General features: G+C 57.1%; 50 protein-coding genes and 1 tRNA gene (2 of these 51 running past the window's edge). 27 read left to right on the top strand and 24 right to left on the bottom strand.

Features of this window, described 5'->3' with window-relative positions; genetic code table 11:
- Positions 1 to 874, bottom strand: partial view of an alpha-amylase family protein gene (locus tag G5287_RS03920; protein ID WP_421230884.1) — the 5' portion only. It extends 524 nt beyond the left edge of the window; only the first 874 of its 1,398 coding nucleotides appear in the window; the start codon lies at positions 872 to 874; the stop codon falls past the left edge of the window.
- A 262-nt stretch (positions 875 to 1,136) separates the two neighbouring features.
- Between G5287_RS03920 and G5287_RS03915 the strand changes: the two genes are divergently transcribed.
- The gene (locus tag G5287_RS03915) at positions 1,137 to 1,292 is read left to right on the top strand and encodes a hypothetical protein (protein WP_005345370.1); all 156 of its coding nucleotides are present in this window, start codon (positions 1,137 to 1,139) and stop codon (positions 1,290 to 1,292) included.
- Between the two features lie 170 nt (positions 1,293 to 1,462).
- Here G5287_RS03915 and G5287_RS03910 read toward each other — a convergent pair whose 3' ends face one another.
- Positions 1,463 to 2,518: a PA0069 family radical SAM protein gene (locus tag G5287_RS03910; RefSeq protein ID WP_227342858.1), complete on the bottom strand. Its 1,056-nt coding sequence runs from the start codon at positions 2,516 to 2,518 to the stop codon at positions 1,463 to 1,465.
- A gap of 173 nt (positions 2,519 to 2,691) precedes the next feature.
- Here G5287_RS03910 and G5287_RS03905 point away from each other — a divergent pair, with 173 nt between their 5' ends.
- From G5287_RS03905 to G5287_RS03880, 6 genes are all read left to right on the top strand, one after another.
- Positions 2,692 to 3,279 carry a tetratricopeptide repeat protein gene (locus G5287_RS03905; RefSeq protein WP_227342860.1) on the top strand — a complete coding sequence of 196 codons (588 nt, stop codon included), beginning with the start codon at positions 2,692 to 2,694 and terminating at the stop codon, positions 3,277 to 3,279.
- Between the two features lie 233 nt (positions 3,280 to 3,512).
- Complete coding sequence (gene thrS / locus G5287_RS03900; RefSeq protein WP_005336690.1) at positions 3,513 to 5,441, top strand: threonine--tRNA ligase; 1,929 nt, start codon at positions 3,513 to 3,515, stop codon at positions 5,439 to 5,441.
- Between the two features lie 21 nt (positions 5,442 to 5,462).
- Positions 5,463 to 5,993 carry a translation initiation factor IF-3 gene (infC, locus tag G5287_RS03895; RefSeq protein ID WP_234923365.1) on the top strand — a complete coding sequence of 177 codons (531 nt, stop codon included), beginning with the start codon at positions 5,463 to 5,465 and terminating at the stop codon, positions 5,991 to 5,993.
- An 86-nt stretch (positions 5,994 to 6,079) separates the two neighbouring features.
- On the top strand, positions 6,080 to 6,277 hold the full coding sequence (gene rpmI, locus G5287_RS03890) for a 50S ribosomal protein L35 (protein WP_005300673.1): 198 nt from the start codon (positions 6,080 to 6,082) through the stop codon (positions 6,275 to 6,277).
- A gap of 15 nt (positions 6,278 to 6,292) precedes the next feature.
- The gene (gene rplT / locus G5287_RS03885) at positions 6,293 to 6,649 is read left to right on the top strand and encodes a 50S ribosomal protein L20 (RefSeq protein ID WP_005300683.1); all 357 of its coding nucleotides are present in this window, start codon (positions 6,293 to 6,295) and stop codon (positions 6,647 to 6,649) included.
- A 108-nt stretch (positions 6,650 to 6,757) separates the two neighbouring features.
- Positions 6,758 to 7,977 (top strand): IS3 family transposase gene (locus tag G5287_RS03880; RefSeq protein ID WP_421230883.1). Its coding sequence is split into 2 segments (ribosomal slippage): positions 6,758 to 7,106 and positions 7,106 to 7,977, totalling 1,221 coding nucleotides; the frame shifts between segments, so codons are not numbered across the junction.
- A gap of 73 nt (positions 7,978 to 8,050) precedes the next feature.
- On the opposite strand, the gene pmbA is transcribed toward G5287_RS03880, so the two are convergent.
- A complete protein-coding gene (gene pmbA, locus G5287_RS03875) occupies positions 8,051 to 9,394 on the bottom strand; it encodes a metalloprotease PmbA (protein WP_216979642.1) in 1,344 nt (447 codons plus the stop codon).
- Between the two features lie 114 nt (positions 9,395 to 9,508).
- On the opposite strand from pmbA, the gene yjgA reads away from it, so the two are divergent.
- The gene (yjgA, locus tag G5287_RS03870) at positions 9,509 to 10,033 is read left to right on the top strand and encodes a ribosome biogenesis factor YjgA (RefSeq protein ID WP_005336359.1); all 525 of its coding nucleotides are present in this window, start codon (positions 9,509 to 9,511) and stop codon (positions 10,031 to 10,033) included.
- A 401-nt stretch (positions 10,034 to 10,434) separates the two neighbouring features.
- The gene (locus G5287_RS03865; protein WP_421208906.1) at positions 10,435 to 11,217 is read left to right on the top strand and encodes a gamma-glutamyl-gamma-aminobutyrate hydrolase family protein; all 783 of its coding nucleotides are present in this window, start codon (positions 10,435 to 10,437) and stop codon (positions 11,215 to 11,217) included.
- A gap of 12 nt (positions 11,218 to 11,229) precedes the next feature.
- Here G5287_RS03865 and G5287_RS03860 read toward each other — a convergent pair whose 3' ends face one another.
- Positions 11,230 to 11,613, bottom strand: coding sequence for a hypothetical protein (locus G5287_RS03860; RefSeq protein ID WP_040069030.1), 384 nt, complete (start codon positions 11,611 to 11,613; stop codon positions 11,230 to 11,232).
- Between the two features lie 145 nt (positions 11,614 to 11,758).
- Between G5287_RS03860 and G5287_RS03855 the strand changes: the two genes are divergently transcribed.
- Both G5287_RS03855 and G5287_RS03850 read left to right on the top strand, forming a co-directional pair.
- Positions 11,759 to 13,285: a cyclic nucleotide-binding domain-containing protein gene (locus G5287_RS03855; protein ID WP_421208907.1), complete on the top strand. Its 1,527-nt coding sequence runs from the start codon at positions 11,759 to 11,761 to the stop codon at positions 13,283 to 13,285.
- 45 nt (positions 13,286 to 13,330) lie between these two features.
- The gene (locus tag G5287_RS03850) at positions 13,331 to 13,729 is read left to right on the top strand and encodes an STY0301 family protein (RefSeq protein ID WP_421208908.1); all 399 of its coding nucleotides are present in this window, start codon (positions 13,331 to 13,333) and stop codon (positions 13,727 to 13,729) included.
- A gap of 76 nt (positions 13,730 to 13,805) precedes the next feature.
- Here G5287_RS03850 and G5287_RS03845 read toward each other — a convergent pair whose 3' ends face one another.
- The 6 genes from G5287_RS03845 to lptM all read right to left on the bottom strand — a co-directional run bounded on the left by G5287_RS03845 (position 13,806) and on the right by lptM (position 18,831).
- A complete protein-coding gene (locus G5287_RS03845) occupies positions 13,806 to 14,516 on the bottom strand; it encodes an HAD-IA family hydrolase (protein ID WP_421230882.1) in 711 nt (236 codons plus the stop codon).
- 32 nt (positions 14,517 to 14,548) lie between these two features.
- Entirely contained in the window at positions 14,549 to 15,526 is a 978-nt protein-coding gene (gene xerC, locus G5287_RS03840) for a tyrosine recombinase XerC (RefSeq protein ID WP_227341541.1), read from the bottom strand.
- Positions 15,519 to 16,199, bottom strand: a complete 681-nt coding sequence (locus G5287_RS03835) for a DUF484 family protein (protein WP_043821859.1) — start codon at positions 16,197 to 16,199, stop codon at positions 15,519 to 15,521. Before G5287_RS03835 ends, xerC begins: the two co-directional genes overlap by 8 nt.
- A 91-nt stretch (positions 16,200 to 16,290) precedes the next feature.
- The gene (gene dapF, locus G5287_RS03830; RefSeq protein ID WP_005336371.1) at positions 16,291 to 17,121 is read right to left on the bottom strand and encodes a diaminopimelate epimerase; all 831 of its coding nucleotides are present in this window, start codon (positions 17,119 to 17,121) and stop codon (positions 16,291 to 16,293) included.
- A gap of 250 nt (positions 17,122 to 17,371) precedes the next feature.
- Complete coding sequence (gene lysA, locus G5287_RS03825; protein WP_064335261.1) at positions 17,372 to 18,622, bottom strand: diaminopimelate decarboxylase; 1,251 nt, start codon at positions 18,620 to 18,622, stop codon at positions 17,372 to 17,374.
- Positions 18,623 to 18,654: 32 nt separating this feature from the next.
- On the bottom strand, positions 18,655 to 18,831 hold the full coding sequence (lptM, locus tag G5287_RS03820) for an LPS translocon maturation chaperone LptM (RefSeq protein WP_019444858.1): 177 nt from the start codon (positions 18,829 to 18,831) through the stop codon (positions 18,655 to 18,657).
- Between the two features lie 73 nt (positions 18,832 to 18,904).
- Between lptM and cyaY the strand changes: the two genes are divergently transcribed.
- Positions 18,905 to 19,219 carry an iron donor protein CyaY gene (cyaY, locus tag G5287_RS03815; RefSeq protein WP_227341543.1) on the top strand — a complete coding sequence of 105 codons (315 nt, stop codon included), beginning with the start codon at positions 18,905 to 18,907 and terminating at the stop codon, positions 19,217 to 19,219.
- A complete protein-coding gene (locus tag G5287_RS03810; protein WP_227341544.1) occupies positions 19,216 to 19,869 on the top strand; it encodes an alpha/beta hydrolase in 654 nt (217 codons plus the stop codon). The genes cyaY and G5287_RS03810 overlap by 4 nt, the downstream gene beginning before the upstream one ends.
- Positions 19,870 to 19,935: 66 nt before the next feature.
- Here G5287_RS03810 and G5287_RS03805 read toward each other — a convergent pair whose 3' ends face one another.
- Positions 19,936 to 22,455 (bottom strand): class I adenylate cyclase, encoded by a 2,520-nt coding sequence (locus G5287_RS03805; RefSeq protein ID WP_421230881.1) that lies wholly within the window; start codon positions 22,453 to 22,455, stop codon positions 19,936 to 19,938.
- A 323-nt stretch (positions 22,456 to 22,778) separates the two neighbouring features.
- On the opposite strand from G5287_RS03805, the gene hemC reads away from it, so the two are divergent.
- The 4 genes from hemC to G5287_RS03785 are packed head-to-tail and all read left to right on the top strand — an operon-like array spanning position 22,779 to position 26,659.
- Positions 22,779 to 23,708 (top strand): hydroxymethylbilane synthase, encoded by a 930-nt coding sequence (hemC, locus tag G5287_RS03800; protein WP_139740585.1) that lies wholly within the window; start codon positions 22,779 to 22,781, stop codon positions 23,706 to 23,708.
- The gene (locus G5287_RS03795; RefSeq protein WP_421230880.1) at positions 23,705 to 24,439 is read left to right on the top strand and encodes a uroporphyrinogen-III synthase; all 735 of its coding nucleotides are present in this window, start codon (positions 23,705 to 23,707) and stop codon (positions 24,437 to 24,439) included. The genes hemC and G5287_RS03795 overlap by 4 nt, the downstream gene beginning before the upstream one ends.
- Complete coding sequence (locus tag G5287_RS03790) at positions 24,436 to 25,485, top strand: uroporphyrinogen-III C-methyltransferase (protein WP_421230879.1); 1,050 nt, start codon at positions 24,436 to 24,438, stop codon at positions 25,483 to 25,485. Before G5287_RS03795 ends, G5287_RS03790 begins: the two co-directional genes overlap by 4 nt.
- Positions 25,486 to 25,495: 10 nt before the next feature.
- Entirely contained in the window at positions 25,496 to 26,659 is a 1,164-nt protein-coding gene (locus G5287_RS03785) for a heme biosynthesis HemY N-terminal domain-containing protein (protein ID WP_421230878.1), read from the top strand.
- Positions 26,660 to 26,728: 69 nt separating this feature from the next.
- Here G5287_RS03785 and G5287_RS03780 read toward each other — a convergent pair whose 3' ends face one another.
- Both G5287_RS03780 and glpX read right to left on the bottom strand, forming a co-directional pair.
- Positions 26,729 to 26,980 (bottom strand): YkgJ family cysteine cluster protein, encoded by a 252-nt coding sequence (locus G5287_RS03780; RefSeq protein WP_182926403.1) that lies wholly within the window; start codon positions 26,978 to 26,980, stop codon positions 26,729 to 26,731.
- 153 nt (positions 26,981 to 27,133) lie between these two features.
- The gene (gene glpX, locus G5287_RS03775; protein WP_421230877.1) at positions 27,134 to 28,144 is read right to left on the bottom strand and encodes a class II fructose-bisphosphatase; all 1,011 of its coding nucleotides are present in this window, start codon (positions 28,142 to 28,144) and stop codon (positions 27,134 to 27,136) included.
- Between the two features lie 218 nt (positions 28,145 to 28,362).
- On the opposite strand from glpX, the gene G5287_RS03770 reads away from it, so the two are divergent.
- The 8 genes from G5287_RS03770 (at position 28,363) to G5287_RS03735 (ending at position 38,734) form a co-directional block, all read left to right on the top strand.
- Entirely contained in the window at positions 28,363 to 29,424 is a 1,062-nt protein-coding gene (locus G5287_RS03770) for a porin (protein WP_216952723.1), read from the top strand.
- A gap of 119 nt (positions 29,425 to 29,543) precedes the next feature.
- Complete coding sequence (locus G5287_RS03765; protein WP_227341549.1) at positions 29,544 to 30,464, top strand: ABC transporter substrate-binding protein; 921 nt, start codon at positions 29,544 to 29,546, stop codon at positions 30,462 to 30,464.
- A 33-nt stretch (positions 30,465 to 30,497) separates the two neighbouring features.
- Complete coding sequence (locus G5287_RS03760) at positions 30,498 to 31,376, top strand: EamA family transporter (protein ID WP_321537283.1); 879 nt, start codon at positions 30,498 to 30,500, stop codon at positions 31,374 to 31,376.
- Between the two features lie 435 nt (positions 31,377 to 31,811).
- A complete protein-coding gene (yjeM, locus tag G5287_RS03755; protein WP_279490100.1) occupies positions 31,812 to 33,278 on the top strand; it encodes a glutamate/gamma-aminobutyrate family transporter YjeM in 1,467 nt (488 codons plus the stop codon).
- Between the two features lie 260 nt (positions 33,279 to 33,538).
- Positions 33,539 to 34,450, top strand: coding sequence for a D-alanyl-D-alanine endopeptidase (gene pbpG / locus G5287_RS03750; RefSeq protein ID WP_110303977.1), 912 nt, complete (start codon positions 33,539 to 33,541; stop codon positions 34,448 to 34,450).
- Positions 34,451 to 34,672: 222 nt separating this feature from the next.
- On the top strand, positions 34,673 to 35,710 hold the full coding sequence (locus G5287_RS03745) for an acyltransferase (RefSeq protein ID WP_421172970.1): 1,038 nt from the start codon (positions 34,673 to 34,675) through the stop codon (positions 35,708 to 35,710).
- A 293-nt stretch (positions 35,711 to 36,003) separates the two neighbouring features.
- Positions 36,004 to 38,046 carry a TonB-dependent receptor gene (locus G5287_RS03740; RefSeq protein ID WP_421230876.1) on the top strand — a complete coding sequence of 681 codons (2,043 nt, stop codon included), beginning with the start codon at positions 36,004 to 36,006 and terminating at the stop codon, positions 38,044 to 38,046.
- Positions 38,047 to 38,110: 64 nt separating this feature from the next.
- Entirely contained in the window at positions 38,111 to 38,734 is a 624-nt protein-coding gene (locus G5287_RS03735; RefSeq protein ID WP_216952718.1) for a PepSY-associated TM helix domain-containing protein, read from the top strand.
- Between the two features lie 1,159 nt (positions 38,735 to 39,893).
- Here the strand turns inward: G5287_RS03735 and G5287_RS03730 are convergent.
- Positions 39,894 to 42,479: a DEAD/DEAH box helicase gene (locus tag G5287_RS03730; RefSeq protein ID WP_421230875.1), complete on the bottom strand. Its 2,586-nt coding sequence runs from the start codon at positions 42,477 to 42,479 to the stop codon at positions 39,894 to 39,896.
- 1,233 nt (positions 42,480 to 43,712) lie between these two features.
- Here G5287_RS03730 and G5287_RS03725 point away from each other — a divergent pair.
- Entirely contained in the window at positions 43,713 to 43,907 is a 195-nt protein-coding gene (locus G5287_RS03725) for a hypothetical protein (protein ID WP_236766355.1), read from the top strand.
- Positions 43,908 to 44,058: 151 nt separating this feature from the next.
- Here G5287_RS03725 and G5287_RS03720 read toward each other — a convergent pair whose 3' ends face one another.
- The 8 genes from G5287_RS03720 to G5287_RS03685 form a co-directional block, all read right to left on the bottom strand.
- Positions 44,059 to 44,664 (bottom strand): recombinase family protein, encoded by a 606-nt coding sequence (locus tag G5287_RS03720; RefSeq protein ID WP_236766354.1) that lies wholly within the window; start codon positions 44,662 to 44,664, stop codon positions 44,059 to 44,061.
- Between the two features lie 220 nt (positions 44,665 to 44,884).
- Positions 44,885 to 48,703, bottom strand: coding sequence for an anti-phage defense-associated sirtuin Dsr1 (gene dsr1, locus G5287_RS03715; RefSeq protein WP_421230874.1), 3,819 nt, complete (start codon positions 48,701 to 48,703; stop codon positions 44,885 to 44,887).
- Between the two features lie 409 nt (positions 48,704 to 49,112).
- Entirely contained in the window at positions 49,113 to 49,619 is a 507-nt protein-coding gene (locus G5287_RS03710; RefSeq protein WP_234879108.1) for a terminase, read from the bottom strand.
- Between the two features lie 782 nt (positions 49,620 to 50,401).
- Complete coding sequence (locus G5287_RS03705; protein WP_421230873.1) at positions 50,402 to 51,922, bottom strand: helicase RepA family protein; 1,521 nt, start codon at positions 51,920 to 51,922, stop codon at positions 50,402 to 50,404.
- A 7-nt stretch (positions 51,923 to 51,929) separates the two neighbouring features.
- Positions 51,930 to 52,163 carry a hypothetical protein gene (locus G5287_RS03700; protein WP_136501644.1) on the bottom strand — a complete coding sequence of 78 codons (234 nt, stop codon included), beginning with the start codon at positions 52,161 to 52,163 and terminating at the stop codon, positions 51,930 to 51,932.
- 597 nt (positions 52,164 to 52,760) lie between these two features.
- Complete coding sequence (locus G5287_RS03695) at positions 52,761 to 53,546, bottom strand: hypothetical protein (RefSeq protein WP_421230872.1); 786 nt, start codon at positions 53,544 to 53,546, stop codon at positions 52,761 to 52,763.
- Positions 53,543 to 54,568, bottom strand: a complete 1,026-nt coding sequence (locus tag G5287_RS03690; RefSeq protein ID WP_136501646.1) for a tyrosine-type recombinase/integrase — start codon at positions 54,566 to 54,568, stop codon at positions 53,543 to 53,545. The genes G5287_RS03695 and G5287_RS03690 overlap by 4 nt, the downstream gene beginning before the upstream one ends.
- 113 nt (positions 54,569 to 54,681) lie before the next feature.
- A tRNA-Leu gene (locus G5287_RS03685) sits at positions 54,682 to 54,767 on the bottom strand.
- A gap of 143 nt (positions 54,768 to 54,910) precedes the next feature.
- On the opposite strand from G5287_RS03685, the gene G5287_RS03680 reads away from it, so the two are divergent.
- Positions 54,911 to 55,444: an RDD family protein gene (locus G5287_RS03680; protein WP_421172973.1), complete on the top strand. Its 534-nt coding sequence runs from the start codon at positions 54,911 to 54,913 to the stop codon at positions 55,442 to 55,444.
- Positions 55,445 to 55,510: 66 nt separating this feature from the next.
- Here G5287_RS03680 and lptG read toward each other — a convergent pair whose 3' ends face one another.
- Positions 55,511 to 56,581, bottom strand: coding sequence for an LPS export ABC transporter permease LptG (lptG, locus tag G5287_RS03675; RefSeq protein WP_216952705.1), 1,071 nt, complete (start codon positions 56,579 to 56,581; stop codon positions 55,511 to 55,513).
- A gap of 25 nt (positions 56,582 to 56,606) precedes the next feature.
- On the bottom strand, positions 56,607 to 57,671 hold the 3' portion of the coding sequence (gene lptF / locus G5287_RS03670; RefSeq protein ID WP_421172974.1) for an LPS export ABC transporter permease LptF. Its footprint extends 48 nt past the window's final position; the window shows 1,065 of its 1,113 coding nt (coding positions 49-1,113); the start codon falls outside the window, past its right edge — the gene reads right to left on this strand; the stop codon is at positions 56,607 to 56,609.

The raw sequence follows: 57,671 nt of genomic DNA, 5'->3' as shown, positions 1-57,671 counted from the left end.
CCAGCAGGTTCATGCTGCCGCCATACCCTAGCGCCCCGCGCAGGGAGGAAAACAGCGGAAAGTCATAGGCACCCTGGCCGCTGCTGTCGAGGTAGGGTTTGAGGAAGCGCTCGTAATCGGCGCTGCCTGCGCCCCCTGTGGTGATCACCTCGCCAAACACATGCATCCCCTGTTTGATCTCGGGGGTGAACACGGCATTGATCTGGTAATCGCTCATGTGTTTGACCGCATCGACCCGAAAGCCCTTGATCCCCATCCCCTTGAGCGCCTTGAGATAGGCCTGTTGCTGGCTGACTACCCAGTTGTTGGGATCCAGATCCGGCAGCCCCTTGTCACCGGCACCGCCACAGAGACGCCAATACTGGACATGACCCGGATCGCTCCAGTCACTGATGCACCCTTCGGGATGAAAATCCTGACCGGAGAGGAAGTTTTGCCCCAGATCGCCAAACAGTTTCTGGCGCTCGAAATAGGCCGGGTTGCTGGCGTAGCTTTGCAGCAGCTCGTTGCCGGGATAGTTGAGGTCCTGGCGTTTCCAGCTTTCGTTGGCCATGTGGTTGAGCACCACATCGGCATAGACGGCGATGCCCCGCGCCTTCATGGCGGCGATCAGCTGCTCGAGATCCTGTTTATTGCCAAGGGGTGAGTCGACAAGGCGCAGATCCTGCGGCTGGTAACGGGCCCACCATTCGTTGCCTGATGACTTGAGAGGCGGCGAGATGAGTACCTGTTTGTAGCCGGCCGACTTGATAAGGTCGGCTTTGGCGGTCACTTCACTGTACTTCCAGTTGAAGGCGTGCAGTATGACGTCGGCGTGCGCCAAGGGGGCGATCAGCATGCCTGCGATCGCCCATATTCCCGCTGTGTGTTTCATTATTGTGTCCCTGTTTTTATAGATGCCTGAATGGGCAACCCAGCTTTGGTGGGAACAGAGTGAGCTGCAATCCACAACCTGCAGATTTGTGACCGCTTTCAGAGTGATTTCGCCGAATATGTGAACTGTTTCGGCTTTTCCTCGCCACCGCCAGTTGCCTTTTTACAACTGATTTTTTTGTCATTTCCCTGTCATTCCCAGCCGCTATCCTGCCGGGCGAGTGGTGCGTTGTTGCTATCACCTTCACCGTCAGGAGCTGCATATGACCAGTTGGATCACGTGGGAAATTTGGTGGAGCCGGGTATGGGGCGAGTCAGAGGTGCCGCTGTATGAAGAGGATGAGCACGAAGTGGCCCATGAACCCTCGCGACTACCGGTTGAAATGGTGCAGCAGGGTCGGGATCAGCGCGCAGGCTAAGGCGTTAGCCCTCTCTTTACCGGGTAGCGCTTTCTTGTCGCGACATGGCTACTTCGTTGGAAAATTCTGAAAAGCGGGGTTTCCACAGGATGTGTTGCGGCAGGCCTTCCTCTCAACCTCTTGGCAGGCAAGGGTTGTGCATCTGATGTATGCAGGGCGTAAAAGGGGGATTAGAAGAGCGACAGCTGCTCCCCGGGGCGGATAAACCCATCCAGCCTGAGCTGAATATGGCGTTTGCCCAGATCAAGGCGCTTGCTGATAAGGCGAAAGCGCTGGGCCAGCAGATCGGCAAAGTGCCCCTCGCCGCGCATGCGGGTGCCGAAGGCGGTACTGTTGAGCCCGCCACCGCGGCTGGCACGCAGCTGGTTCAAAATTGCCTCCTTCTGGCCGGGATAGTGCTCATCCAGCCAGTCACTGAACAGCGGCGCCAGCTCGTGAGGCAAGCGCAGCAAGATATAGTCGGCGCAACAGGCGCCAGCGTTGGCAGCCGATTTGATGATCTGCTCCAGCTCCGGTTCATTGAGCCGCGGGATCATGGGGGCGGCCAGTACCCCCACCTGCACGCCAGCGTTGGCCAGCTTCTCGATCACTTTCAAGCGGCCGGCACCCGTGCTGGCGCGGGGCTCCAACTGTCGCCGCAGGGTTTCGTTCAAGGTCGTCACCGACACCATCACCTGACACAGTCCCTCTCTGGCCAGCTCGGTCAACAGATCGAGGTCGCGCAAGATCATGGCGCTCTTGGTAATGAGTCCGACCGGGTGGCGGTGTGCCAGCATCACTTCCAACAACTGGCGGGTGAGGCGATAGCGCTGCTCGATGGGTTGATAGGGGTCGGTATTGGCGCCAATGAAGATGGTCTGTGGCTGATAGGCAGGTTTGGCAAACTCCCGGTGCAGCAGGTCGGCTGCATTGCGTTTAGCAAACAGCTTGCTCTCGAAATCAAGACCAGGGGAGAGTTCCAGATAGGCGTGACTGGGTCTGGCATAGCAGTAGATGCAGCCGTGTTCGCACCCCTGATAGGGGTTGATGGAGCGACCAAAGGGGACATCCGGCGAGCTGTTGTAGCTGATGATACTGCGTGCATCGATCTCCCGCACCTCGGTGCCAGGCACAGAAGAAGTGAAGGCGGCATCCCAATCGGACGATTGCCAGCCGTCATCGACCGCTTCGACAAGGGGGCCGCTAAAACGGTGATCGATATTGTTGGGGCTGCCTCGTCCTGCCATGGTGTGCACCGACACTGTTTATACATACAGTTATTTTGCAGGTACCCCGGATAAATGACAACAACTGCTGATCGACCGGGTGCAAAAAGGGTTGTCGTAGGGATCTCTTGCTTGATCGCAACGCTACATTTCGTTTACATAGACGAAATGAGAACTGGATCACGGAAATCATCATGAGCCCCACCACTTCCCGTTGGCTGTTTATCGGTCTGTTTGCGCTGGTTATCTGGCGTCTGCTTCCGCTCTCCACCGAGCAGGAGATGGCTGCCGCCAACCGTGCCTGGCGTACCGGTCACTTTGATGAGGCGACCCGGATCTGGTCGCCACTGGCCGATCAAGGCCAACCTCGGGCGCAAGCCCTGATGGGCTGGAGTCATGAGGTGGGGCAGGGGAGCGAGCAGGATATCCATCAGGCCATCAGCCTCTATCGCCAGTCGGCGCAGGCAGGAGATCCCTTCGGCCAATATCGGCTGGCAGAGCTCTATCTGCGCGGTGTCGGGGTCAAGCGAGATCTGCGCCAAGCCTTTCACTGGATGGAGCAGGCTGCCCGCAATGGTGATGTCCCGGCCATGCTGAAAGTCGGTGTGCTTCATCTGATGGGGGTCAGCGGCAGGGTCGATCTGGCTCAGGCGAAACAGTGGCTCTATCAGGCGGCACAAAAGGGCAACAAGCTGGCGCTTCAGGTGCTGCAAGAGCTGGCGCTGGCAGAGGAGGGGAGCAGTGACTTTGACTTCAACTGGCAATCCCTGCTTGGCGAATAGTCGGTAGGCGACTCATTTGACTGTAGAAAATATCTGCAAATCCGATACAGCACGCCCGACTTCTGGTAGCATGGGGGCCGTTTTGGCTTGGTTTGTCATGTTAGACATGCTGTTTGCGTGTCAGGCCGTCTTCGCAAAGTGCTGTGGAGAACCAGAACATCACCTTTTTGAATCTCTTTTCCATCCCGCATGTGACCTTTGGTAGGGGTCACCACTGTATAAGGAAACACATAATGCCAATCATTACTCTGCCTGACGGCAGCCAACGTCAATTTGCCCACTCTGTTTCCGTCATGGATGTGGCTGCGGACATCGGTCCCGGTCTCGCCAAGGCGTGCATTGCCGGTCGGGTAAACGGTGAACTGGTGGATGCATGCGAGCTGATCGAAGCCGATGCTGCGCTGGCCATCATCACCGCCAAAGACGAAGAAGGTCTGGACATCCTGCGCCACTCCTGCGCTCACTTGCTGGGTCATGCTATCAAGCAACTCTGGCCCCAGACCAAGATGGCCATCGGTCCTGTCATCGACAACGGCTTCTACTATGACGTTGATCTTGACCGTACCCTGACCGATGAAGATCTGGCTGCCCTGGAAGAGCGCATGCTGGCGCTGGTAGCCAAGGATTACGACGTCATCAAGAAGAAAGTCTCCTGGCAAGAAGCGCGCGATGTATTCGAGGCGCGCGGCGAGTCTTACAAAGTCGAAATCCTGGATCAGAACATTGCCCGTGATGACCAGCCAGGTCTCTATCATCACGAAGAGTACATCGACATGTGTCGCGGCCCGCACGTGCCCAACATGCGTCACTGCCACCACTTCAAGTTGCTGAAGATGTCCGGCGCCTACTGGCGTGGCGACTCCAACAACAAGATGCTGCAGCGTATCTACGGTACTGCCTGGGCTGACAAGAAGCAGCTCAAGGCTTATCTGCAGCGTCTGGAAGAGGCCGCCAAGCGCGACCACCGCAAGATCGGCAAGCAGCTCGACCTGTATCACATGCAGGAAGAAGCACCCGGTATGGTGTTCTGGCACAACGATGGCTGGACCATCTTCCGTGAGCTGGAAACCTTTATCCGCGGCAAGCTCAAAGAGTACGACTATCAGGAAGTGAAAGGTCCGTTCATGATGGACCGCGTCCTGTGGGAGCGTTCAGGTCACTGGGAGAAGTATGCCCAGGCCATGTTCACCACCCAGTCCGAAAACCGCGAGTACGCCATCAAGCCGATGAACTGCCCGGGTCACGTCCAGATCTTCAACCAGGGTCTGAAGTCCTACCGCGATCTGCCGCTGCGGATGGCCGAGTTTGGTTCCTGCCACCGCAACGAGCCGTCCGGTTCCCTGCACGGTCTGATGCGGGTGCGCGGTTTCACTCAGGATGACGCTCACATCTTCTGTACCGAAGAGCAGATCATGGAAGAGGTCTCCGGCTGTATTCGTATGGTCTATGACGTCTACGGTACCTTTGGCTTCGAGAACATCGTGGTCAAGCTCTCCACTCGTCCCGAGCAGCGTATCGGCTCTGACGAGATGTGGGATCGCGCCGAGAAAGCGCTGGCCGAAGCGCTGGAGCTCAACGGTCTGAAGTACGATTTGCAGCCGGGTGAAGGGGCGTTCTACGGTCCAAAAATTGAATTTACCCTGCACGATTGCCTTGATCGTGCGTGGCAATGTGGTACCGTGCAGCTCGACTTTGCCCTGCCTGGTCGTCTGGGTGCCACTTATGTGGGCGAAAACAACGATCGTCATGTACCTGTGATGATCCACCGGGCCATCTTGGGTTCTATCGAGCGCTTCATCGGTATTCTGACTGAAGAGTACGCCGGTCTGTTCCCGACCTGGTTGGCTCCGACTCAGGCTGTGGTCATGAATATCACGGACAATCAGGCCGATTATGCGGTGAAAGTAGCCAAAGCATTGAATGATGCGGGCCTTCGCGCAAAAGCGGACTTGAGAAATGAGAAGATTGGCTTTAAAATCCGCGAGCATACTTTGAAGCGAGTACCTTTCATGCTGGTCTGCGGCGATAAAGAAGTTGAAGCCGGTAAGATTGCAGTACGGACTCGTAAAGGGGCTGACCTGGGCACTTATCCTGTTGAAGAGTTCATCGCTCTGCTGACCCAGGAAGTTCAGACCCGCGGACAAAAGAAAGTGGAGGAATAAGCTATAAAAGGCGGAAAAAAACTGGGCAAGCAACCGCAAGCCCGCGCTCACCGGATCAATGAAGAGATCCGTCTGAAAGAAGTTCGTTTGGCTGGTCTGGATGGCGAAGCTCTTGGCATCGTATCTATCCAGGAAGCACTGAACTTGGCCGCAGAGGCCGAAGTGGATCTGGTCGAGATCAGTCCGAACGCCGAGCCGCCCGTTTGCCGGATCATGGATTACGGCAAATTCCTCTACGAAAAGAGCAAAACCACCAAAGAACAGAAGAAAAAGCAGAAAGTCGTCCAGGTCAAGGAGATCAAATTCCGTCCTGGCACTGACGAAGGCGACTATCAGGTAAAACTACGCAACCTGGTTCGCTTTCTGGAAGACGGGGACAAGGCTAAGGTCACCCTGCGCTTCCGTGGTCGTGAAATGGCACACCAGGATCTTGGTATCAAGGTTCTTGAGCGCGTCAAGAACGATCTGGAAGAGTTAGCCGTAGTCGAATCGTTCCCGAAAGTCGAAGGCCGTCAAGCTGTGATGGTCCTCGCACCTAAGAAGAAATCTTAAGGCCCACAAGAAATTGACTCATGGGGCTCGCTCCATGAGTCGGTTCGCCTTGCGATTTTGTTGTCACTCACAATGCGGAGTATGAAATGCCGAAGATGAAAACCAACCGGGGCGCCGCAAAGCGCTTCAAGAAGACTGGCTCAGGTCGCTTCAAGTGCAAGCACAACCACCTGCGTCACATCCTGACCAAGAAGAGCAGTAAGCGTAAGCGTCAGCTGGGACCGAAGTTCTTTGTTTCCGCTGCCGACCACAAACGTGTTGTCGCTTGTCTGCCGTACGCATAAGGGGGGATGTGAAAAATGCCAAGAGTTAAACGTGGTGTGACTGCTCGTGCTCGTCACAAGAAAGTAATGAAAGCCGCCAAGGGTTACTACGGCGCCCGTTCCCGTGTTTACCGCGTAGCGGTACAAGCGGTAACCAAAGCTGGTCAGTATGCCTACCGTGACCGTCGCCAGAAAAAGCGTCAATTCCGTCAGCTGTGGATTGCGCGTATCAACGCTGCTGCCCGTCAGAACGGTCTGTCCTACAGCCGTCTGATCAACGGTCTGAAGAAGGCTTCTATCGAGATCGATCGCAAGATCCTGTCCGATATCGCCGTTCACGACAAGCTGGCTTTCACCGCCCTGGTTGAAAAAGCTAAAGCAGCTCTGGTCTAATTCCAGCACTGTTATAAAAAATAAAGGAGGCTTAGGCCTCCTTTTTTGTATCTGTTGTCCCGTCCTGAATATGGTTTACACCTTTCCCCCCAATACATGGAGAACCCGATGGGACAAGGTGTGAAACGAACACAGCGCGATTACTCACTGACTTTTAAACTGGCACTGGTCGAGCAGATTGAAAAAGGCGAGCTCAGTTGCCAGCAAGCACAAGCCCGATATGGCATTCAGGGCAATTCGACCATTCTGGTATGGTTACGTAAACATGGTCGGCAAGATTGGAGCCAGGGGGCTTCTGTACGTGCCGGCAGGAGCATCACCATGCCTGACCCCGACAACCAGACGCCAGAACAGCGCATCAAGGAACTCGAGCAGCAGCTGGCGCTGATGAGCCAGAAGGCCCAGTTCTTTGAGGCCGTCGTCGATGTACTGAAGAATGACTACGGCGTCTCCATCGTAAAAAAGCGACCCGGCAAGTCCTCTCGCAGCGGCAAGTCGAGAGGCTGACCATCGTCAGGGCTTGCCTGTTTCAGGGGATAAGCCGGCAGGCTTACTACAAGCGCAATCGGGTCGCCGATGAGCGCCATGCACAGGGATTGCAGGTGGTGCGCTTTGTGCGTCAGGTTCGACTGCGACAACCTCGGGTGGGCACTCGCAAGCTGCATTATCTGCTGCAGGGTCAGGATGATGGCGGGCTCAAGGTCGGGCGGGACAGGCTGTTTCGGATATTGGCCGAGCACCGCCTGCTGGTGCCGCCCAGACGGGCGTATCACAAGACCACCCACAGCTTTCACCGCTTCTACCGTCATCCCAACTTGCTCAAGGCGGGGCCAGAGCAGGTCACACCGGTGGCCCCGGAGCAGGTCTGGGTCGCAGATATCACCTATCTGCCAGCCAGGAGCGGACCGCTGTACCTGAGCCTGGTGACGGATGCGTACTCACGCAAGATAGTGGGCCATCACGTGCACGAAGGGATGCACGCCGAGTCGGTAGCGATGGCGTTCAGGAAAGCCCTGAAGCAACGGTGTGGCAGCGGGGAGCTAATCCATCACTCAGACCGCGGCGTGCAGTATTGCTCGGGACTGTATCAGTCATTACATGAACGGTACGGGGTGAAATGCTCGATGACGGATGGGTATGACTGTTACCAGAATGCGTTGGCGGAGCGGGTGAACGGGATTTTGAAAGGAGAGTTATTGTTGCAAAGCCCGCAGGATTTGACGCAAGCGCGGGAAATGGTGCGTGAAGCGGTGGATATTTACAACGAGGAGCGGCCGCATCATGCGTTGAAATACAGAACCCCCGATGCGGTACATAGGGGGTTCTGAGTAGATAAATGCTAGTTGAAAATGTGTAAACCTATTTCAGGACTAGACAATATCTATCTCGCTGCAGCGGCGATCAGTGACCCGCCAGCTTCATATTCTCTACCAGCACCGAGCCGGTCTTGAGACTGGAGCGCTCATCCTCGTCACTACCCACCGCCACGATATGACTGAACATCTCGGCCAGATTGCCGGCGATGGTGATCTCCTCGACCGGATAGGCTATTTCGCCATTCTCGACCCAGAAACCGGCAGCGCCGCGGGAGTAGTCGCCATTGACGATATTGACCCCCTGCCCCATCAGCTCGGTCACCAGCAGACCGGTACCCATCTCTTTCAGCATGCCCTGAAAATCCTGGCCGGTATTGGAGACCTGCCAGTTGTGGATGCCACCGGCATGACCCGTGGTGGTCAGCCCCAGCTTGCGCGCAGAGTAGGAGGTAAGCAGCCAGCTCATCAGCTCGCCGTTACGGATGATATCCATGTCGCGGGTACGCACCCCTTCGCCATCGAACGGGGTACTGGCAAGCCCGCCCAGCAGGTGGGGGAACTCCTGAATGGTGAGCCACTCTGGCAGGATCTGCTTGCCCAATTTGTCGAGCAGGAAGCTCGACTTGCGATAGAGGTTGCCACCGCTGATGGCCATCACCAGATGGCCCCACAGGCCGGAGGCAGTATCGGGGTGGAACAGCACAGGGGCATGGCGGGTAGAAATCTTGCGGGCGCCGAGACGGGAGACGGTACGCTCCACCGCCTCGTCGGCGATGCGCTGCGCGCTCCAGAGCCCGTCGAGGGAACGGCTGGAGGAGTAGCCGTAATCCCGCTGCATGTCGCCATCCTGCTCGCCGATCAGCACGCAGCTAAGGGAGTTACGCGACGCCGCGTAGCCTTTGACGAAGCCGTGGCTGTTACCATAGACCTTGATGCCAAGATGGCTGGAGAAACCGGCACCGTCGGAGTGCTTGATACGGATATCGCGACCCAGAGCGAGTCGTTCGCACTCGATGGCCAGATCGATGCCGCGCTGGGGATCCAGCTCGATTTGGTGACACAGTTGCAGGTCGGGGGCATCCCAGGCCAGCAGCTCGGCGTCCGCCAGACCGGCGCAATCATCCGCCGAGGTGTGGCGGGCAATCTCGATGGCCGCTTCAACGGCGGCACGAATGGCGGGTTTGCTCAGATCGGTGGTCGAGGAAGATCCCTTGCAACCATCGCGATAGACGGCGATGCCGAGGGCGCCATCCTTATTGAATTCAATGCTTTCTAGTTCACAACCCCGGGTGTTCACCGACAACCCGGTCTGCTTGCTGATGGAGACTTCGGCCAGCGAGGCGCCCAGTCCTTTGGCTATCTCCAGGGCTTCGGCAACCACGGCCTCGAGATGGGCTTGATCCTGGCGGATTTGGTCTTGCTGATCCATAACTCACATCTGTATGAAAGAAGGAAAGGGGGGTAAGCATATCAGACCCCTGCGCCCAGCGGGAGAAGCTGGTAACATATCCGCCAAACGTGAATGACAGGAATCAAGAGACCGATGAGTCAATATCAAGACGACAACGAGTTCGAAGACTGGGGCCCCAGCAAGAGCCAGCTCAAGCGCGATGCCGAAGCATTGCAGAAAATGGGGGAAGAGATCGTCTCCCTCAGCCACAGCGAGCTGGAAAAAATCCCGTTGGATGAAGAGCTTGCAGAAGCTGTCGAGCTGGGTCGCAAACTCAAGCCGAAGAAGGATGAGTCCTTCCGTCGCCATCTGCAGTTCATCGGCCGCCTGATGCGCAGCCGCGATATCGAGCCGATTGCCGAAGCGCTCTCCATCATCAAGAACCGTCACTCCACCGTGAATGCGCGCCTGCATCGCCTGGAGCAGTGGCGCGAGCGCCTGATCACCGAAGGTGACAGCGCCCTCAATGAGCTGATGTCCCAGTTCCACGAACTGGATCGCCAGAAGCTGCGCCAGCTGATCCGCTCCGCCAACAAGGAGCGGGAGCTGAACAAGCCGCCGGTCGCCTACCGCGAGATGTACCAGTATCTGCGCGGCGAGATCGAAGACCTGCTGTGATCCCCGACACACGCCTCCCCTCGGGGAGGCGTGTTTCTATTGATGCCTTTTCCTCTCAACATCCCCCGCCAGCCCTGCGCGTTTAATATATCCACCATTTTACTACCCCAGCCATAACGGCTCATCTCAACAGCCCCGTTAAATCGCCGCTTAAGAGCCGTTCAAGACAAATCTGTTAACAACTTTGCATCATTTTGTTTGACATATTGAACAGCCTTGGCAGACTGGGGAGAGGATCCAGGCTGTCGCTGCCGAGGCTGACCGACGATTCGATTCTGCCACCCGGTAAGACGCGGGATCCCATGACCATACCTTGAGGCATGCCCTTGCCCAGCCGATGTGCAAGGGTCTGCCCAAGGTGCAGGATGAGACTTCAACGCCAAGGATAATCAAGGTGCCCTATGCCAAATCCCCTGCCTCCCGCTCCCCGTAAACCTGTCGTACTGATGACCATGGGCGCCCAGCCCCGCAACGGCCACGCCTATCAGGTGATGACCCACAAATACATCATGCCGCTGGTCGAGATCAGTGGCTGTGTCCCGCTGCTGGTACCCACCTGCTGCGGCACCGCCGATCTGGAGCAGTATCTGGATCTCGCCGATGGGGTCTATCTGAGTGGTGCAGGTTCCAATATCGATCCGGCCCTCTACGGTCAGGAGAACCTCACGCCGGAAAAACAGCAAGACAGGGATCGCGATTTGTTCGACCTGCCCCTCATCAAGGGGGCGCTCGCCCGTGGCTTGCCGATCCTCGGTATCTGCCGCGGCATGCAGGAGATCAACGTGGCGCTGGGGGGAGACATCCATCAGAAGGTCTATAACGAGCCGGGATATGACGATCACCGGGAGGATGCCGACGATCCGGTCGACGAGCAGTATGGGCCGAGCCATCAGATCAAACTGCTGCCCGGCAGCTGGTTTGCCGAACTGATGGGGGAAGAACAGATTCCGGTCAACTCCCTGCATGGGCAGGGCATCAACCGGTTGGGGAAGGGTCTGGAGCCGTTGGCCCACGCCGAAGATGGGCTGATAGAGGCACTTCATGCTCCCGCACTGTCGCCCTTTTTGCTGGCAGTGCAGTGGCATCCGGAGTGGAAGGCCAATGAAAACCCCCACTCCATCAAGATATTTCAAGCCTTTGGCGATGCCTGCCGCCAGCGCTGTGCATTGATGGCAGCGAGTTAATCCCTCATCGATTCAGTCGCCAAACCCGCGCGCCTTGAGCTTGGGCAGTCCACCCCGCTCGGGGCGCAGGGTACGGCAGATATCCATCCCCTTGAGCCCGCGCTGGATATGGTCAGGCGAATGGCCAAACACCATGCCGTTGCTGCGGTAGAGGTTGTTGTCATCCAGCTCGAACTTCTCGCCACCGATCAGCAACTGCTCGCGGCCATTGACCGTGTCACCCCGCTTGATGGGCACCTTCATGTCGCTCAGCACCTCACCGGTGGCACACCCCTCACGCCAGCGCGCCTCGCTGGAGAAGGGGGTAATGGCTATTTCACGCCAGGAGCCATCCCGGAATTCGACCCGATACTTCTCGGCCAGCAGGTCGCAGCCAGCCAATGGCAACAGGGCCATCAAACAGATGATTTTCTTTGAAAATTTCACTCAATCGCACTCCTTTGCCCGGTTCTGCACAGGATAAATAAATTGCCGCCCCAACGCACCATTTCCCAGCGCCGCAGCAGCTATGCTGGAAATAAAACCACAATAAGGTGCTGCTATGGCTGGCGAAAACCTCACCGCGCTACCGACGCTGATCTGGATTGGCGAACACCCGTTCTGGACCCTGCTCACCCTCTCCCTGATGCTGATCCACTTCTGGCGCCGTCCGGGACAGCGACGGGAGCTGCTCTCCGAGCTCAGTTTCGTGATGATAAGCGCGGTGGTGATCCTGCTGATCCAGCTGGAGGGGGGCTGGTTCAAACTGCCGCTGCCCCATCAATTGCTGATCGAGATTTCAACCCTGCTGGCCGGCCTGATACTGGTCAAGATATGGGGGATCCTGCTGTTCGAATTTTTGCTCCCCCTCTGCCATGTGCGGATCCCGCGGATCATCGCCGATATCGTCATCACCATCGGCTATATCGGCTGGGGTCTGTTTCGCCTCTACGCCTCCGGCATGGCGCTCGGGGAGATAGTCACCACCTCCGCGGTGATCACCGCGGTCATCGCCTTCGCCATGCAGGACACCCTGGGCAACCTGCTGGCCGGGGTCTCCATTCAGCTCGACAACTCCATCGCCATCGGTGACTGGCTGCAAGTGGATACCACCCAGGGCCGGGTGGTGGAGATCAACTGGCGTGCCACCACCATCGAGACCCGCAACTGGGAGACAGTCGTCATCCCCAACAGCCACCTGCTCAAACAGCGCTTCACCGTGCTCGGGCGTCGCCGTGGCGAACCCTTGCAGTGGCGGCGCTGGGTCTGGTTCGATCTGACCCTGGATACCCTGCCGACCCAGATCATCGCGCTGATCGAGAAATCCCTGCGGGAGACCAAGCTCCCCTGCGTCGCCAAGTATCCGCAACCGGACTGCCTGTTGATGAATGTCGAGGGTGGGATTGCCCGCTATGCAGTGCGCTACTGGCTGACCGATCTGGCTCGCGACGATCCGACCGACTCCATGGTGCGCAGCCTGATCGATGCCGCCCTGCGCCGCAACGATCGCCGCCTCACCCCGCCGATCTTCAACGTCTTTATGGCCAAGGAGAAGCAGCATCTGGATGCCCGCCACAAGCGCCACACCGCCGAACGAACCGATACCCTGCGCAAGCTGCCGCTGTTTGCCATGTTGCAGGAGGATGAGCTGATCAGACTGGCGGACCAGGTGAAGTTTGCCCCCTTCGTCAGCGGCGACATCATGCTGGAGCAGGGAGATGTCTCCAGCTGGCTGTTCGTGCTGGTCAAAGGGGAAGCCGAGATGGTGGTCAATGTCGAGGGGCGAGAGCTGAAGCTTGGTACGCTCAACGCGGGAGACTTTTTTGGCGAACTGAGCCTGCTCACCGGCGAGCCCAGCTCCTTCACGGTACGGGCGGTGGCCACCGTCGAAACCTATCGCATCAATCAGGCAATGTTTCAGGAGCTGGTGATGCAGCGTGAGGCGCTGGTCGAGCCCCTCTACCGGGTGCTGAGCGATCGTCAGCAGGAGCAGCGGGCGCTGCTGGAGCGGGAGGCGGAAGCCATGAAACAGCCACCACAACAGCTTGATCTGCTTGATAAACTGATGAAGCTGTTCGGTGGAAGATGACGTAACATGGCATCGTATTGAGGACGTGAAGAGAGAACAGCAGCCATGTTACTGACAACCCTGGCCCTTGCCGCCAGCCTGCAATTTGATTGTCCCGCCACCATCGAGAGTCGCCAGCAGCTGCTGACCCCGCAGCAGGGCTGGCAGGCGTTCACCCGCAATGACGATGGCAAACCGGACGAAACCCTCAGTCACCGGCTCGATAATCTGGCCCTGTTCGACGGAGATCCTGCTGAACTGGCCCAACTCAAACCGGATAATGGCGACAGCGACGAGATCCACTACTGGAGCCAGCTCGATAGCAGCCTGCGCCCCCTCTATCTGGTTTGCCGCTATCAGAACAGCGCCATCACCCTGCAACAAGCGCTGCCCGCCGGTATCAGTTACTGCCGCGTCAACCAGCGCGACCGCTACACCCTGCTCGGGTTGGTTTGTCGCAAATAGCGGGCGTAACCCCTTGCCATATATTGCTATTCGCTGACAGCCATTACCGCCTGAGCGTGGCCACCCGCCAGCGCCATCAGAGCAGCAGCTCGGCCAGCTCCTCCAGTGCCGTCAGCTCCACGTCCGGCAACAGTTGCAGCTGTTGCCACCGTTGCTGCCGCTCGTTGAGCCAGGCGGCGCGAAAGCCATGCAGACGGGCACCCAGTACATCGGTCTCGGGATGATCCCCCACATGGAGGATCCGCTGCGCAGGCAGCTTGAGGGCACTGCGGGTCTGCTCAAACATATCCGGCGCCGGTTTCATCCTGGCGCCCGCCCCCGCCTTGCAGACCAGCGTGAAGTAGCGATCCAGCCCGGCCTGAAGCAGATCCAGATTGCCGTTGGTGATGACCACCAGCGGGTAGCGTTCGGCCAATCTGGCCAGCAGCTGATGAGTGGACTCGCTCACATCGATCTTCGAGCGCTCTGCCAGAAACGCAGCAAACACCTGCTCCGCCTCGCGGCTGGCCTGCTGGTCGGCCATCCCCCCCTCGACCATGGCGGTACGGATGGTCTGCTGGCGCGCCAGGCTGACATCGTGGCGCAGCTCGGGCCGAGCCATCAACACAGCGCGTTTTAGCTCCAGCCAGCGCGGCTTGTCGAGCATGGCGGTGGCCAGATATTCGCTGCGCAGATGGTTCAGCATCCACTGCTCGGCGCGCACGATGGCGGGGCCGTTGTCATAGAGGGTGTCATCGAGGTCAAACGAGATGGCAGCAACCGGCTGCCAGCGGCGATAGAAGTGCATGGACTCTCCTCTGCAACGGGGCTCAGGGCCCGTTATTCATCGTCCTGTGCATCCGGGTCACGCTTGGCCCTTGGGTGAGCGCTGTCGTAGACCTTGGCCAGATGCTGGAAGTCGAGGTGGGTATAGATCTGGGTGGTGGAGAGGTCGGCATGTCCCAGCAGCTCCTGAACCGCCCGCAGATCGCCGGAAGACTCCAGCATATGGGTGGCGAAGCTGTGGCGCAGCTTGTGGGGATGGACGTGGGCGTTGAGCGCCTGCTTGTTGCCCCAGCCATCGAGGCGAGCCTGCACCGAGCGGGCCGACAGCCGCTGCTTGCGGCTGGAGACAAACAGCGCCTCGCTCTCATCCCCAGCCAGCAGCGGGCGCACCTTGAGCCACTTCTGCAGCCACTCGACCGCCATCCGGCCGATGGGCAGCACCCGCTCCCGCGAGCCCTTGCCGGTCACCTTGAGCTGGCGGTCGTCGAGCTTCAGATCCACCAGATTGATCCCCACCAGCTCGGCCAGACGCAGCCCTGAAGAGTACATCAGCTCCATGATGGCGCGATCCCGCACCGCCAGCGGATCCTGCTCGTCGGTGATGTTGAGCAGCTGGTGCATCTCGTCCACATCGAGGTTTTTCGGCAGCGGCCTCCCCTGTTTGGGGGTGACGATGCCACGGGCCGGATTGGCGGTCAGTCGCCCCTGCCGCACCTGCCAGTCGCAAAAGCTGCGCAGGGCCGAGACCTTGGTGGAAAGGGAACGAGGAGCAAGGCCCGCCTTGTGCATCCGGGTCACCAGAGTGCGCACCTGACTCGCCTCAAGCCGACCCCAGTCAGTGAGCCCCAGGGCTACCAGCTCGGCGGTCATCGCCTCCAGATGGGCTTGATAGTTATTGCGGGTATGAGGGCTGAGCTGACGCTCGACCCTCAGGTATTCGATAAAGGCCGCCAGCTCGTCCGCCAGTGCCGCGGGCAGTGGCGGTGTGACGACGGGAGCTTTGGCGGGCGCCCTGGCCGGTGTTCTAGCCATGAGTCAACTCGGGCAGACGCAGTTGCAGCAGGCGCCCCAGTTGGCCCAGCAGCAGGGTGTCGTTGTGGGGAGTAAAGTGGCCGGGATCCGAGCTGGCGAAGGCCAGCACACCGAGATCGCCGAGCCGCATCAGGGCCACCGAGTTGACCAGCACATCGTGGCCAAACAGCGCCTGCTTCTCGCTCTGGCTCAGGCGGCCAAAGTAGTAATCCTGCCCCGGCAGACGCTGACCCAGCAGGGATTCGAGCTGCTTGCCCTGTGCCAGAAAGCGCTGCTCGGGCCCGCTCAGGGTAAACTTCTTGGGATTGAGCCAGAGCCGCAGCCCGGTCAGGCGCAGCCGCTGGACAAAGGCCTTGCCCATCACGGCACTCACTTCGAACAGGGTCTGGCAGCCGTACAGCTCGCCGTAGAGATCGGCATAGACCCGGAATATGCGCTCGTTCTCGCTGGCGATCCCCATCAATTCGGTGATCTCCTGCTCCAGCTGTTCGATCCGCTCGCGCTGGCGCTCCAGCTGGCGCTCGACCAGCGAGACCGACCCTTTGCGTTCATGGGGAATGCGGATCCGGTCCAGCACGGCGGCATGGCGTTGGAAAAACTCGGGATAACGGGCCAGGTACTCCAGCACAGTGGCTTCATCCACCGATTGCTCCTGCCGTTTGAGTTCGCTCATAAATTGGTTGATCCATCAGAGAAATGGGACTCGCGGCCCCGACATCATGGGCAAAGGGGGCCAACGCCCCCCGTACCTGAACCTTTATCGGCTAAACCTCTATCTGGCCGTCAAACACATGCTCGGCGGGGCCTGTCATGTAGACCGGCTGGCCCGGCCCCTTCCAGGCGATGGTCAGCTTGCCGCCCGGCAGACTGACGGTGACCCGCTCCTTGAGCTTGCCCTGACTGATGCCAATCACCGCCGCCGCACAGGCACCGGTGCCGCAGGCCAGGGTCTCGCCACAGCCCCGCTCGAATACACGCAGCTTGATCTCGGTAGCATTGACCATCTCCATGAATCCAACGTTGACCCGCTCGGGAAAACGCTCGTGGCGCTCCATGATGGCACCGAGCGTCTCGACCGGCGCATCGGCGACCGAAGGCACCTCGATGACGCAGTGGGGATTGCCCATGGAGACCACGCCACACATCACGGTATGCTCCTGCGCCCGCAACAGATAGGTTTTTTCCGCCTTCTGGGCCCGGAACGGGATCTTGCCCGGCTCAAACTGGGGAACCCCCATGTTGACCGTGACCTGATTCTCCCCCTCCAGCTGCAACACGATGCGACCCCGGGCGGTACTGACCGCGATGCGATCCCGGTTGATCAGCCCCTTGAGACGCACGAAACGGGCAAAACAGCGGGCACCGTTGCCACACTGCTCCACCTCGCTGCCATCGGCATTGAAAATGCGATAGTGAAAGTCGAGTTCAGGGTCATAGGGCGGCTCCACCAGCAGCAGCTGGTCAAAGCCGATCCCGAAGTGGCGATCTGCCAGCTTCTTGATGACGTCATTGCTGAAAAATACCTTCTGGGTGACGCCATCCACCACCATGAAGTCGTTGCCCAAGCCATGCATCTTGGAAAAATCTATCAACATCGTGCATTCCTGTGCTGTTAGGGCTGTAAAAACTCACCGTCAACCACTATGAAGTCGTTGTCCACAGCCCCATGCATCCTGGAACAATCTATCAACATCGTGCATTCCTGTGCTGTTAGGGCTGTAAATACTCGCCATCAACCACTATGAAGTCATTGGCCACAGCCCCATGCATCCTGGAACAATCTGTCCACATCGCGCACTCCTGTGCTGTCAGGGCTGTAAAATTCTGTCATCTCTATCTACTGCATCAGGGCAGCAGGTGCTCACCGCGCCAGAGATCGGCCAACTGCTCACGCTCGCGGATCAGGTGCGCCTCGGCACCGTCCACCAGCACTTCGGCTGCCCGCGGACGGGTATTGTAGTTGGATGACATGGTAAAGCCGTAGGCTCCGGCCGAACGCACCGCCAGCAGCGACCCCTCGGCGATGGCCAGAGTGCGCTCCTTGCCGAGGAAGTCGCCGGTCTCGCACACCGGGCCCACCACGTCATAGAGCGCGGGAGCATGACCGGCACGGCTATCCACCTCGATGATGTTCATCCAGGCGCCGTAGAGCGAGGGGCGCAGCATGTCGTTCATGCCGGCATCGATCAGCGCGAAGTTGCGGGTCTCGCCAGGTTTCAGATACTCAACCCGGGTCAGCAGCACGCCGGCGTTGGCGACGATGGCGCGGCCCGGCTCGAACAGCAGGGTCAGGTCCCGCCCCGCCAGCTTCTGCTTGAGCGCTTCGGCATACTCGGTCGGGTGCGGTGGCTGCTCGGAACCATAGTTGACCCCAAGACCGCCCCCCACATCCAGATGGTGGATATGAATCCCTTCTGCAGCCAGCCCGTCGATCAACCGCAGCAACTTGTCAGCCGCTTCCATAAAGGGATTCAATTCAGTGAGTTGCGAGCCGATATGGCAATCCACCCCGACGATCTCGATGTTCGCCATCGCGGCCGCCTTGCGATAGATAGCGGGCGCCAGCTCGATGGGAATGCCGAACTTGTTCTGCTTGAGGCCGGTGGAGATATAGGGGTGGGTACCGGCATCGATATCCGGATTGACCCGCACCGAGACGCGAGCCTTCTTGCCCATGCTGCCCGCCACCCGATTGAGGCGCTCCAGCTCGGCTTCCGACTCCAGATTGAAGCAGAGGATCTCTTTATCCAGCGCGAGGCGCATCTCCGCTTCGCTCTTTGCTACACCGGAGAAGACCACCTTGGCCGGATCACCGCCCGCCGCAAGAACCCGCGACAGCTCGCCACCGGAGACGATGTCAAACCCCGAGCCCAGACGGGCCAGCAGGTTGAGCAGCGCCAGATTGGAGTTGGCCTTCACCGCATAGCAGATCAGATGGGGAATATCGCCAGCGGCCTTGTCGAAGGCGTGCCAGTGGCGCTCGAGGGTCGCACGGGAGTAGACGTAAAGCGGGGTACCGTACTGCTCGGCAAGCTGTTGCAGCGAGGTTTGCTCGGCCTGAAGCTGGCCGTCGGCGTCGTAGTTAAAGTGATCCAAGGGGGCGGTTCCTTCCTAGAATGGGTGCGGCATTAGTGCGGCGCGGCCTCGGTGGCAGCCTCAGTGGTCGCAGGCGGTGCTGCTTGCGGTGTACTCTGGCTCTGTGGCTGCTCGGGGGGCGGCATATAGAGCGGCCCCTTCAGACCGCACGCGGCCAACCCGAGGGACAGAAGAGTGGCAAGCAGACACTTGGTGAACTGGGTGATCATAATGGTTCGCTGCGAAAAAATTTTTGGCCCTCTATAATCGCACTCACATTGTTAAAAGCAACAGGATAAACCGATGAAGGATCACGAGTATCACGCCCTGACCGACGCCTTTTTCCAATATGTGGAAGACACGCTCGACGAGGGGTATCCGGATATCGACTGCGAACGCAGCGGCGGCGTATTGACCCTCTCTTTCGAGAACAAGACCAAGATCATCATCAACAAGCAGGAGCCACTGCACCAGATTTGGGTCGCCACCCGCGAGAACGGCTTCCACTTCGAACTGCAGGGTGACACCTGGATCGACAACCGCTTCGGCCACGAGCTCAAGGCGCTGCTGAGCCAATCCTGCACCGCTCAGGCGGGCGAAGAGGTGGTGTTCCCATGATCGACCTGCACCCGCAGGGCGCCCGTCACGCGGTGATCTGGTTGCATGGGCTGGGTGATTCCGGCGCCGGTCTCGCCCCGCTGGTGGACGCGCTGGATCTGCCCGCCGAGCTACCGGTGCGTCACCTGCTGCCGGATGCCCCCGAGCGCCCCATCACTATCAACATGGGCTACAAGATGCGCGGCTGGTACGACATCAGGAGCTTCGAGGATCCCGCCGAGCGGGCCGTGGAGTCCCATGTCCGTGAATCAGCCGACCAGATTGTCGCATTGCTCGATCAGCTGGTGGCCGACGGGTTTGCCCCCGAGCATATCGTGCTGGCAGGTTTCTCTCAGGGCGGGGTGATTGCCTCCTTCACCGCGTTGCGCTACCAGGCACAGCTGGCGGGCCTGCTCTGCATGTCCACCTATCTGGCAGCCCCCGACCAGCTGCTCGGCGAGATGAGCGAGGCTGCTCGCACCCTGCCCATCTGCTACATGCACGGCATCTATGACGATGTGGTGAGCCTGTCGCTCGGTTGGGATGCCAAGAACTGGCTGGAAAGCGCCGGACTCGCCCCCGAGTGGCACGAGTACCCGATGCGTCACGAGATCTGCCGCCCGCAGCTGGGCGACATTCGCAGCTGGCTGCTGGCCCGCCTCGGCGCGTGAGCCCTTCCGGCAAAGCAAACGGCCTGCATCTGCAGGCCGTTTTTTATTGCGATTCCAACTGACGGGTCAGCCCACTTCCCGAGCGGGTGGCACCTGTTCGCGCAGAGTGCCCTGACTGCGATAGGGGATCACATCCAGCTCGCCATTCACTTGTACTATCTCGTAGTACTGCGGCAGGTTGAAGTTGATGAACTGCCCATCATCGCTGAACCGCTCGTGATTGGAGGTGTAGAAGCGGTTGACCCCCGCCACCAGCTCATCCTTGTTGCCGGCAAAGTGCTGGTAGATCTCCACCCGGTTCGCCTCATCGAGGATATAGATGTTGGTGCCCGCATCACGGGTATCGAAGAAGAACTGCACCAGCCCTTCGCTGGCGTAGGCATCGACGATGCTCGGCAGATGCTGGCTGTGGGTCTTGTCGAGCCGCAGCGGCAGATGATCCAGCTTGTTGTGGGAGATGTGGCGGTAAAAATCGATGGCGTTTTCCAGCTTCTTCACCGACACCCCGCGCCGCTCGAAGAAGATGCCGTACTTTTCACGGCCGAGCGCCATGGTCTTGACCAGCTGCTGCTTGTCGCGGGCCAGGCGCAGATCGATACACTCCGCCACCAGGGTCTGGAAGCGGGAGCGCACCAGAGAACGGAAGTGCTGGCTATAGCAGAACACCTCGATCATCTCGGGAGCGGCGGCATCCTGATGCATCTTGCCTAGGATGGTGGTGAGGGCATCGACCACAGCTTCATCCCCCTGGAAGTGCAGGGTGCGGATCTCGCTCCAGGAATTGCGGTAGACCAGATCCACCGAGCCAACCAGACACTCCTGATTGCGACCGAACGAGAAAACATCCACGGTGTTGGCGTCGAACTCGATCACCTGACCGACCCAATGGCTGGTCGGGTCCATCTCCAGATTGAGGAAGATGGAGAGCTGGCGGATCTCGCACGGGCGGCTGAGGGCCAGGTTGGTGGCAAGCGGGTACTTCTCGGGGAAGCAGCCGGAGAGATCGCGACAGAACTGGTGCAGATTGTCGATGTGCAGATCCGAGCCCTGATTGAACAGGTGCACCCGCGACTGGGGGGTCAGCAGATCGTTGAAGTAGGCCCAGGAGACCAGCTTGCTGATGTAACCGTTGAACTCGAGCGGCGCCCGGCCAATGATGTCCACCGGCTCCAGCGAATGTTTGTAGAGATACCAGCCGGCACGGTTGAGGCGACCGTGCGGCACCTGCACGAAGCTGAGATCAGGCTCGCTCAGATCCGGTGCGATCTTGAGGTTCACCCTCTGCACCTTGCCTGGCAGGCTCTCGAATGCGGCATAGAGTTTGCGCGACAGGATGCCGATATCTTCCGGGTTGATCGACTCGCTGATGTTGTTGCGACGGGCGAACTGGATCAGATTGCGGTAGCTCTGCATCAGAGCCTCCAGCAACTCGGCATGGGCGATCTTCACCTCCTCGACCTTCCACTCGTGGCGGTGATCGAGGTGGTACAGCTTGTCCTGGCTCCAACCCCAGTAGGAGACCAGCTGGCTCATCTGCTCGCGGCGCCACTCGGGGGAGTGATCATCCTTGGGATGACTGAGGCCGTCGCACACCTTGAGGTAGAAGCAGCGGCGCACCAGATCGAGTCGCGCCATATCGCCGATGGACTTGAGGTAGTTGGTGACCTTGTCCAGCATCAGGCAGTAGTTGTCGAGCCGGTAGTGCATCCCCTCGTTGTGCTGAAACCAGTCACGGCTGATCATCGAGAGCAAACGGGTGTTGGGGTACTCGTGGGAGTAAGCCTCCATCAACACAGACTTGAGCACCGCCTTATAGGGAGAGTCGATCCCCTTGTAGAGCTGCCACAGGGCAGAGCCGAAATACTCCTCCGCCGGAATACGGTCAAAACTGCCGAGATCAAGCCAATCATCCTGTTTGAGCTTGCCGCTCTCGAACAGCTCGTTCACATACTCATCGTAGTGATCATCACATTCGGTGGGCACCAGATACCAGATCAAGCGTTTGCCCGCGATACGCATGGCACTGCGGTAGAACTCGTCGAGCAACAGCAGGTGCTGGGCACTGCCGCAGCTCTCCCCCAGCATCTGGGCATCGTTGGTCTGGCGGAACTTGTCTTCCGGGATCAGGAAGAAGTTGAGATCGACCCCGCGCTGTTCGGCCCACTTGGAGAGTTGCTGGCACTTCAGCTCCAGCAGATCGAGCCGCTCCTGCGACAAACCGGCCACGTGGCAGACCCAGATATCGAGATCGGAGTGACAGCATTGACCGATGGAGGAGGTGCTGCCCATGGAGTAGAGCCCCTGAATGGCTCGATCATGGGTTGCCAGACCGCTCTGACAGTTGGCGTTGCGGCAGAGGTCATCGATAAAGGCTTGCTGCTCGGCGGTGGCGCTGAAGCTCCAGATGCCATGAGGGACATCACCGGAGACATAACCGGGCAGCAGGGGATGATTGAAGTGCAGCATGACAGGCAGCAGTTGGAATACCTGCTGCCCATAGCGACTCATGAGGCCTAACGCCCGTTGCGTCTTGAGACAGGTAATGTCGTCATAACGCGCAACCAGCGTATCGATGTGTTCCTGCAATGCCCTGCCTATCACCTAAGTGAAAATGACGCACCAAAAGGGGGATACGTCAAAAAAGTGTGATCATGTTAACAATGCAAACAGCGGTGGTAAACAAGCCTTCAGCTAAACGTCAGATTATTTCTGGTATGACCACATCAAGTATCAGGGGAAATCATTAAATCCCAATACATTCAATGAATTAATCAACACCACTTGCTTAATGAAAATCATTTTCAGCATGCATTTTTGAGCTTGGCCCCGCTTTTGCCGGCTCCGCCATGAAAGCCCGGGCAAAGGGTGGTAATATCGATTTCCTTCTAAAAATGAAACAACTGATTGATATGGCAGCCCGAACCCTGAAAATTGCCACTCGCAAGAGCCCGCTGGCCCTGTGGCAGGCCAACTTTGTCAAAGACCGGCTCGAAGCCCTGCACCCGCAGTTGCAGGTCGAACTGGTGCCCATGAGCACTCAGGGTGACAAGATCCTCGATACCCCGCTGGCCAAGGTCGGTGGCAAGGGGTTGTTCGTCAAGGAGCTGGAGACCGCCATGCTGGAAGGACGGGCCGATATCGCCGTTCACTCCATGAAAGACGTGCCGGTGGAGTTCCCCGAGGGGCTCGGTCTGCACACCATCTGCGAGCGGGAAGATCCCCGCGACGCCTTCGTCTCCAATCGTTTCAAGGCCATTGCCGAACTGCCGCAAGGTGCCGTGGTCGGCACCTCCAGCCTGCGTCGCCAGTGCCAGCTGCGCGCCGCCCGCCCGGATCTGGTGATCCGCGACCTGCGTGGCAACGTCAACACCCGCCTCGCCAAGCTGGATGCCGGTGAGTACGACGCCATCATCCTCGCCGCCGCCGGTCTGAAACGACTGGAGATGGCGCACCGCATCACCGCCTTTATCGAGCCGGAGCAGAGTCTGCCCGCCAACGGTCAGGGGGCTGTCGGCATCGAATGCCGCCTCGACGACGTTGAGCTGCACGCTCTGCTGGCGCCGTTGGAGCACGCCGAGACCCGCGCCCGGGTGCTGACCGAACGCGCCATGAATCGCGCCCTGCAAGGGGGATGTCAGGTCCCCATCGGTGCCTACGCACTGGTCGAAGGCGAGCAGATCTGGCTGCGCGGTCTGGTGGGTAGCCCGGATGGCAGTCAGGTTATCCGTGACGAGATCCGCGGCCCGCTGGCCGATGGTGAGGCGCTCGGCGAGCAACTGGCCCAGCGTCTGCTGGCCGCCGGTGCCGACGAGATCCTGGCCGAGGTCTACCGCGCATGACACCGCTGGTGGTGCGTCCGGCCGCCCAAGCCGCCGAGCTGGTGCAGTTGCTGCGCCAGCACGGTCATGCACCACTCTGCTGCCCGCTGCTGGAAACCGTGGCGGGCAGTGAACTCCCCCGCTTGCCCAACCTGTTGCACAGCGCCAATATCGTTATCGCGGTCAGCATCCATGCCGTTCATTTTGCACACGATTTTCTGTTGCAAACTGGTCAGACCTGGCCACATATTGAGTACTTTGCGGTGGGTCAGGCCAGCGCAGATGCGTTTGCCGCTATCGGCATCACAGCAAGCTGCCCGGATGACCCGCGCAGCGAAGGGCTGCTGGCCCTGCCCGCCCTGCAGCAGGTAGCAGGCAAACGGGTACTGATCTTGCGCGGTAATGGCGGGCGGGATCTCATCGCCAGCACGCTGGCCTCACGCGGTGCTCTGGTGCACTATTGTGCGGCCTATGAACGCCACTACCCCGAGCTAGACGGGGAGACATTGACCCGCCACTGGCAGGCAGCGGGGCTGGACAGCCTGCTCATTACCAGTGGTGAACTGCTGCAACGGCTGCTGGAGCTGGTTCCCGACCACCAGCGGCCCTGGCTTTTTGACCGCCTGCTGGTGGTCCCCAGCCCGCGAGTGGCCGAGATGGCCAGCGCAGCGGGCTTTATCCATATCACGATTGCCCAAGGTGCATCCAACCAGGCCCTGACGGCCGCACTGGAACTGAGGAAGATGGAATGACAGAACAACAAGAATCCCAGGTCAAACCCCAGCCGACCGCTGCGGTCAATGGCAGCAAGAGCCGCTCCGGTGCCGTACTGGGAGGGGTCGCCATCCTGCTGGCCCTTGGCCTGACCGGCGGTCTCTATCTGCACGGTCACAAGAATGCCGTTGCCCAGCAGGCCGAACTGGCCCAGCTCAAGCAACAGCTGGCGAGCGCCCTGAGCAAGATCGACCAGACCAGCAGCAAGGATGCCAAGCAGCTGGCCGCGCTGGATCAAAACCAGCAGCGGCTGCAGGGGGAGATGCAGGGTCTGCAGAACCGGGTACTGGACCTGAATGACAAGCGCCCCAACGACTGGATGCTGGCCGAATCCGAGTATCTGGTACGGATGGCGGGCCGCAAACTGTGGCTGGAGCATGACCTCGTCTCCGCCATCACCCTGCTCGGCAATGCCGACGAGCGGATCGCCGCCCTCAACGACCCCAGCCTGATGCCGATCCGCAAGGCGCTGGCCGAGGATATCGCCAAGCTCAAGGGGATGCCGCGCATCGACCGCGAGGGGCTGACCCTCAAGCTGGCCGCGCTCTCAGATCAGATCGAGCTGCTGCCCCTCTCCACCGTCAGCATGCCGGAAGCCAAGGCCGAGCCGGATCAGGCGGTCAGCGCCAATCCCGACGAGTGGGAGAGCAACCTGAAGAAGAACTGGGTCAAGTTCACCGAGAACTTCGTCACCATCCGTCGCCGCGATGGCGCGGTCGAGGCGCTGCTCTCGCCGCAGCAGGAGATCTTCCTGCGTGAAAACCTCAAAACCAAGCTGTTGCAGGCCCAGCTCTCCGTCTATCGCGAGCAGCAGGCGCTCTACGAAGACAGCCTGGACAAGGCCCAGCGCTGGCTGACCCAATATTTCGACACCGACAACAGCGCCACCCGCTACATGCAGGGCGAGATCGACAAGCTCAAGGGTGAGCAGATCCAGATCGACTATCCGGCCCAGTTCAAGACCCAGGCGATGCTGGAGCAGGTGCTGACCGAACGCCTGCAACGCATTCTGGCCAGCAGCTGAGGAGGGCACCATGATCCGTATAATCATTCTGGTTGCCGTGATGCTCGCAGGGCTGATCTTTGGCCCGCAAGCCTCCGGTAACAAGGGCTATGTGCTGATTGCCCTTGGCAATTACACCATCGAATCCTCCGTCACCAGCGCGGTGATCCTGGCCGTGCTGTTCTACGGAGCCCTGCTGATCGTCGAATGGCTGCTGGGTCGGGTATTCGGCCTGCGCCGCAAGACCCTCGGCTGGTACGGCTCGCGCCGCCGCCGCAAGGCCAATCAACAGACCGTCGCCGCCACCCTGGCGATGGCCGAAGGGCACTACAGTCAGGCTGAAAAACTGATGATCAAGGGGGCCAGCAACAGCGATACCCCGCTGCTCAACTACCTGAGCGCCGCCAAGGCGGCACAGGCCCGTGGTGACGACGCCCGCCGGGATCAATACCTGCAAAAAGCGCAGGAAGAGAATCCCAAAGCCGAGCTGGCGCTCACCCTGACCCAAACCCAATTGCAAATCGAGCAGGGCCAGTACGATACCGCGCTGGCGATGCTGGAGTCGGTCTACGCCCTCAACCCGCGCCACCCCATGGTGCTGGATCAGCTGCGTCAGGTGCATCTGGCCCGTCAGGACTGGAGCGCCCTGTGCGACCTGATCCCGGCGCTGCACAAGGTGGGCAAGCTGACCCCGAAACAGGAAGAAGATCTGCTGCAACAAGCCTGGTGTGGTCGCCTGCAACAGGCTGCCGGCAGCCTCGAGACCCTCAAGGCGGTGTGGCAGGATCTGCCGCGCAAACTGCGCCTCGAGCCAGAACTGCTGGCCTGCTACGGCGATCTGCTGCGCCAGCTGGGCGCCGATGGCGAGGCCGCCACCCTGTGGCAGGAGGCGCTGCGCAAACAGCCGATGCCGCAGCTGCTGGCTCGCCTGCCCAAGCTGAAACTCGACAGCTACCAGCCGCTGTTGGCACTGCTGCAAAAACAGCAGGGGCAACCGGAGGTGGACACCGCACTGGCCCAGCTCTATCTACTGGCCGGTCAGCTGGACGATGCCCAGAAGCTGCTGGAGCAGGAGGTGGAGCGGGCGCCGAGCGCCGCCGCCTACCATGCTCTCGGCCAGCTGATGGACAAGCGCCGCCTTACCAACAAGGCCAACGAGTACTATCGTCAGGCACTGGAGCTGGCGGGGATCTGATCCCCGGCGAATAGAAACGCGAGAGGCCGCACAATGCGGCCTCTTTTTTATCTCTTTGCCCAGCTCTCGTCAGGTGGTGAGCCGCTCCAGCTCGCCAATCAGCCAGATGGCCTCGGCGCGGTGGCTACCGCACACATCCATCATGGGGCGAAAGCCGCCACATACCGCCGGCCGCTCTGGCTGGCCGAAGATCTTGCAGCCAAGGCGCGCATCAAGCTGGATGCAGGGGACGCCAGCCGGTTTGCCATCGGGCATGCCGGGGATGGCACTGCTGATACTGGGAGCGATGCAACAGGCACCGCAACCGGAACGACACTCCATACAACCCACTCCTGTCACAGGATCAACCTGCACTGTCGGACTCTCTGCCACCATAGCCCAGGCCAGATGACAAACGTAGAGGGCAGGCAGCAAAAAGCCCGACCGCGAGGCGATCGGGCTTGATTCACTACCGCATGGCGGGCAGAGCCATCATCACAGGATGATGTCGCGAACCACGCTGTCTTTGCGTTCCAGATAATGGATCGACTTGATACGGCGGATTGTGCGCGACTTGCCACGGATCAGCAGGGTCTCGGTGGTCGCCATCACGCCATCGCTGGTGATGCCGTCAAGCAGATCACCCTTGGTGATGCCGGTGGCGGAGAAGATGACGTTGTCATTCTTCGCCATGTCTTCCAGCTTGAGCACCTTGTTGACGTCGATGCCGAGCGCTTCGCAGCGGGCAATCTCCTGCTCACCCAGCGCGATCACCTCGGGGCTGTCGCCCTTGACCCGGTGACGCGGCACCAGACGGGCCTGCATGTCGCCGTCCAGCGCGCGGATCACCGCCGCGGAGATCACCCCTTCCGGTGCGCCGCCGATGCCGTACAGCATGTCCACTTCGCTGTCCGGCAGACAGGTGAGGATGGAGGCGGCCACGTCACCATCGGGAATGGCGAAAACGCGCACGCCCAGCCCCTGCATCTCCTTGATCGCCTTGTCATGACGCGGCTTGGCCAGGGTAATGACAGTCAAACGGGAGAGCGGCTTGCCCAGCGCCTTGGCCACGGACTTCAGGTTCAGCTCGAGAGCCTGATCCAGGTCGATGGCGCCTTTGGCCTTGGGCCCGACGATCAGCTTTTCCATGTACATGTCAGGTGCTTTCAGGAAAGAACCCTTGTCGCCCACCGCCAGCACGGCCAGCGCGTTGGCCTGACCCATGGCGGTCATGCGGGTACCCTCGATGGGATCGACCGCGATATCCACCGCGTCGCCGTGTCCGGTACCGACCTTCTCGCCGATATAGAGCATCGGCGCTTCATCAATTTCACCTTCGCCGATCACAATCTCACCATCGATCTCGATCTGGTTGAGAATGTGGCGCATGGCCGCTACGGCCGCCCCATCAGCGATATTCTTGTCACCACGTCCGAGCCACTTGTAGCCAGCCAGTGCAGCCGCTTCCGTCACTCGGGAAAACTCGATTGCCAGTTCACGTCTCATCGCATATCCAACCTATGGAGCTCGAAAACGGGCGGCATTCTACCACAAGGGCAAACCTTTGCGCACAAAAGTAGCTGCCAGGTGCATAAATGTAGCCAATTCATCCAATTGCAACCCAATTGCCATCGACTCTTCATCCAGTTGTCACCCCGCTGTCATGCATCTTCCCTAGGATGGCCCCGTCTTCAAAACAAAAGCTTGCAACACAAGGGATTAAGATGAAAAAGCTGACTGTAGTGGCACTGGCTCTGACCGCCGCCTTCCAGGCGCAAGCCGTTGAGGTGTATAAAAATGATACCGCCATGCTGGACCTGTATGGCCGCATCTACGCCGGTCAATTCTTCGGCGACAAGAAAGAAAACGTCGATACCGCCAACCCGAATGGCACCAAGGATTACAGCGCCAAGCAAGGGGCTAACCAGTTTGTCCGCTTCGGTGCCAAGGCTGAAACCCAGATCCAGAGCGGTCTGAAGGCGCTGGCCCAGTACGAAGTGCAGATGTACATCAACGACAGCGAGAAGACCATCAGCGAGAGCTCCGACAACCTGCGTACCCGTCTGGCCTTTGCCGGTGTGGGCGCTGACTGGGGTACAGTGACCTTCGGTCGCCAGAAAGGTGCCCCGGGTTTCCTGGCGGACTGGACTGATGTCTCCCTCTCCGACGGCTACGGTAACGAAGCGCTGGGTGCAAAGACCGACACCTTCGCCACCAACCGCGCCGGTTCCGTACTGAAATACTCCGGCCTGTTCAATGGCTTCCAGCTCGACACCAGCTACAAGTTCGACGGTGGTGACACCGAAGAGACTACCAGCAAGGATAGCGACGCGGCCTACGGAGCAGCCGTGGCCTATACCTTCCCTTTCAACCTGTCGCTGGGTACTGCCTATAACGTCGGCCTGCGCGACAAGAGCGGTGAAGAAGATGCAAAACTGTGGCTGATCTCCGCCAAGTTTGACAACAAGGCCGCCTACGCCGCCCTCAGTTATGCCGATGGCAGCGACTTCCTGGCGACCGGCACCGATCACACCGGTTGGGAAGCCGCGCTGGGCTACAACTTCGAGAATGGCTTCGGTCTGATGGCGCTGTGGAACAAACAGGAGCAGGACAAGGCTGGCACCAAGAAAGACAATGTGGATTACTACACCCTGGGAGCCCAGTACAAGTTCAACAAGAACCTGCGGGTGATCGGCGAGTACCGCATCAACAATCTGGACAGCGTTGCCGGCAAAGCGACCGCCAACAAGGATGACTTCCAGCTGGCTGCTCGCTACGACTTCTAATCGAGGTTTTCTGATACCCAAAGCGCGATGGCTTGCCATCGCGCTTTTTGCTGGGCGTCGCTCACGACCGGAGAAAGTGGCCTAGGCTCAACAGTAGATGTATCGCCGGAGAGATGATCATGGTCAGGCTACCTTTCGTCCTGCTGTTCCTGCTGGCTCTTCCCGCTCACGCCCTCTCTATCGCCATGGTGCTGTGGCGCGGTGAAACCGCAGCCGAAGCGGGCTTTCGGGCAGAGCTGACCCGCCTTGGCTATCAGGCCACCATCACCACCTATAACGCCGATCAGGATCGCACAGCGCTGGCAACCATGCTGCGCCAGCAGATGCTGCCGAAACTGGCCGAATACGACTACATCTACACCTTTGGCACCACCGCCACCACCATGACCAAGAGTCTGGTAGCCAACCGCAAGCCACTGATCTTCAACGTGGTATCCGATCCGGTCGGGGCAGACATCCTCTCGGAAGACAAAGCCCAGAACAGCATGGTGGCCGGAGTAAGCAACATGGTACCGATGGCGCTGCAACTGGCCAACGCCAGCGAGCATCTGGCCACCGGAAAACGGCTGCTGCTACCCTTCAACCCCCGTGAGCAGAACACCCTGCTGGTGGCCGATATGCTGCTCAATGAAGCGAAACGCTATCAGTGGCAGATGGTCACCTGGCGAATGGCCCCTGACCCACGGCGGCTGGACAACGAACTGAAGCGGCTGCAACAGGATGCCAAAAACGACATCGTCTTTCTGGCCGCAGACAGCTATCTGCTCTCCATCGCTCCCCGTTTGCTGAATGCACTCAACGCAGCGGCCATCCCTACGATCTGCAGTGCCGAGCTGTTCGTCGAGCACGGCTGCAGCGTTGGCACCATCAGCAGCTACGAGGCGCTGGGCAAGATGGCCGCAGTAATCATCCATCGCCACCAGCAGGGAACGCAGTTGCAGGATATTCCGCTGCAGACCGATCCCCACCCCAAACTGGTGCTGGGGCAACTGGGCAGCACCACCAAGCAAGAGAAGAACCCCGAGAAACCGAAGCCTTGATAAAGATCTCGGCCAATCAGGCTCCAGACGGGTATGCTGTTGGCCCCCATCGCCCGAGAGCCCTTTCCCATGAGCACCACCGTCTTTTTTGCCGTTCTGCTGGCCGCCCTGCTTCACGCCAGCTGGAATGCACTGGTCAAAATTGGCGAAGAGCGGCTGGTGGGCGTGTCCCTGGTGGCGATCTTCTCCGGGCTTATCGCCGCCGTCGCGCTGCTGCCCATGGGGCTTCCCTCTGCTGCCGAGCTGCCCTGGCTCGGCCTCTCAGTCCTGCTCCATATCGGTTACTGCCTGTTTCTCAGCCATGCCTACAATCAGGGCGATTTTGGCCAGATCTATCCGCTGGCCCGTGGCAGTGCCCCGCTGCTCGCCATGGCGCTAAGTGCCCTGCTGCTGGGGGACTACCCCGGTTACGGCGGCATCGTCGGCGCCTGCGTGCTGATCATGGGGGTCTTGCTGATGGCCTGGCGAGGCGGGCAGCAGCGCCTTGCCAGCAAAGCGGTTCGGGCGGCACTGATCACGGCCATGTTCACGGCGACCTATACCCTCTCGGATGGGGCCGGCGCCCGCGCAGGGGGTGAACCGGTACGCTACACCCTCTGGCTCTTTGCCTGTACCGGGCTGGCGATGCTGCTGGTGCTGATCGTCCACCAGAAACGCAACGCATGGCGCCAGATCCGTCGCCATGCGATGGCGGGAATGGCAGGAGGTGCCATGTCACTACTCGCCTACGGGATTGTTATCTGGGCCATGACCCAAGCCCCCATTGGCGTGGTCGCGGCTCTGCGCGAAAGCAGTGTGCTGTTTGCCATGCTGCTCTCGGTCTGGCTGCTGAAAGAGCCGCTCGGGCGCATGCGGCTGACGGCGGCGGCCATTATCACTGGCGGCGTGCTGCTGACCCGGCTGGGAGGATAAGCGCTGTCGCCATTGGTGCGTATTTATCAGGCAGGATGGCGTAATTCACTCCGCCAAATATGCCGAATACCAATAATGGAAATAAGTGTCGGCCCGGGCGTAAATGTTTACATCCGCAACGTATCAATTAACTGGCAGGTCTGTTTATTTCAACCACAGCTTCATTCGGGAAACTTACCTGCCAAGCAGCATTAATGATAAAATCGTTCACAGTTAATTTTCGGCAACGCTGACCAATACCGCGCATGGCACAGACCATGCTGCTCCACCCATACGTTCATTGACCGCCTGACGGGTAAGCCAGCCCGGTCAGAGATGACCCGATCGCGCCCGCCACAGCAAGATGGCATGGCGCTACCGCGTTATTAATGGGTCCGGTTTCGTCCGTTTAATTTTTGATTATTTTAAATCCAGCACCATCAGGGAGTTTTTAATATGTCAGCAAAAAAGCTGAAATTGGGCGCCTTTATATTGATGATATTAACATCGGTATTTGGCGTCACTAATATCGGGATCGGTTTTTACCGAATGGGATATGCCGCCATTCCGATGTTCGTCATTGGCGGTCTGTTTTTCTTCATCCCGTTCATTTTGATGATGATCGAATTCGGCACCGGCTTTCGCAAAGAGGCGGGCGGCATCTTTACCTGGATGCGCCATTCGGTCTCGACCCGATTCGCCTTTATCGGTCTGACCATGTGGTTCGCTTCCTACGTCATCTGGATGTTTGGCAAGGCGCTCTCTATGTGGGTGCCCCTCTCCTTCATGCTGTTTGGCCGCGACATCACCGTCATCCCGGTCACCCTGGGTACCGGCATCGACTTCGGCCCCTTTATTCTGGGAGTGGTCGCCATCGCGCTGGTTGCCACCGTCACCAAGCTCATCACCCTGGGTAGCGCCCGCTTCGCCAAAGTGGCGGCCATCGGCGGTCTCTCCGTGGTGGCACTCAACGTGTTGCTGCTGGTCGGTGGCGTCTTCACCTTCGCAGTGAGCGGCATGACTCTGCAGGAACCCTTCACCCAGGCATCGCTGACGGCTTCTCCCAATGCCGCTTTCAACGACATCATCCCCTTCCTCGGCTTTATGGTGTTCGCCATCTTCGCCTACGGCGGGGTCGAGGCGATGGCCGGGGTGGCTGACGAGCTGGAAGATCCGGAGCGCGACCTCAAGCGCGGCATCTTCCTCTCCGGCGCCTTCATCGTGCTCTGCTACATCATCGGCTTTCTGGCGGTCGGCTCAATCATGCGCTGGAGCGACTTCCCGGCCGAGGGGATCACCTCTCTCTCCGCCCTCTTCATCATCATGCTGGAGCTGGGGCGCCATCTCGGTGGCGAGTGGCTGGGGCAGCTATTCATGCGCTTTGCTGGCCTTGGCATGTTCCTGAGCTATCTGGGTGCCTTTATCGCCCTCTCCTACGCGCCACTGCGCCAGTTCATCACCGGCACCCCGAGTTACTTCTGGCCGGAGCGTTTCCAACGCGAGAACGAGAATGGCGTGCGGATTGAAGCCCTCAAGGTGCAAGCCTGGGTGGTCTGTCTGTTCATTGCCGCCAAGTCCATCTTTACCCTGATCAACCCGGAAGGGGCCGCCGCCCTCTATGAGCTGATCATCACCATGACCAACGTCGGCATGACCCTGCCCTACATGTTCCTCATCTACGCCTGGTATCGCTATCGCAACAACCCGGCGCTGGGCAAGGACCTGATCTTCTTCAAGAGCGCGGGTTCCGTGCTGCTGGCTACCATCATCAGCCTGATCCTGGTCGCCTTCGGCAACGTCTTTACCGTGGTCGCCCCCTTTATCTCCGGCGATATCTCCACCGGCGTCTGGACCATCATTGGCCCGCTGCTGTTCGTGGTGATCGCCATGCGCTTCAAGATAAAGCAGGAAGATGCCCACTAAACGATAAGCAATGCTCCATGCCAATCGGGACCGTTCTGGTCCCGATTTTTTTAGCGCCGGCTTCCGCTCGCCATCACGGCCAGCCCATAGTTTCAATGCAAAAAAAAGACTCCATGGAGACCTCTTTTACGCTCTCCTCGCCATCAGAGCGCGCTCAACGCCGTAAATTATCAATATCAAGGTGAGAATGATTGTGAAGCGCCAGTTCACGACATATAACTTAGCGAGATATCCCTGTATTTCGTCCGGTAGAGCTGATCATGATGATGCGTTCCCTCCTTCCCCTGTTGCTTGGCGCAGTAATGCTGCCGGCCACTATGGACAGTGCCCATGCCAACCCCTTTTCCGCCAGCAGCAAGAGCAGCAGCGGCTTTCTCGAGCGACGGGATGTGCCCAACCTCAGCTCGGCCGCTTTCGTGGTGGCCAACCACAGAACCGGCGAGGTGATCTCCGAGCGCAACGGCAACCGGGTCATGCCCATCGCCTCACTCACCAAGCTGATGACGGCGCTGGTAGTGCTGGATGCCAACCTGCGCCTCAACGAAATGCTCACCGTGACCAATGCCGACATCGACCGCATCAAGGGAACCGGCTCGCGCCTGGCCATCGGTTCCAGGCTCAGCCGCGCCGAAATGCTCCATATCGCCCTGATGTCCTCTGAAAACCGCGCCGCCTCGGCGCTGGCCCGCCACTATCCCGGCGGCCAGCGCGCCTTCGTCGAGGCGATGAATGCCAAGGCCCGCATGCTGGGGATGTGGAATACCCGCTACGCCGACAGCACCGGGCTCAACCCGCGCAATGTCTCCACCGCGCAGGATCTCGCCAAGCTCGCCGCCGCAGCCGCCTCCTATCCGCTGATCCGCCAGTACTCCACCGACGAGCAGAGCTATGTGCGCACCAACAAGCGCCAGCTGCACTACCTCAACTCCAACCGGCTGATCCGCGAAGGGCAATGGGAGTTCACCCTCTCCAAGACCGGCTATATCCGCGAAGCGGGCCGCTGTCTGGTGCTGGGCACCAAGGTCAATCGTGAGCCGGTGATCATGGTGCTGCTCAATGCCGAGACCACCAACGATCGGGTCGCCGACGCCAAGCGGATCAAAACCTGGCTGGAGAGCTCGGGCAGAACCACCCTGGCAGCCAACCAGAACAACATGCTAACTCACCAGTAAGCTCGAGATCCCCAACCAAGCGAGGCGCCCGCCTCGCTTTTTTTATCTGCATGAGCGCGCCTAAAAACGGGAGCTTGCTCCCGTTACAGGTAACACCTTCCGCCATCCCGTTACAAAACGTAACTACTCAACAGCGTGATTCACACTAATAGAATCAATTGGTTGTAAGTTTTCGGCAAGAATTTTAGCGTGCCATCACAACCCCTGTAGCGACGAGCCACCATGCGTATTTCCAGTATCGAGTGCGGGCGGGTACTGGCCATTCTGGCCGTGATGACCATTCACGTATCCCCCTTCGCCAATCCGTTCAATCCCGCCCTGTGGGGAAGCGGATCCTGGCTCTGGCTGAGCGGCACAATCAACCAGTTATGCCGCTTTGCCGTGCCGCTGTTTTTCCTCTGTGCCGGTTACTTTCTGCAGCCAAGGCTGAGTCGCGAAGCGCCGCTGACCGTGGCCTGGCGCTACTGCCGCCCCTTGCTGATGCTCTGGCTGGTGTGGAGTCTGGTCTACCTGCTAGTGCCGTTCAATCCGCTTGCTGCCGTGCAGCAAGGCTATCTGGCCTCCCTGCGCGGGCAGTGGCAATTCCAGCTCGGCGACCCCCTCAATGGCTGGCTGGTGGGCGGCATGATCCACCTCTGGTTCCTGCCAGCCCTGATCATGGCGGTGACCCTGCTGGCACTCTGCTACCGCCTTGGCAGACCAGCGCTCGCCCTCTGGCTGGGTCTTGGCCTCTACCTGCTGGCGCTGCTGGGGGGCTCCTATGCCAAGCCGCTGCTGGGCGCCGAGTGGCCACTGCTCACCCGTAACGGCCCCTTCTTCTCCCTGCTGTTTGTGGCGCTTGGTGCCCTGCTGCGCCAGCGTCAGTGGCAGCCCGATGCCCGCACCGGCTGGCAACTGCTGCTGGCTGGGGTGACGCTCTATGGCTGTGAAGCCTGGGCGCTGCAGCACTTTGCCGCAGTGCCGCTCACCCGCCACGACTTCCTGCTTGGCTCCCTTCCCTGGGCTATCGGCCTGTTTGGCCTGCTGCTGGCCAACCCCGAGTGGGGCAAGGGCAGCTGGCTTGAGCGCCAGGCACCCAAAGTGCTCGGGATCTACTGCCTGCACATGATGCTGGTGGTCTGGCTCTTCGTGTTCGGCCCGCAGGGCGCATCCATCCTGTGGGAGATCGCCAAGGTACCGCTGCTGCTGGGAGCGTCTCTGCTGGCCTATCGCCTGCTGGCGGCCCTGCCCCTCGCCCGCCGACTGCTGCGCACCCACTGAGTCCGATATCCGGCCCGTCCTATCGGGCCAGATACCTCTTCACGTTTCGTCTCTTTCTCTTCCGCTACGCCCTTTTTCCCTCTCTTCGTTCTCGCGGTTTGCTGCAATGGCTCTGCTTTTCAGCCGAGCTCCCCCAACCGCACAACCCGCCTCCAATACTCCTCTCCATTTTCACCTTGCCAGACAAATGAAAATCAATATCATTGGCATCCCGCTTTTGCGGGTCAGGCTAATTATAATTAAATCAATATGTTCGAGCCGTCAGGTCGACATCCAAAGAGTCAATATTGAATATGCAGCACCCTCACTTTCGCAGAACGCTGGTCTCGCTGGCACTGTTGGGCACCGGCTTCACTGCCCAGGCCGCCGATGAAACCATGACTGTGGTTGGCAAACGATCCCAGCATCAGGAAGTTGCCACCGCAACCCGTACCAATACACCAGCCAAGCTGGTTCCCCAGACCATCGACAGCGTCAAGGTCAGCGAGCTGACCGCCTTCGGCCAACCAACGCTGAGTGAAGCCCTGAGCGGCATTCCCGGGGTCAACGCCAGCGGTGATACCCGCTTCGATGGGGTCAATATCCGCGGCTTCAGCGCCAGCAACGACTTCTATCTCGACGGGTTCCGCGACGACATGCAGTACACCCGGGATCTCGGCAACATCGAGCGGGTGGAAGTGCTCAAGGGCCCGGCTGCCGTGCTCTACGGCCGTGGCAGCACGGGGGGCATCGTCAACCGGATCAGTAAGAAGCCACAGAAAGGGCAGGAGTCCAGCGTCACCGCCCGGGTCGGCAGCTTTGACAGTCAGCGACTGGCCGCCGACCTCAATGGCGAGGCGAGTGAGCAGGTGCAACTGCGCCTCAACATGGCGCAAGAGGACAAAGATAGCTTCCGCAACGACGTGAAGAGCAAGCGCACCCTGCTGGCCCCCACCGCCAACTGGGAGATCAGCGACAACCTCAACTGGCTGGTGCAGTACGAGCGCAACGAACATGACCGCACCCCGGATCGCGGCATTCCCGGGGTCAATGGCCGTCCGGCCGATGTGCCGCGAGAGTATGTCTACAGCGATACCAGCCGCGACTTCATCGATGACGTGGCACAATCCACCCGCTCACGCCTCTCCTGGGATATCAACGATCAGTGGCAGTTGCGCCAGCAGCTCGGTTACTCCACCCTCGACAGCCAGTTTGACAACACCTATGTCACCAGCGTCAAAGGGGATCAGGTGACCCGCTCCCGCTGGCAGCAGGATCTCAAAGCGAAGAACCTGATCAGCAACACCGAGGCCGAAGGTCTGTTCCAGACCGGCCCGGTGGAACATCGCCTGCTGGTCGGCTTCGAGCAGAACTGGCAGGAGCGCACACCCAAGCTCTACCAGAACGCCACCGCCATCCCGTCCGGCAACCTCTACGACCCGGGCTCACTGCCTACCTACAATGGCGCCATGAAGCTCTCCAGCGACGCCAAACACAAGGTGCGCGGCAATGGCCTCTATCTGCAGGATCAGCTCAGCCTGGGTGACTGGCATCTGGTTGGCGGGCTGCGCCGTGACGACTTCACCGTCACCAGTCGCCGCTACGACCTCAACAAGGAGGAGAGCGTCTCGGTCAACAGCCTGAGCCCGCGCCTCGGTCTGGTGTGGAATCCCCTCGAGGATCACGCCTTCTATACCTCCTACAGCAAGACCTTCACCCCGGTGGGCGGCGAGCTGATCGGCATCACCCCGGGCGACAAGAACAACGGGCTGGAACCCCAGCACACCCGCCTCTACGAAGGTGGCGTGAAGAGTGACTGGCTGAACGGCAAGCTGGCGACCACCCTCTCCCTCTATCGACTGGAGATGTACAACAAGCGCACCAAGGATCCGCTGGATCCCACCAAGGTGATCCTCACCGGCCTGCAGCGCACCGAGGGTGTCGAGCTGAGCGCGCGCGCCGAGCTGACCGAAGAGATCTACCTGCGTGGCGGCTTCGCTATTCAGGATGCCGAGCAGGTCAAGGCGGATGCGGATCTGCAGGGCAAGCGCCCGATGAACGTCTCCCGTCAGAATGGCCAGCTCTATCTCGGCTACAAGAGTGGCGAGCAGGGCTGGTTCGGTGAAACCGGCGTAACGGCGGTGGGCGATCGCTTCGCCGACAACGCCAACACCACCACACTGCCCGGTTACGCCCGCTTCGATGCGCGCGTCGGTTATCGCTGGCAACAGTGGGAAGCCGAGCTGAGCGCCGAAAACCTGACCGACCACGAGTACTTCGTCAGCGCCACCAGTGCCAACCAGATCATGCCGGGCACACCCCGTCAGCTGAGTCTGACCGGTACCTACCGCTTCTGATCTCTGTGACAACCACCCCGACTGGCCAGCCCTTGCTGGCCAGTTTTTTTATGAAGCAACCACGATGAAACGCAGAAGAGTTCCCCTTCACAACAACAAATGGGTACGCCGCCTCCATGCCTGGGCCGGTTTTTTTACCCTCGCCCTGATGCTGATGTACGGCATCACCGGTCTCTGGCTGCAACACCGTGCCGTGTTGCCCATCCCCGGCCCCCACACCGACAAATCGAGTGAAGAGATAGTGCTGGAGGCGCCGCTCGCCAGCCCGGAGCAGCTGAAAAGCCTGCTGCAACAGCGCTATCCCGATACCTTTGCCGACGGGCGAACCATGATCACCCCGGCCCAGACCCTGCCCACCCCGAACGGCCCGCTCACCCTGCCCGCCAAGTGGGAGATGCGCGGTGTCACCCTCAGCCAGAGCGTGGCCGCCAGCTATGTTGAGGGTACCCTGCTGGTACGTACCGACCTGCAACTGGCCAACTTTGCCGCCAGCCTCAACCGGCTGCACCGCGGCATAGGCACCGGCCTCGGCTGGCAGCTGTTTGGCGATATCGCCGCCCTGGCCCTGCTGCTGCTCGCCCTCACCAGCCTATTTATGTGGACCAAGCTGCACGGCACACCCAGAGCCATCATCGCGCTGACGCTCGCAGGCAGCCTCGGTACCCTGCTGTTTGCCCTGCTGGGATAGTGCGGCAACCATGTTCTGATGCAGCAAGGTTTGGAAAAAACCGCAATAGAGACAGGCCGCTGGCGGTGATGCCGTCAGCGGCTATATCAAGGAAATGAAATAACGGATAGCGGGAAAAGAGAAGGGATACCAAGAGGTAACTGGAAGTACTGCCTGCTCAGCAGCAACCCACCAATGCGCAGGAACGCCAAAAAACAAAAGGCCATCATTGCTGATGGCCTTTTGTCATGAATTTGATGGTGCCCGGGGTCGGACTCGAACCGACACGGTTATTCACCGGCGGATTTTGAATCCCGAAACAACGGTTGAGGTATAACTGTGGCAGTTATAACCCATTGATTCAAGGTGATTGGGTTATTCTTGGTTGCGTACAGTTTCTGGTGGTTTGCACTGAATTACACGAAATTGCACGAAAACGGGAGGCAAAACAGAGGCTCGAATCAGAGTCCCTGCATATCAAATCAAAGGCCAAACACGTGTTCATCCCAAAGTGAACAGACCAGCGAGAGAGCACGGACGAGGAGGTTAGACGAGCGGAGCATTGCTCAACTGGCGGCCTCGGAAATGTCTCAGGTTCAGACAACCTGACAAGGTATTCGATGAGTATCGTCCGACTGCATTGGCCAACGTCGCCCTTCTAAGTTAAATTCGTGACTCACAGCCATGGATTGGATGCTTAGCAACCCGGGGCGATTCACTATGAGTTTGATGGTTAGTCAGGCCGCTCTCCTTCGTAATGCGAAGGTCAGGAGTTCGATTCCCCTTGTCGGCACCATGTATAGCAAGGCTCTCAGTGATGAGAGCCTTATTCATTTTTGAAGTGGGCTAACATCATCCCCGACGCATAAGTGACATCGGCCACCACAAATGGGCTGCCGTCGGTCATGCTGATCCGCCAGCGCTGGGCCTTGCTGCTCTCACATAAACATATAGGGAAGACTTGACCGGCACTAGATGAGAAAAGGCTCGCAGCGATGCGAGCCTTTTGGGTTTTTAGATAGGCTAACTTCACCCTGACGCACAAGTGTAGTCTGCATATCTGTGAGTTGATCAGTTGGTTACTTAATCAAGAGCCCCAAAACTCTTAAGCAAATTGATAGCTGATGTACTGTAATGCAATACAAAAAAATCCAATAGTGAGCGCTCAGTCCTTTAGGTGTTAGACCGGTTGCATACATTCCACGACCGGGTTAGCCATCACACGCTGACAGATAGAGGCAAAATCCAGCCCTTGTTGTTTGAGCAACTCCGCAGCCTCAGCTTGCCAGACCAAGTCACCTTGCTCGAAAAATGTCGTCCGAAGCTGTCGTACAACCTGTAAAGCATGTATGGCGAAGGAGCGAAAATCTTCGAGACCCCAGTAGAGGAGCCCCGAAGCGTGGACAGTGGCAGCCGAACTAATCTTGGTTGTAGGTGTGACCAATACCGTCAGAAATTCGCACTCTGACGACTCTGCCACATTTGCCCTCATCCAGCCTGGATGGGATGTAGCTTGTCGTACCTTGGCTACACACAGGGTGCCATTTGTTGTGTTCACATAGTCCTCAAAAACTATGCATCGGGAGTCAGAGATCCACCAAGGATCTGGAGAGCCTTCACTTTCGACTTTACCAGCATTGAAACCTAGTATTGTCCCAAGGTCCTTTTGTGCACGCTCGAAGGTCTCAGGCCGTTGTAGTCCTTCGAGAATCGACAGCTCAATCTCTGCAAAATCACGATCATGAGTAGCGCCTAGACGAGTAAGTTCAGCACCTAGGCGCTCCACCTGGCGTTGCAACGCGATGTCGTCCTTTTGAACAGTTACTGTATCTCCAACCTCCCTGCGAGCAAATGTTGTTAGCCAAGGGATACTGGGAGCGCACTTGTGAGCATCTCGATAGTATTGTCTTGCCTTTGCCGCCATGCTTTCGTTGCCTTCCTGCGCCGCTAGATGGCATGCAGAACCTGCTAGATAATTCCACAGCGCTCGATAACCTCGCAGGTCTGGAGCTTTCAATGTTCCCAGAACCCTCTCAGCAGCCGCTATAGCATTATAGTAATCATGTCGCCATAGGGCTGTCTGGTAGTCGATCTCGGCCCCAACCGCTTTTTCAAGTTCCTTAATTGACGGCTGGAATTGCTGCTGAGTTCGATCTCGCTCATCAAGAATTTGTCGATTGACACTTTCCCAGTTGCGATCGTTTTCTAGAAAGATCTCGAAGTTCTCCACCAAGTCGGAAAGAGTGGTGTCTTTTGATTGGTGAGCTCCAAAGGTTAGCTCGGCTTGAAGCTCAGGGTGAAAGAAAGGTCGGCGGCGAAGGTCGGCTAGGTAATCGGGCAGTTCCTCGCCTGATACTACTACTGCAGAGTAGTCTTCCAACGATCGAGTGCAACGGCCAATAGCCTGTACTACACGGGTCTGAATTCGTTCATTGTAGAGGATATTCGCAGCCATCCGGGTCATGATGAACCGCTCTTGGGAGTTCATAGCCTTGGGCAAACCCTCAATGAAGAGTAATCGGCATTCATCACCTGCAAAATCAATCCCGTCATAACGGTTAGCAACGACAGCTACCGCTTGCTGCTTGCCGACAAAGTCAGCTTTCGATTCTTCAATGTCAGTCGCGTGAAAAACAGGATATTTGAGATTATGACCAATCTCTGTAGTGATTGCTTCTGCATCCTTATCGCTGGGAACAAGAACGACGCTTCGGCCAGCTCGCTGCATCAATTCCTTTCTTAATTCTACGGTCTGATCGAGCGTGAGCGACATTCCTGGAAAGATGAAAAAACGACGACCAACACCTTGAGTGTCCCAACCATCAGGAGCTGGGAGACGTGTGATTGATTTTCTCCCTGTCAAACGTTCTAGGTCACCACCAGCCCCAAGTGTTGCCGACATGTAAATGCGTTGCTTAGCATTCTCAAACGCGGGATGTGAGAACGTCGGAGGTAAAAGTGGTCGGATCAGGATCTCTAGGGAAGAAAGATAAATATGGCAGGAGTCCAAATGATCTCGAATCAGTGACCAAGGGTAGGCAAGATCGGTATCTCGCGTGTGAGCATCTAATATCTCTACGATCTGTGGAGAGAGCTGAGTCAGAGTGGGGGTAGCGAGTTTCTCTACCCAAGAACGATCCCCCATATCTTCCCATATGCCTCGCAGCCGCGACAGGTCTGTGGGAGTCAAGTGCGGGGCAAGCACATTACACAATGCCTGATGAAGTGCTTTGTATTTTTCATCAAGTCTGCCTATGCGCAATGTCCAGTGAGAAGCAATGTAGTTTTCACTGGAATGGGCATCGTCAACGAGTATGACATCTGCTTGGTCGAAAAAGGGATTGGTATTGAACAGACTGGAATAGGTGGTTATCGCGATTTTTTCGGCCTGGAGGTAATCTGTTTTGTCAGTCGGTGAGAAATGCCTCTGTTTACCAACGAAAGTGGCCACGGACAACCCGTACTTCTCATTCGCCTGTTCAGCGACTTGATACACAAGTTGTTTAGTAGGGCACAGATAAACAACCCGCTCTTTGAACTTACGACGCCGCCATTCTGCAATCAGCAGTCCTACTAGTGTCTTACCGCTCCCCGTGGGTAATTGAAGTGCAACATCAGGAATCGCAATAGCTTTTGCTGTGTAAGCTTGCATCATGGTTGCTTGGTGTGGCAGTACATCAGGAAACTTACGGCGTGTAAGCTCTCGAAAAAGCTTGTCTGGTGTTTCTGGTACAGATGAGCCGGTCAGTGGAGTCTTGAAAGCCATTATCAATTCCTTCTGGTTAACCATGGGCGCTATTTGCGGGGGAGCGCCGACAAATTTCGAGCTCACTCTGAACATTCATCGTGAGTATTGTGCTAATAGGGGTGATTCAGGCCAAGATTATACATAAATGGAGTCACATGAAGAGTGCGCGAAGAATGTCAAAAGAATGAATCGCCCCCAGCTCCCTTGAATCGCCCCAGTTCCCTAGACACCTAACAAGCTCGAGCAGAACTGAACCGACTCACACTTTGGTTCTGGTTACTTATTTTCCTGCATCAACAATGGGCGCTGATGTATACAAATCACCTTGAGAAATACCCTACGGCAGGCCATTCGCCCAGGCTCTGGCTTACAACACCGAGTCTCAGCCTGTTTTTCAATACAACGTAATGACCGCAGATAAAGCACCACTTTTCCTGCATCGCTTGTCGGTATCCCAAGCAGATAGGACACATCGTAAAGGTCGAAAAACTCACCATGTTTGAACGCCCACCTAGCGACCTTCATCGCCGGCCACTTCCATTTGCTGTCCATTGAGTCCCCCCTTATCCCACTCTATATCAATGTAGCGGGTGTATAGTCGCCTCACACATCTACAGTGAGTCGACTTATTGATGTTGGGACCTCAGGTATCAATAGACTTAAGCAGTTGGGAGAATGGTGAACCAAGTAATGTGTGCACAGTAGAGGAACGAAGGCATATGGTTATGCCAGCGGCGTAATGCTATGGGTGCCGATGTAAAGCCGAGTTATACAACATGGGCAGATCGAATTCTTAATGTCGTGACGGCAAGCTGTAGGCAGTTGAAGTGCGGAAATCCCCCAAGAGGATTTTTAATTCCTCCAAGTCGATAATATGAGTTAACTCACACCGGGCCAAAAAGCCCCCTTTGGGTCCTTTCTGTGATTTTTTAAAAAAAGTTTTATTTTTAAATAGGTTATGAACATGTTTTAGATTGGTCGGCACTGTCTCACTCATCCAAAAACCTGTTCTGGATCAAGAAATAAGTTAGGTTTTTTGTGCCTAATATATGCATCAAGAAGAAAGTTACGAGCAAAGCAACCACTATATGTGGTGTTTTTTTTTAAGAAAACGCTCTACATGCTGTACTTGGTCTGTAAGGTTCATGAAACCTATAAACACTAAGAGAAAGGAAGTTATATGACATCAACAATGCAAAAAACCTTGGTTTCGCAAGCAAGATTTATCAACGCCAACAAAAGGAGGGCAGCATGCTCGACGATGGCAATGACAGTCGGAAAGACGACAAAAACAAAGCCACTTCACAGAAGTCCATGAAGTGGCTGATTGGAAAACTGATTGAAGTTGGACTGACGATAGCGATTGAGGCTATCTTGAAATTTCTCTGGGTTCATATGCTGCCAGGCGCCGAACACAGTGAGATTATCAAGTTAATCGTCATTTAATCTACAGGGGCTTAGGCCCCTTTTTTACGCAATTTTAGCGCAACTATTTCGATGTAAATAGTACCGTTGGTGTTGACATAGTGCAACTCGACATTTCTTAAAACTAAGTTATCCACAGGCAATATGACCAAGATCATACAACACTATCTTCCTAAACCCCCATATCTCGCGATACCGCTCCAGTCTGTAAAGCAGTTAGCCTTTGAGGCCGACAAGCTCGTTTCACACTGGCCGGCGAGATCCCAAAGTGTTCAGCTGTCAGCTTGATGCTCGCTGAATTCTCTTTGCGCCAGATGGCAACGGCAGCATCGTCAATTGTCTTCTCCCGCCCCAGCGCCTTACCTTCCGCCTTCGCCTTGGCAATCCCAGCCATCTGCCGGAGCTTGATGTTTGAACGTTCCAATTCTGCAACAGCGGCCAACATGGTCAGCATGGCTTTGCCAATCGGCGTTGACAGATCAAACCCTTCCCGCAAACTGATGATTGAAACGCCCTTGCCTTGAAGTGCCTCAACCGTATTTAACACGTCGATGGTATTGCGCCCAAGACGGTCTACCGCAGGAACGATCAGCGTGTCTCCCTTGCGTATGAACTTGAACAACTCGGCAAAGCCAGGGCGCTGCAGTGCCTTCACTCCTCCCGATACCCCCTCGTCCGTAAACCAGGTTTCAACATTGTGCGTTTGTTCAATGCTGTGCCGTTGAGCACCAACGCTCTGCTCGCCCGTACTAACCCTGAGATACCCGATGACTGCCACGATATGCTCCTATTCCTGGCTCATTATCTATGGCTCTAAATGTAGTTGTGGCTCACAATAAAAACCACAGATTTGAGCCATATTTTTGAAGGGCTGATTATATGGCTCAAAAGGTACACGTTATGGTCCACTTCAGTTGAGTGGATAGCATAGAGGGGCTTGGGTTTACCATAAGCCCCCATTCATGCATTCGGGACGTACTAGATGCCGTTTTTATAGTTCACATCCGCGAATATTCTTCGAGTCGTAGGTAACGGGCATCTTGCAATAGCTGTGGATCGACCTTCACAATCTCGCCCAAGCATTGACTAAACTCCTCACTCCCCCACAGCTGGCTGGCAATCACCGCATTCAGCAGCAGCAATACTTCAGCCGGGAACCGTTTACACAAGCCTGATTCGTGCAGCTCATAGAGAACGCAGTGCGGATGTTCAATCGGTTTCAGCCAGTCCTTTACAGCGCCCAAGGCTGCGGGGAATTCGCCTCGCGCAGCAATAACCAGTCGAACTAAGGATTCGGCGATTCTAGGGGTTGCCAAGTCTCGAGATTTTGGCCAGATATCTTGCCAAAACGGCTTGACGCGGTTTCTCCAGTAATCCTCTCTCTGATCAGCGGCACCTTCCAACGCTTGCGATAGTGCCTGTGCGGCTTCCTCCAGCCCTTCTGGCGGCAGTGCACTAATCGCGGTGCGAAACTCTTGTACTGTATACCCCTCCGTTGGCCCCAATGCGGCGTACGTCAGAAATGCTGCAAATTGCTGGCGATGCTCGCCAAGCTCGGTGTAGTAATTTGCGCTTTCTAAAAACTGTGCCTTGAAGGCAGTCAACAAGGGTTGGTATAGGCGGGGGGACCAGAGAAAGCCTTCCCAAACAGCTCTTGCCTCCACTGGATCGTTCCAACTAAACAGTGGAAGCAGGTATTGTTCGGTCCAAGGCCTGTCCACCCGAAAAAATGTGATTAGGCGTGAACCCAGTATCACCCGGCCATGTCGGAACCGACTGACCTGCACATCGCAAATTTGCGTAAACAGGGGTTCGATGTCAGCAGGAAGCAAATCATTGTCGTTCTGATTTTGCTGGAACCACAAGTTGATCAGCGCTTGCGTGATGTGTCCTACAGGATGGTTAATTGCCTCTGTAACAGGTTGGTCAATCGGCTCACCATTGACCGTCATTTCGGTGCCAGCTTTCAATGGCAGCGCCAACACTCGTCTGCAAAGGCTCAGCAGAATACTTTCGTGAATGTTGATCGACTTGGATGCTGATTGCATCCACCACGTCAACGAATGGCTGATGTCCTGGATGACGGCATCGGGCAAGTTTTGTACATACGGGGCTGCAATGCGCCACAAACGCTGAACTCTCCTCCCACTGCTCCAAGCATTCAGTGCATCCCCCCAACGCTCGGTAAGCCAATGTCTCTGTTCAGCTAAGTCGACTAGGGCAAACAAGCTATTTAGTGGATGTTTCAGGCAAACATAGCGCCATGTATCTTCATAAAGTGGCCTCTGATCCAGCTGTAGAGGTTTAGTCAACCACGGTACAAGATCTTGCCGCTTGCTAGGCGCAATATCGATATCACGGCTCTCCTCATAGTCTGGATCACCGGTACCACTCATCCAGATTGAGAACTCGTCACGCTCATTATCCGCCAGCCTCCATTGTGGGAAAGAAGCAGACAACTCAGTTAATTGAGCCTCAGCTGTAGCCCCCAAAGTAAGACCAGATAATTTAAGTTTGGCAAGATGTAACCAAATAGAGCGGGAAACTTTACCTTGCCACTGCTCTGGTTCGAGAGTGTCTGGATACATTTCGCGTAAAGGCCCAGCCATGATGGCCACCTCCAAACGTTCCTGCTGTATCCCTGCCAAGTTATGCCCCTGCAAAACGAACAGCCTGAGTACTTCTCGTCTCGTTTCAATTGCCCACAACCACCAAGCATCATCGGCCAGTAACCAATCTACCCAGTGTTCGGGGGAGATAGAACCATCTTTGCAGGCTCCAAATAAAGCCATTCTTTTGAAGGTTGGATAGGGCAATTCGAACCAAGAATGAGCGATCTGTGTCGCTCGTTGACTGTTACTGTTGTAAACCGACAGCCAAGCATCGCGCAGCAATTCAATCAAGCTTACCCAATCGCGGAACTTCCGGTTTTGACGATGTGGCAGGATGGACGGTAGATCCCAATGTGACCGGTCGTGGCGATCATCGGCTTCACCGAGCTCTCGCAGTAGGTCTAGGGCATCGAGCAACAATTGCTGTAAGTCATCAAGCAATGCTGGCAAAGCAGATTTCCAGTGCTCACCAGTAAAGTAATAGGAGGTCGATCGCACATGATCGGTAGCCAGCACCAGTTCCCAGTCCACCAACTGCTTGAGACGGACAGGCTTACCTGTACTTGTATTGCCATCCTCCCGGTGAAGCGGCCTCTTCAAAGTCACCAAGGGAGCGAGTAGTTTACGCAATTCCAAGCGTAATGTGGTTGTCACCCCCTCCCATTTCAGCCGCTTTATCCAACGATAAAGATCGGGGCCATGGTGGTTTGATTTCACTCTTTCGCTAAGCAGTAGTCGCCATAAGGTACGCATCAGGGGACTTGGGATAGCGTTAGGGGATTGCTGGCGTATTTCATCTAACTCAGCAGTCTTGCCCTCCTGCTCTAGGGAGGCAAAGCGTTCCAGTTCTTGTTCGATCAGCCACGACCAGTTGTTGTGTAAGATCCCACCGTGTTCTGCAATCCAAATAACCAACCGTGGGTCATCCAGATGGCGCGTGAGCCAGCGGGCCAGATGGAACATCAAAGTATCCCATTGGCTACCTTTAATTCTACCTGATGTCAGCAGCATCTGCGGGGCGAGGTCATATGGGGCAGGCCGACGGATAAGGCTAAAGCTCAGTTTGCCGTCTACCTCTTCGTGAGGGGGAACATGGAAGCGGGTTAGATCAGTTTGTTTGAAACGCTCGTCCACCAAGGCCTCCAATAGCCAATCGAGCGACGGAGTGGGATTGAAGTCGGCAAAGCGCTTAGCCGGCAGACCGGATTTATCCGACAAGGCCCACAACATCCGGCCGACGAAGTTGTCTTGTTTTGTGCTGCCTTGCGGTCGTGCCAGAGCATGCTTAACAACGATGGCTTCTTTACCTTGCACACCATCGCGATAAGTGTTCGCCCAAGCCAGAAGAGTCTGATGCAAAGCTGAATGATCGTAGCTGCCGGGTTGTACATTGTAGAGGATGGGTGTGACGCCTTTGGCCTCCCACTCGATGGTTTTACGGTGCTCCTGCCCCGGCTCACAATCACCCAGTGCCCAGACCTGCGGCGTGCTTTCACCTAGCATTCGGTCGGCAGCCAGCGCATCCATCATGTAACGCAGCACCGGGTCGTTGATGCTGTAGCCCACGAAGCAAACCACATAGTTGCGGAACAATTCGCTCACGAATCGAGCCGCCCAGCGCTCAGTGAGGTAGGCCAAACCGAAGTCACCACTGGTAACTACCAGACGGTTCAGCGCAGTGTCGTCTGCCTTCTCGGGTAACAGGCCATGCAGATAGACCAGTCCATTCCAACGGCTGTTCTTTGGGATCGGTAGCATCGGGGCGGTGTAAGCCTGGAACGCTTGGCCCGTGCGTTTGGCTGCCACATGAAAGATGCGGTCAAAGTTGGTGGTGACCAACCGAAGTGTTCCCTCGCGGTTACGTGCAAGACGCAACAGTGCTGCCTGCGTGTCGGTGGCCCCCTTGCGACGGAGCTTTGGCTTCAGAGCCTGTGCCAATGCGCGACGGACTGCCAGACGCTGCCCCGGCAAGCGCCGTTCGAGCAGATCCAATGTGGCGTCGTACTGCCCGCGTTTGAAGGCCTCATGCTCAATCTCAGAGCGGTTTGTCCCATTTTGCTGATAGATCTGCTCTACCAACCCTTTGAAGCCAGGTAGGCCTGCGGGGTAGGAAATGCCTGCGCCACAGAAAAAAACCACTCTCCCCTCCTCCTGCGTCTGCAAGAGTGAATCAGGAATATCGGGACCATGGGGGACAAATTGCATTTAATCTGTTTCCTATCCAATGCACTTACGCGAACTCATTTGCTGATGGGCAACATGGGGCGCTCCCTGGCAAGAGAGGACCCTGCCAGATGTTCTCATGGATATAGTGTGTTCGGGAGAGGGATGAGTCCAAAACTTGAGCTGGACCGACTCTATTGCACTGGCACTGAGGAAGGAAGCCGTCCGGAATAAGCCACTTAAGATGGGCCTTAGATGAAGGACGAGAAAAGGAGTATCGAAAAATGCCCCACAGAACTGGGGGACCGGAAAAGCACAAGGGCCTAGCCGAAGCTAAGCCCTTGTTGAATGTGGTCGGTGTGAGAGGATTCGAACCTCCGACCCCTTCGTCCCGAACGAGATTGTCACGATGGCTTTGGGGCTTTCATGCGATCTTGCAAAATCAGTCATCCTAATCAACCTCGCTATCTTCGTCCCAGTTGGGTGGATGCACAAACGTGACTGTCGATTTCACCTGCATGCTCCCGTGGCTAACGCCCGAATTTTCTCGCTGGCCCCTATCGCCGTACTTCTTGGGAGCCAGCTTCGAGGCCAGCCATTTACGAGCATCGATCTGCAGGCGGGCACGAGCAATCACATCATGGTTAACTTTTACGTTCCCGTTGGCGTCGAGGAAGGTGTCCTTACTGCCGTCATCAGCAATCTGGAGGATCTCGTCGGCCAGTTTGTCGGCCAGATCCTCGCGCGCACACGCGTACTGGTCCCTAAATTCTATATAGCGTTCATCAGCCAACCAGCGCATCACCATGGATTTGGACGGCATGCCTGGACGCGCAAGCACTGCGCGTAGACTCACTCCATCAGCAATGGCGCTGCATATAGCCTCACCCAACTCGTTTGTGAATGCACTCCGACGACCTCTTGTTACCGTCTTGGGATTCGACGTATTGGTTTCCACAGTGGAAACCTGAGGAGTAAAAACTGGGATCATAACTTGAGTTGTAGAATCCACGCGTTCAGAGCCCATGATAGGGGCCGTAGGCATACCTGAAGATAAGGTAGCGTTAACGTGTGTTATGACTCTTGACCATTTGTGCGTCTTGGCCCGCTTGTTAATGGCGGTATGTGAAATGCCGTGCTCTATCGCTATTTGGCGCACACTTTGGCGGCCAGCACTGTACGCGAGTTCGATACTGTGCCAGTTTGGGGAATCTGTTGTATGCATAGAGGAATAGGTCATAGGCGACCAGTATTTACGATGGGGGGAGACCGGTTCCAGCCCTACAGGGGGAAGACGCTCATTATTGCTAGGATGTGCGGAAATAAATCAGCCAACCCTCCTTTGCTGGAACAGTGGATTACGCATCTGGCGCGAGGCTACTCAGAGCAAGGCATTGCGGCCAGCAGCGGGGAAAAACGTGTGCAAAAACGAAAAAGGCCCCGGGGGACCTTTGACCATGATACTTTGAGCGGGCTTTGCCTGCTTCCAGATCTCCTTCTCGAATTTTTCCTAGGACAGCGCCTTGTCGCGCAATAGCTGCACTTCGCCATCACTAGGTCATCACTTTTACTCACCATCACTACCCCCTGAAAAAGCAGACCAAGTGATAGCTGCCTTATCCCAGTAACCGCGCGGGTTTCAGGTCAATCTACCCCCTTCACCATCACTTTTTTCGTATAAGCAAGAAAAGTGATGGTGTCTGGTTGTTTTCAGTGATGACCATCACCTCTCCATCACTTTTAGTCCTCGGCGCCCCTCATCACCCAGACTGTCTTTTCTTTGACGTTGACACCGATAACTCCCTCATCGTTCAGCTTCTTGAACCAGCGCCAGCCGTTGGCTTCGTGCCAAGTGCCCGCAGCCCTCATCTGCTTGACGATGGTTGCCCGCTTGACTGGCCCTTCCTGCTTTTCGCACGCCGTACGGATGACTTGAAACAGCGCCTTGTGGTTCATGGTCACGTTGCCAGCGCCCTCCAGTTCATCAGGGTCTGCCGGGTCGCGACTATCAGCAATAACCACCAAGCTCGTTACCTCGTCGTTGTCGTCGTCATAGCAAACGACACGGGTACGCAGGTCGTATGCACGGCGGCCGGGCTCGTCGCCGTCCTTCATCTTGGTGCACAGCAAGGTGAACGCTTGGGCGTCTGTCACTTCACGCTTGAGAAGAAATTCAGCATCCAGGGCAGCACGAAACGCGCTGGAGCCGCGAGCGCCGTTGTCCTCGTTCTTACCGGTGTGGTGAACCAGAAGAATAACGGCCTTGGTCAGCGCCTTGATTGTGTCGCAACCGTTGATGAAGGCCCCCATATCCGCAGCCCTGTTCTCGTCGGCACCACCAAAGCAGCGAGCAACTGTATCAACCACAATGAGCCGCACGGGCTGACCGGTAGCCTCCTTCACCTGATTAACGGCAGCATTCAGGCGGGCGATCTGGGCACCATCAGCCATGAATACCGGCATATCAATGCGGTAGAAGTTGAACACATCCTGACCACGGTTGTACTGGTCGCACCAAGCGCGGATGCGCCGTGACACACCTGGGCCACCCTCACCAGCGATATAGAGCACAGCGCCCTCCTCCACACGGCGGCCATCCCACTCCTTGCCGGTCGCAACATGGCACGCCAGCGACACGGCAGCAAACGACTTGTACGAGCCGGACGGGCCGTAGATGGAACACATGCTCTCAGCGGGCAGCAGCCCCTTGATCAAATACGCCGATTGCCGATCAAACCCGGCATAACCAGCAACCAACGGGAATGACTCGGGTTGATGGGCCTCATCATTAGCAGCCAGCACGGCATTCACCAAATTGTCCCAAGGTTCGGCTGTGTCACCATTGCGCCCGCGATAGATGGCGGCATTGGGTGCCTGCTTGCGCAGCTCGGAGGCCAGCCGTTGCAGCTTCTGGACTGGGAGGGAACCGCGAACATGAATGATTAACTTGGTCGTCATGTCACCATCAGCCATCTGATACAACTTGCCGCCTTCCTCCAATTGCTTATTGCTCACGTAGAGGCTCTGGACTGGTTCCTGCTCTCCGGTGATGGGGTCGGCGGATTGGATGGAGACATTATTGGTACGCTGCCAGATTTCGCGGTTCTCGGCGTTCGGGTCTGCTTGGTGCCCAGTATGGATAACGATGGTGCCCAAACTCTTGAGGTCCGAAAACTTGGTGAAGGGCGCCATTTGCACGACATTCTGCACGCCATTGGCACGGGGGCCGCGCTGTGCTTGAGTTTCAGTGGGTTTGGTCATCCATCACCTACTGCTGTTCAGGTAATTGACCCGCCAGCCACAGGCCGAATAACGGCACATTGACATACAGACGCTTCCCCACCAGACGGCTGCACCTTTCCAAGCCGGGGCGTTCGGCGCGTTTCCAGAAAAGCGTCTTCAATGTCGAATAGCCAAATTGCTTATAGATGTTCGGTAGCTGGCTCATCGGAACCCAGTTATCTAGGTTCTGCGTCATGCCAATAAGTTCGCGATTAGTCATCTAACCCCCTAAATTTGTTGTCTTGAGTCACTGCGGTTTTGGTCAAACGCAGATTGCAACAATCCAGCTAGCCATTCGCAAAAAAATGAAATTTGTTGTTTTTGCATATTTCAGGTCGAACTTAGCCATCCCACAAATTTGTACTGTCACGGGGTGCTGAGTTGGAAGGATACTGGTGACCGTTCAGAAACCGTCTCATCGAAAGTAATACGCGCCAGCGCTGCTGAGTCCACATGCAATAGACTGTAGCTACGGTTGCGATGAGCAATGACCCGGTTATTCAATCCATCTGCTCCCGGCTAATGTTTCTAGTGAACACTGTGACCCTGCATTGCTATGGATAAGGTCTGCTGAGCCGAGAACGATGCATGCAAAGGCTATTTGGAAAACGGATTACCCTATTCCCATGGAATTGATGCCATCAAAGATAGTTCTGGTGAATAGTTAGGGACTTTTCGAGAGTTTTGGTGACACACCGGAGCTCATCCCCCTTGAGGAGTTACCGCTTCTTCTGTGTTGAACTGGGGTTGGAATACATATGGTTAATGAGGCGCAACTGGCGCCTCTTCTGCTTCATGGTTTCCATGCAGTGACTTACTATTCGGAACAACTTCCCAGCAGAAGCTCTTCCGCTTGTGATATTCGCCTACTAAGAGACTCCATTCTAGACATTAACTCTAACTGTTCGGACTTAAGGTCGTCCAAGAGGGTTCGGCCGCGATCATCCTTCTCTTTATTTCTCTGAGTAATTTGTAGCTTGCGCGAACGAGGCGCACTTATACGCTGCTCAGCCGACGGATGAAAACTATAGAAGAAGGTAACAACTACTGGGTCAAATTTATCAAAGATCTTCTTAAAGGGTGTTTCTACTAGTGTTGTGAGGATGTTAAGCATTTCACAAAGATCAGCTTTAGGGTTGCTCCTCGTGTTCTTTTCGGGATATTCATACCTAAAATAGAAAACGAAAATGGCGATTTCATACCCGTTTCTGCGAAGATAGTTACTCACCGTTTGTGGTGTACACCCAAGGTGCGCAGCTATGTCACTCCGAAGCTTTCTATTGCGACGCCCATTAATCCTTCCAAAGCGCTCCTCTATGACCTGTACCATGGCAATCACTCGTGGGCATATCTCACGCTTGCTATATGTCGGCCCATGAAGGCCTCGGCTAGCTCGATTGGTGTGGAGTGCCTTCATCCAGTCAGGTAGTTCTTTACCTTCTGCGAGCAAGCTGTCGAAGTTAGAACGTACTGCACGAACCCTTATATTCTTATACATGCAGCTCTCATACTGCAGTAGGTTATCTTCCCTAAGGTCATGGCCGTACAATAAACGACCTTTCAATACTTTCTGGGAAAGATGCTTCATATTTTCATTATTCATTTTTGAGTACCCACAATATTGCCAAAAACTCGCTCAGTCAGGGCTGCCTTATGTGACAAACACAGGTGGGCGTACCGCATAACCATCGCAAGAGTTTTATGTCCCAAGTGGTTGGCAATCTCCAACAGGGTTGCGCCATTCATGGCAAGCAAGGAGGCGCAGGTATGGCGCAAATCGTGGAATCGGAAGTCGGTGATTGCGGCCTCGATAAGGCATGCTTTCCAGTGATGATCGAAATGCTCAAACGGACCATGCAGCTCAGAAGTGTGGGGGAACAGATAAGCATCGCCCACCTGACGAAACGGCATTAACTCTTGGATAACAGCTGTTGTCAGCGTCAAAACACGCTTCGAACTATTCTTCGTGTGCTCCAGGACCGCCGTCTTACGCTGAAAATCGAGATCTGACCATTTCAGATTGATCAGCTCACTCCTACGAGCGCCGGTAGCGATAGCCATGTGGATAAGCAGATGCAAGCGTTCCCACTTACTGGCACTTGCAGCTTTCAGCAGGCGGGACAGCTCATCATCAGATAAGAAACGGGTGCTGCCATTGTTTTCAGCCTTCTGGCGAACTTCGCGGGCAGGATTGTGTTTGGTATTGTGCTGCTCGTTAAACCACTCGAACAAGCTGGAAATAGCCGCCTTGTAGCGATTAAGTGTAGCCGGGGACTTCTTGCGCTTTGTCAGCACATCTAGGGCAGCCTTGATGTGTTGGCGCGTGACCTTACCGACAGGCTTCCCCTGGAGGTGCTCAGCCCACCAACCAAGACGTTGGATGATGGAACGATCACGGCCTTTGTACTGATCGAGAAATGCCGTTATTGCGGAATCAATTAGGATTGTGGAAAGGCTGGAGTGCGTCAAAGCATCGGCCATGTCATCGTAAACAATGAGCTGTGCCATAAAGGCTTCGGCTGCTTTTTTGGTTTTGAAGGTTTGACCGATACGACGGCCATTTTTCATGAACTGGACGCGATAGCTACTGCCACGCTTACCGGTGATTTTTTGAATGTTTGCCATGGTTGAAACCCTTTGCACGAAATTGCACGAAGTTTTGGTTTTCAACCGCAGTACTCAGGAGACATAACGCCGCATCAGCTACGTTAACCTGTTGACCAAACAGGGTTTAATAATGGTGCCCGGGGTCGGACTCGAACCGACACGGTTATTCACCGGCGGATTTTGAATCCGCTGCGTCTACCGATTTCGCCACCCGGGCAACTGCGAGGGATTATACGAATGGCGCGATGCCATGCAAGGTGTTTTTCGATTGAACACTCCCGTTTGTTCATTTATTCAACGCCTTGCTGATGCGGGGCCAGTTACATAGAATGCCGCCATCATCTTAATGGAATAAAAACGATGGCCAAGCCTAAAAAAGTCCAACAAAAATCCCCCTCTCCCGCCACTCAGCCATACCCGTCAGCAGGTCTGCTGCGTCGCCTCGGCGCCCTGATCTATGATGCGCTGGTGGTGACTTCGCTGCTGATCATCGCCGGCTTTATCGGCATGGGGGTCGCCAAGCTGCTGCTGGTCACCGGCATGGCCAGCGTACCGGCGGGTGAAGATACCGTCTGGTTGCTGACCCGCCACCCCCTGAGCCTGATCTACACCCTGTGGCTCGCCTTCGTCATCTGCGGTTTCTACACCTGGTTCTGGACCCGCGCTGGCCAGACCGTCGGCATGCGCGCCTGGCGGCTGCGCATTCAGAACGAAGATGGCAGCCATATCCGTATTACCCAGGCGCTGATCCGTCTCGCCACTGCCGCCTTTGGTCTGGGCAACCTGATGTGCCTGTTCAACCGCAAGCGCCCACGGGCGTTCCAGGATATCTGGGCCGAATGCGAAGTGATTGTGCTGAGCAAAGAGGCCAATCTGGAATTGTTGAACAAGTAATACCGGATCAATGCAATAACGAAAGAGGGCACCAGCAGGTGCCCTCTTTGTATTACCACGTGTGAATTACTGCTTGCGGCTGAGGATGTAGAAGGAGATGCCGCCAAACAGCAGGCTGGGCGCGACAGCCGCCAGAATGGGCGGTACCGCATAGACCAGACTGATGGGGCCAAACACCCGATCACTCACATAGACGGCGAAACCGGTCATGATCCCCATCAGCATCCGCGCCCCCATGCTCACCGAACGCAACGGGCCGAAGATGAAAGAAGAGGCCAGCAGGATCATCGCCACCACCGAGAGCGGTGACAGCAGTTTGCGCCACATCTCCAGCTTGTAGCGACCGGCATCCTGCTTGTTGGCGTCCAGGTAACCGATGTAGTCGAGCAGACCGGAGACCGAGAGATTCTCGGGGTCGATACTCACCACCCCCAGCTGCTTGGGCGTCAGCTCCGAGCTCCACTCCATCTTGTCGTGCTCTTCACTGCGGATCTGAGCTGGGTCGTCGAAGCGGGTAACCTGCGTCTGCTTGAGCAGCCAGTGATGCCTTTCAAATACCCCCTCCCGTGCCTGCACCACGTCGATCAGCTTGCGCTCGGGGGTGAAACGATAGAGGGTGATGCCGGTCAGGGCACCATCGTTGCGCACCCCGTTGATATTAACGAAGTTGTTGCCATCCCGTGCCCACACCCCGTAGGCCGAGACGGTAAGCCGCCCTTCCGACATGGCACCGGCACGGATATCATCCGCCATCCGTTTGGCGACAGGGGCCACATACTCCCCCATCAGTCCTACCAGGATCATCAGCGGGATCGCGGTTTTGAGCGCCGCCATTACAATACTGATCTTGGAGCGGCCCGCCGCCTGCATCACCACCAGCTCGGAGCTGGTCGCCAGCTGGCCCAGACCGATCAGACCGCCCAGCAGTGCCGCCAGCGGGAAGAAGAGCACCGCCTCCTTGGGCATGGAGAGCAACACATAGTAGAGAGCATTGAGCATGTCGTAGTTGCCCTCTCCGACAGACTTGAGCTGTTCCACATACTTGATGAGCGCAGCAAGACCAACGAGCGTGAGCTCACACAGCAGGATCGACATAAAAATGACCCTGCCGATATATCTATCGAGAATGCCAAACATCAGCGGTAGTTCCTATGTGGCTTCATCATTTTGATTTGTTTATGAAATATTTGCTCTTTACCCCGTTCCACCAGCTGGTGCCCTGCAAATTGAGGGGCAGACCAATAAACAGCAGATAACCGAGCGGCACCAGGAACATCCCCGGCCAGTAGGGCAGCCGACCGCTGTCGATGGCCGAACGGGCGGCGCTGAGCAGCAGGAAGTAGGAGAGATAGAGCATGATGGCCGGCAACAGCTTGGCGTAGCGCCCCTGACGGGGATTGACCCGCGCCAGCGGAACTACCAACAGGGTGAGCACCGGAATGGAGAGGGGCAGCGAGATACGCCATTGCAATTCACCCATCATGTCGTTTTCCTGGGTACCCAGCAGCTCCATGGTGGGTTTGGCCGCCGCCTTGCGGTTGGAGCGCTCCATCTCCTGCTGACGGATCACCAGACCATACTCGCGAAAATCGGAGATCTGGAACTGCTTGCCGGAGAAGTTGCCTTCATAGCGGGAACCATCCTTCAGAGTCAGCCACTGCAGACCATTCTCATCGATCGTCACCACCCCTTCGCTGGCCACCACCACCGAAGGGGGGTTGCTGCCTTCGGCCCGCTGCAAGATGAAGATCTTCTGCAGCTTCGAGCCGTTGTCGTTCAAATCCTGGATATAGGCAACCAGACGCCCCTTGTCGAGCTCCATAAAGCGGCCCGCCTGAAGGAAGGAGATACCCGGATCCGACTTGAACTCGTCGATCACCTGATACTCGCGCTCCTTGGCTTGCGGGGCGATCCAGCCGGTGTTGAACGCCGCGACCACCGCCGTCAGCAAGGCCAGCAACATGGCGCTGCGCATCACGAAACGGTGGCTGAAGCCGACCGCATGCATCACCGTCATCTCGCTTTCGGCGTAGAGGCGACCATGGGCAAACAAAATGGCTAAAAAGAGACTGATAGGCAGCATCAACAACGCCATATTGGGCAAGTTGAGCAGCAGCAGGGTGGAGACCAGACGTGTCGGCACCTCGCCATCGGCGGCATCACCGATGATCTTGATAAATTGTTGGCTGACAAAGATAAGCAGCAATACGAATAACACTGCCAGCTG

Source organism: Aeromonas sp. 603079, from assembly GCF_049172135.1.
In the GTDB taxonomy this organism is placed as follows: domain Bacteria; phylum Pseudomonadota; class Gammaproteobacteria; order Enterobacterales; family Aeromonadaceae; genus Aeromonas; species Aeromonas veronii.
The sequence above is the reverse complement of the archived record's forward strand: the minus strand, read 5'-3'. Positions and strand labels throughout refer to the sequence as shown.

Bases quoted from the DNA above. Each gene is read 5' to 3' on its own strand.
- G5287_RS03910 (WP_227342858.1), bottom strand. From the start codon at position 2,518: ATGGCAGGACGAGGCAGCCCCAACAATATCGATCACCGTTTTAGCGGC.
- G5287_RS03810 (WP_227341544.1), top strand. From the start codon at position 19,216: ATGATCGACCTGCACCCGCAGGGCGCCCGTCACGCGGTGATCTGGTTG.
- G5287_RS03795 (WP_421230880.1), top strand. From the start codon at position 23,705: ATGACACCGCTGGTGGTGCGTCCGGCCGCCCAAGCCGCCGAGCTGGTG.
- lptM (WP_019444858.1), bottom strand. From the start codon at position 18,831: ATGATCACCCAGTTCACCAAGTGTCTGCTTGCCACTCTTCTGTCCCTC.
- G5287_RS03855 (WP_421208907.1), top strand. From the start codon at position 11,759: ATGGCTGGCGAAAACCTCACCGCGCTACCGACGCTGATCTGGATTGGC.
- rplT (WP_005300683.1), top strand. From the start codon at position 6,293: ATGCCAAGAGTTAAACGTGGTGTGACTGCTCGTGCTCGTCACAAGAAA.
- G5287_RS03790 (WP_421230879.1), top strand. From the start codon at position 24,436: ATGACAGAACAACAAGAATCCCAGGTCAAACCCCAGCCGACCGCTGCG.
- G5287_RS03740 (WP_421230876.1), top strand. From the start codon at position 36,004: ATGCAGCACCCTCACTTTCGCAGAACGCTGGTCTCGCTGGCACTGTTG.
- G5287_RS03690 (WP_136501646.1), bottom strand. From the start codon at position 54,568: ATGGCAAACATTCAAAAAATCACCGGTAAGCGTGGCAGTAGCTATCGC.
- G5287_RS03730 (WP_421230875.1), bottom strand. From the start codon at position 42,479: ATGGCTTTCAAGACTCCACTGACCGGCTCATCTGTACCAGAAACACCA.
- G5287_RS03850 (WP_421208908.1), top strand. From the start codon at position 13,331: ATGTTACTGACAACCCTGGCCCTTGCCGCCAGCCTGCAATTTGATTGT.
- G5287_RS03845 (WP_421230882.1), bottom strand. From the start codon at position 14,516: ATGCACTTCTATCGCCGCTGGCAGCCGGTTGCTGCCATCTCGTTTGAC.
- G5287_RS03835 (WP_043821859.1), bottom strand. From the start codon at position 16,199: ATGAGCGAACTCAAACGGCAGGAGCAATCGGTGGATGAAGCCACTGTG.
- glpX (WP_421230877.1), bottom strand. From the start codon at position 28,144: ATGAGACGTGAACTGGCAATCGAGTTTTCCCGAGTGACGGAAGCGGCT.
- G5287_RS03785 (WP_421230878.1), top strand. From the start codon at position 25,496: ATGATCCGTATAATCATTCTGGTTGCCGTGATGCTCGCAGGGCTGATC.
- G5287_RS03745 (WP_421172970.1), top strand. From the start codon at position 34,673: ATGCGTATTTCCAGTATCGAGTGCGGGCGGGTACTGGCCATTCTGGCC.
- lptG (WP_216952705.1), bottom strand. From the start codon at position 56,581: ATGTTTGGCATTCTCGATAGATATATCGGCAGGGTCATTTTTATGTCG.
- G5287_RS03705 (WP_421230873.1), bottom strand. From the start codon at position 51,922: ATGACCAAACCCACTGAAACTCAAGCACAGCGCGGCCCCCGTGCCAAT.
- G5287_RS03765 (WP_227341549.1), top strand. From the start codon at position 29,544: ATGGTCAGGCTACCTTTCGTCCTGCTGTTCCTGCTGGCTCTTCCCGCT.
- G5287_RS03780 (WP_182926403.1), bottom strand. From the start codon at position 26,980: ATGGAGTGTCGTTCCGGTTGCGGTGCCTGTTGCATCGCTCCCAGTATC.
- pmbA (WP_216979642.1), bottom strand. From the start codon at position 9,394: ATGGATCAGCAAGACCAAATCCGCCAGGATCAAGCCCATCTCGAGGCC.
- G5287_RS03770 (WP_216952723.1), top strand. From the start codon at position 28,363: ATGAAAAAGCTGACTGTAGTGGCACTGGCTCTGACCGCCGCCTTCCAG.
- cyaY (WP_227341543.1), top strand. From the start codon at position 18,905: ATGAAGGATCACGAGTATCACGCCCTGACCGACGCCTTTTTCCAATAT.
- dapF (WP_005336371.1), bottom strand. From the start codon at position 17,121: ATGTTGATAGATTTTTCCAAGATGCATGGCTTGGGCAACGACTTCATG.
- G5287_RS03865 (WP_421208906.1), top strand. From the start codon at position 10,435: ATGCCAAATCCCCTGCCTCCCGCTCCCCGTAAACCTGTCGTACTGATG.
- G5287_RS03905 (WP_227342860.1), top strand. From the start codon at position 2,692: ATGAGCCCCACCACTTCCCGTTGGCTGTTTATCGGTCTGTTTGCGCTG.
- G5287_RS03735 (WP_216952718.1), top strand. From the start codon at position 38,111: ATGAAACGCAGAAGAGTTCCCCTTCACAACAACAAATGGGTACGCCGC.
- G5287_RS03680 (WP_421172973.1), top strand. From the start codon at position 54,911: ATGGCCAAGCCTAAAAAAGTCCAACAAAAATCCCCCTCTCCCGCCACT.
- dsr1 (WP_421230874.1), bottom strand. From the start codon at position 48,703: ATGCAATTTGTCCCCCATGGTCCCGATATTCCTGATTCACTCTTGCAG.
- G5287_RS03760 (WP_321537283.1), top strand. From the start codon at position 30,498: ATGCTGTTGGCCCCCATCGCCCGAGAGCCCTTTCCCATGAGCACCACC.
- G5287_RS03700 (WP_136501644.1), bottom strand. From the start codon at position 52,163: ATGACTAATCGCGAACTTATTGGCATGACGCAGAACCTAGATAACTGG.
- G5287_RS03860 (WP_040069030.1), bottom strand. From the start codon at position 11,613: ATGGCCCTGTTGCCATTGGCTGGCTGCGACCTGCTGGCCGAGAAGTAT.
- pbpG (WP_110303977.1), top strand. From the start codon at position 33,539: ATGATGATGCGTTCCCTCCTTCCCCTGTTGCTTGGCGCAGTAATGCTG.
- yjgA (WP_005336359.1), top strand. From the start codon at position 9,509: ATGAGTCAATATCAAGACGACAACGAGTTCGAAGACTGGGGCCCCAGC.
- G5287_RS03725 (WP_236766355.1), top strand. From the start codon at position 43,713: ATGCTCGACGATGGCAATGACAGTCGGAAAGACGACAAAAACAAAGCC.
- hemC (WP_139740585.1), top strand. From the start codon at position 22,779: ATGGCAGCCCGAACCCTGAAAATTGCCACTCGCAAGAGCCCGCTGGCC.
- G5287_RS03695 (WP_421230872.1), bottom strand. From the start codon at position 53,546: ATGAATAATGAAAATATGAAGCATCTTTCCCAGAAAGTATTGAAAGGT.
- xerC (WP_227341541.1), bottom strand. From the start codon at position 15,526: ATGGCTAGAACACCGGCCAGGGCGCCCGCCAAAGCTCCCGTCGTCACA.
- G5287_RS03915 (WP_005345370.1), top strand. From the start codon at position 1,137: ATGACCAGTTGGATCACGTGGGAAATTTGGTGGAGCCGGGTATGGGGC.
- yjeM (WP_279490100.1), top strand. From the start codon at position 31,812: ATGTCAGCAAAAAAGCTGAAATTGGGCGCCTTTATATTGATGATATTA.
- rpmI (WP_005300673.1), top strand. From the start codon at position 6,080: ATGCCGAAGATGAAAACCAACCGGGGCGCCGCAAAGCGCTTCAAGAAG.
- thrS (WP_005336690.1), top strand. From the start codon at position 3,513: ATGCCAATCATTACTCTGCCTGACGGCAGCCAACGTCAATTTGCCCAC.